35 protein-coding genes are annotated in these 40,979 nt (G+C 62.8%); 26 read left to right on the top strand and 9 right to left on the bottom strand.

Annotated features, from left to right (window positions below; all coding sequences use genetic code 11):
* Window positions 1–4: 4 nt before the first annotated feature.
* The 6 genes from cysG to ftsK all read right to left on the bottom strand — a co-directional run bounded on the left by cysG (window position 5) and on the right by ftsK (window position 7,497).
* The gene (gene cysG, locus KUO17_RS12610) at window positions 5–1,390 is read right to left on the bottom strand and encodes a siroheme synthase CysG (protein ID WP_217975889.1); all 1,386 of its coding nucleotides are present in this window, start codon (window positions 1,388–1,390) and stop codon (window positions 5–7) included.
* Entirely contained in the window at window positions 1,391–2,671 is a 1,281-nt protein-coding gene (serS, locus tag KUO17_RS12605) for a serine--tRNA ligase (RefSeq protein ID WP_217975888.1), read from the bottom strand. It lies immediately after the preceding gene.
* Between the two features lie 17 nt (window positions 2,672–2,688).
* Window positions 2,689–3,063, bottom strand: coding sequence for a fluoride efflux transporter CrcB (gene crcB / locus KUO17_RS12600; protein WP_217975887.1), 375 nt, complete (start codon window positions 3,061–3,063; stop codon window positions 2,689–2,691).
* Window positions 3,060–4,385: a replication-associated recombination protein A gene (locus KUO17_RS12595; RefSeq protein ID WP_217975886.1), complete on the bottom strand. Its 1,326-nt coding sequence runs from the start codon at window positions 4,383–4,385 to the stop codon at window positions 3,060–3,062. The genes crcB and KUO17_RS12595 overlap by 4 nt, the downstream gene beginning before the upstream one ends.
* 18 nt (window positions 4,386–4,403) lie before the next feature.
* The gene (lolA, locus tag KUO17_RS12590) at window positions 4,404–5,027 is read right to left on the bottom strand and encodes an outer membrane lipoprotein periplasmic chaperone LolA (protein ID WP_217975885.1); all 624 of its coding nucleotides are present in this window, start codon (window positions 5,025–5,027) and stop codon (window positions 4,404–4,406) included.
* Window positions 5,028–5,091: 64 nt separating this feature from the next.
* A complete protein-coding gene (ftsK, locus tag KUO17_RS12585; RefSeq protein ID WP_217975884.1) occupies window positions 5,092–7,497 on the bottom strand; it encodes a DNA translocase FtsK in 2,406 nt (801 codons plus the stop codon).
* 390 nt (window positions 7,498–7,887) lie between these two features.
* On the opposite strand from ftsK, the gene aat reads away from it, so the two are divergent.
* From aat to infA, 3 genes are all read left to right on the top strand, one after another.
* The gene (gene aat / locus KUO17_RS12580; protein WP_217975883.1) at window positions 7,888–8,583 is read left to right on the top strand and encodes a leucyl/phenylalanyl-tRNA--protein transferase; all 696 of its coding nucleotides are present in this window, start codon (window positions 7,888–7,890) and stop codon (window positions 8,581–8,583) included.
* Window positions 8,584–8,640: 57 nt separating this feature from the next.
* Window positions 8,641–9,348, top strand: a complete 708-nt coding sequence (locus KUO17_RS12575) for an arginyltransferase (protein ID WP_217975882.1) — start codon at window positions 8,641–8,643, stop codon at window positions 9,346–9,348.
* A 101-nt stretch (window positions 9,349–9,449) separates the two neighbouring features.
* A complete protein-coding gene (gene infA, locus KUO17_RS12570; RefSeq protein ID WP_002553999.1) occupies window positions 9,450–9,668 on the top strand; it encodes a translation initiation factor IF-1 in 219 nt (72 codons plus the stop codon).
* A gap of 115 nt (window positions 9,669–9,783) precedes the next feature.
* Here infA and clpA read toward each other — a convergent pair whose 3' ends face one another.
* Together clpA and clpS are read right to left on the bottom strand one after the other, a co-directional pair.
* Window positions 9,784–12,054, bottom strand: a complete 2,271-nt coding sequence (gene clpA / locus KUO17_RS12565; protein WP_217975881.1) for an ATP-dependent Clp protease ATP-binding subunit ClpA — start codon at window positions 12,052–12,054, stop codon at window positions 9,784–9,786.
* A 30-nt stretch (window positions 12,055–12,084) separates the two neighbouring features.
* On the bottom strand, window positions 12,085–12,447 hold the full coding sequence (gene clpS, locus KUO17_RS12560; protein WP_163943324.1) for an ATP-dependent Clp protease adapter ClpS: 363 nt from the start codon (window positions 12,445–12,447) through the stop codon (window positions 12,085–12,087).
* Between the two features lie 227 nt (window positions 12,448–12,674).
* Here clpS and cspD point away from each other — a divergent pair, with 227 nt between their 5' ends.
* Window positions 12,675–12,932, top strand: a complete 258-nt coding sequence (gene cspD / locus KUO17_RS12555) for a cold shock domain-containing protein CspD (RefSeq protein WP_217975880.1) — start codon at window positions 12,675–12,677, stop codon at window positions 12,930–12,932.
* A gap of 64 nt (window positions 12,933–12,996) precedes the next feature.
* On the opposite strand, the gene icd is transcribed toward cspD, so the two are convergent.
* Window positions 12,997–14,253: an NADP-dependent isocitrate dehydrogenase gene (icd, locus tag KUO17_RS12550; protein WP_217975879.1), complete on the bottom strand. Its 1,257-nt coding sequence runs from the start codon at window positions 14,251–14,253 to the stop codon at window positions 12,997–12,999.
* 416 nt (window positions 14,254–14,669) lie between these two features.
* Here icd and KUO17_RS12545 point away from each other — a divergent pair, with 416 nt between their 5' ends.
* The 22 genes from KUO17_RS12545 (at window position 14,670) to nuoN (ending at window position 40,816) form a co-directional block, all read left to right on the top strand.
* On the top strand, window positions 14,670–16,895 hold the full coding sequence (locus KUO17_RS12545) for an NADP-dependent isocitrate dehydrogenase (RefSeq protein ID WP_217975878.1): 2,226 nt from the start codon (window positions 14,670–14,672) through the stop codon (window positions 16,893–16,895).
* 181 nt (window positions 16,896–17,076) lie between these two features.
* The gene (locus KUO17_RS12540) at window positions 17,077–17,517 is read left to right on the top strand and encodes an NUDIX hydrolase (protein WP_217975877.1); all 441 of its coding nucleotides are present in this window, start codon (window positions 17,077–17,079) and stop codon (window positions 17,515–17,517) included.
* 73 nt (window positions 17,518–17,590) lie between these two features.
* A complete protein-coding gene (mnmA, locus tag KUO17_RS12535) occupies window positions 17,591–18,712 on the top strand; it encodes a tRNA 2-thiouridine(34) synthase MnmA (protein ID WP_217975876.1) in 1,122 nt (373 codons plus the stop codon).
* The gene (gene hflD / locus KUO17_RS12530) at window positions 18,712–19,332 is read left to right on the top strand and encodes a high frequency lysogenization protein HflD (RefSeq protein WP_163951366.1); all 621 of its coding nucleotides are present in this window, start codon (window positions 18,712–18,714) and stop codon (window positions 19,330–19,332) included. The genes mnmA and hflD overlap by 1 nt, the downstream gene beginning before the upstream one ends.
* An 83-nt stretch (window positions 19,333–19,415) precedes the next feature.
* The gene (purB, locus tag KUO17_RS12525; RefSeq protein WP_217975875.1) at window positions 19,416–20,786 is read left to right on the top strand and encodes an adenylosuccinate lyase; all 1,371 of its coding nucleotides are present in this window, start codon (window positions 19,416–19,418) and stop codon (window positions 20,784–20,786) included.
* Between the two features lie 81 nt (window positions 20,787–20,867).
* Window positions 20,868–22,034 carry a ribosomal protein uL16 3-hydroxylase gene (locus tag KUO17_RS12520; RefSeq protein ID WP_217975874.1) on the top strand — a complete coding sequence of 389 codons (1,167 nt, stop codon included), beginning with the start codon at window positions 20,868–20,870 and terminating at the stop codon, window positions 22,032–22,034.
* Entirely contained in the window at window positions 22,027–22,461 is a 435-nt protein-coding gene (locus KUO17_RS12515) for a GNAT family N-acetyltransferase (RefSeq protein WP_217975873.1), read from the top strand. Before KUO17_RS12520 ends, KUO17_RS12515 begins: the two co-directional genes overlap by 8 nt.
* Before the next feature lie 154 nt (window positions 22,462–22,615).
* Window positions 22,616–23,350 carry a secretin N-terminal domain-containing protein gene (locus tag KUO17_RS12510; RefSeq protein WP_255263556.1) on the top strand — a complete coding sequence of 245 codons (735 nt, stop codon included), beginning with the start codon at window positions 22,616–22,618 and terminating at the stop codon, window positions 23,348–23,350.
* A gap of 521 nt (window positions 23,351–23,871) precedes the next feature.
* Entirely contained in the window at window positions 23,872–25,197 is a 1,326-nt protein-coding gene (aceA, locus tag KUO17_RS12505) for an isocitrate lyase (protein ID WP_163944908.1), read from the top strand.
* A gap of 673 nt (window positions 25,198–25,870) precedes the next feature.
* Window positions 25,871–26,284, top strand: coding sequence for an NADH-quinone oxidoreductase subunit A (locus KUO17_RS12500; protein ID WP_010220397.1), 414 nt, complete (start codon window positions 25,871–25,873; stop codon window positions 26,282–26,284).
* 10 nt (window positions 26,285–26,294) lie between these two features.
* Window positions 26,295–26,972, top strand: a complete 678-nt coding sequence (locus tag KUO17_RS12495; protein ID WP_163944911.1) for an NADH-quinone oxidoreductase subunit B — start codon at window positions 26,295–26,297, stop codon at window positions 26,970–26,972.
* 77 nt (window positions 26,973–27,049) lie between these two features.
* Window positions 27,050–28,831, top strand: coding sequence for an NADH-quinone oxidoreductase subunit C/D (nuoC, locus tag KUO17_RS12490; protein WP_217975871.1), 1,782 nt, complete (start codon window positions 27,050–27,052; stop codon window positions 28,829–28,831).
* 2 nt (window positions 28,832–28,833) lie between these two features.
* Window positions 28,834–29,331: an NADH-quinone oxidoreductase subunit NuoE gene (gene nuoE / locus KUO17_RS12485; RefSeq protein WP_217975870.1), complete on the top strand. Its 498-nt coding sequence runs from the start codon at window positions 28,834–28,836 to the stop codon at window positions 29,329–29,331.
* Window positions 29,328–30,683, top strand: a complete 1,356-nt coding sequence (gene nuoF / locus KUO17_RS12480; RefSeq protein WP_217975869.1) for an NADH-quinone oxidoreductase subunit NuoF — start codon at window positions 29,328–29,330, stop codon at window positions 30,681–30,683. The genes nuoE and nuoF overlap by 4 nt, the downstream gene beginning before the upstream one ends.
* A 133-nt stretch (window positions 30,684–30,816) precedes the next feature.
* Window positions 30,817–33,531, top strand: coding sequence for an NADH-quinone oxidoreductase subunit NuoG (nuoG, locus tag KUO17_RS12475; RefSeq protein ID WP_217975868.1), 2,715 nt, complete (start codon window positions 30,817–30,819; stop codon window positions 33,529–33,531).
* Entirely contained in the window at window positions 33,528–34,535 is a 1,008-nt protein-coding gene (gene nuoH, locus KUO17_RS12470; RefSeq protein WP_054915105.1) for an NADH-quinone oxidoreductase subunit NuoH, read from the top strand. Before nuoG ends, nuoH begins: the two co-directional genes overlap by 4 nt.
* An 11-nt stretch (window positions 34,536–34,546) precedes the next feature.
* A complete protein-coding gene (nuoI, locus tag KUO17_RS12465) occupies window positions 34,547–35,095 on the top strand; it encodes an NADH-quinone oxidoreductase subunit NuoI (RefSeq protein ID WP_163944920.1) in 549 nt (182 codons plus the stop codon).
* A gap of 9 nt (window positions 35,096–35,104) precedes the next feature.
* A complete protein-coding gene (gene nuoJ / locus KUO17_RS12460; RefSeq protein ID WP_217975867.1) occupies window positions 35,105–35,605 on the top strand; it encodes an NADH-quinone oxidoreductase subunit J in 501 nt (166 codons plus the stop codon).
* A 3-nt stretch (window positions 35,606–35,608) separates the two neighbouring features.
* Window positions 35,609–35,917: an NADH-quinone oxidoreductase subunit NuoK gene (gene nuoK / locus KUO17_RS12455; protein WP_010220409.1), complete on the top strand. Its 309-nt coding sequence runs from the start codon at window positions 35,609–35,611 to the stop codon at window positions 35,915–35,917.
* A complete protein-coding gene (gene nuoL / locus KUO17_RS12450) occupies window positions 35,914–37,767 on the top strand; it encodes an NADH-quinone oxidoreductase subunit L (RefSeq protein ID WP_217975866.1) in 1,854 nt (617 codons plus the stop codon). Before nuoK ends, nuoL begins: the two co-directional genes overlap by 4 nt.
* Before the next feature lie 39 nt (window positions 37,768–37,806).
* Entirely contained in the window at window positions 37,807–39,339 is a 1,533-nt protein-coding gene (nuoM, locus tag KUO17_RS12445; protein ID WP_217975865.1) for an NADH-quinone oxidoreductase subunit M, read from the top strand.
* A gap of 7 nt (window positions 39,340–39,346) precedes the next feature.
* The gene (gene nuoN / locus KUO17_RS12440; protein WP_217975864.1) at window positions 39,347–40,816 is read left to right on the top strand and encodes an NADH-quinone oxidoreductase subunit NuoN; all 1,470 of its coding nucleotides are present in this window, start codon (window positions 39,347–39,349) and stop codon (window positions 40,814–40,816) included.
* Window positions 40,817–40,979: the final 163 nt, after the last annotated feature.

Genomic DNA, 40,979 nt, shown 5'->3' with positions numbered 1-40,979 from the left:
TTTTTTACTGAGCTCCTTCGAACCACGCCAGCTTCTCGCGAAGCTGCACCACCTCACCCACGATCACCAGCGTCGGCGCATGCACTTCATGCTCCGCCACCAGTTGCGGCAAGTTGGCCAGGGTACCGGTGAACACCCGCTGGTTGACCGTCGTGCCCTGCTGCACCAGTGCCGCCGGCGTATCTGCCGCACGGCCATGGCGAATCAGCTCGGCACAGATGGTCGGCAAGCCCACCAGCCCCATGTAGAACACCAGGGTCTGCGCCGGTGACACCAGGTCATCCCACGGCAGGTTGCTGGTGCCGTCCTTGAGATGGCCGGTCACGAAACGCACCGACTGCGCGTAGTCGCGGTGGGTCAGCGGAATACCGGCATACGCCGAACAGCCGCTGGCGGCGGTAATGCCCGGCACCACCTGGAACGGAATGCCCTGCTCGGCCAGCTCTTCGATCTCTTCGCCACCACGGCCGAAGATGAACGGGTCGCCGCCCTTGAGGCGTAACACGCGCTTGCCTTGCTTGGCCAGGTCCACCAGCAGCTGGTTGATCTGGTCTTGCGGCACGCTGTGGTCGGCGCGGCGCTTGCCCACATAGATGCGCTCGGCATCACGCCGGCACAGCTCGATGATCGCAGGCGCCACCAGGCGATCGTACAGCACCACGTCGGCCTGCTGCATAAGGCGCAGCGCACGGAAGGTCAGCAGGTCCGGATCGCCCGGCCCCGCCCCAACCAGGTACACCTCGCCCGAGGTCTGCGGCAACGCGCCATCCACCTTGGCCTGCAACAGGCGCTCGGCTTCGGCGCCCTGCCCGGCCAGCTGGCGCTCGGCAATCGGGCCTTGGAATACATCTTCCCAGAAGCCGCGACGCTGGTTCACGTCCGGGTACAGCTCCTTGACCCGATGGCGAAAGCGCGCGGCCAGGCCCGCCAGCTCGCCATAGGCCGCCGGAATCCAGGTTTCCAGCTTGGCCCGGATCAGGCGGGCCAGCACCGGCGCATCGCCGCCACTGGACACCGCCACCACCAATGGCGAACGGTCGACGATGGCCGGGAAGATCACCGTGCACAGGGCCGGCGCATCCACCACGTTGACCGGCACACAGCGCTGACGCGCATCGGCCGATACCTGGGCGTTGAGCGCCTGGTCATCGGTGGCCGCAATGATCAGCTGGCAACCATCGAGGTCGCTTGGCTGGTAACCACGGGCCAGCGTCTGGCCGCCACTGGTGCGTGCAAGCTCGGCCAACTGCCCTTCGATTTCGGGCGCGACCACGCGCAGTACAGCGCCGGCATCGGCCAGCAGGCGAGACTTGCGCAAGGCAATCTCGCCCCCACCCACGACCAGCACCTGGCTGCCCCGCAGGTTGTGGAACAGCGGCAGGAACTCCATTTAGCCGATGATCTCCAGGCCGCCCATGTAAGGCTTGAGCACCTCAGGCACACGGATCGAACCGTCGGCCTGCTGGTAGTTCTCAAGCACCGCCACCAGGGTACGACCTACAGCCAGGCCCGAACCGTTGAGGGTGTGCACAAGCTCCGGCTTGCCGGTTTCCGGATTGCGCCAGCGCGCCTGCATGCGGCGCGCCTGGAAATCACCGCAGTTGGAGCACGAGGAGATCTCGCGGTACTTGTCCTGGCTCGGCACCCACACTTCGAGGTCGTAGGTTTTCACGGCGCTGAAGCCCATGTCGCCGGTGCACAGCGCCAGTACGCGGTACGGCAGCTCGAGCAGCTGCAATACGCGCTCGGCGTTGGCGGTCAGGCCTTCGAGGGCCTCCATGGATTTGCCCGGCTCGACCACCTGCACCATCTCGACCTTGTCGAACTGGTGCTGGCGGATCATGCCGCGGGTGTCGCGGCCCGACGCGCCGGCTTCGCTACGGAAGCACGGGGTGTGGGCGACGAACTTGATCGGCAACTGCCTGGCATCGACGATCTCGCCGGCCACGATGTTGGTCAGCGACACTTCGGCGGTCGGGATCAGGTAGAAGTCAGCCTCGCCTTCGCGGCTGATCTTGAACAGGTCTTCCTCGAACTTGGGCAACTGGCCGGTGCCTTGCAGCGCCGGAGCCTGTACCAGGTAAGGGGTGTAGGCCTCTTCGTAGCCGTGCTCGGCGGTGTGCAGGTTGATCATGAACTGTGCCAGCGCGCGGTGCAGGCGTGCGATCGGGCCACGCAGCAGGGCAAAGCGTGCGCCCGACAGCTTGGCGGCAGTCTCGAAATCGAGGTAGCCGTTGCGCTCGCCGAGGGCCACGTGGTCCTGGATGGCGAAATCGAAGGCACGCGGGGTGCCCCAGCGGCGTACTTCGACGTTGCCGTCTTCATCTTCACCGACCGGTACGCTGGCGTCCGGCAGGTTGGGGATGGTCAGCAGGATCGAGTCCAGCTCTTCGCGAATGCCATCGAGCTCGACCTTGCCGGCAGCCAGTTCGCCAGCCATGCGCTCGACGTCCGCCATCAGTGGGGCGATGTCCTCGCCCTTGGCCTTGGCCTGGCCGATGGACTTGGAACGGGCGTTACGCTCGGCCTGCAGCTGTTCGGTGCGGGTCTGCACAGACTTGCGGCGCTCTTCAAGTGCTTCGATGCGCGCGACATCCAGGCTGAAGCCACGGGAGGCCAGGCGGTCCGCCACTTCCTGAAGTTGGCCGCGTAACAGTTGGGAATCGAGCATATCGTTTTCTCGTTGGTTCAGAATTTGGTCAAGGACAAGCCGGCCCAGGTGGCGAGCAGGCCACCCACCACGCTGAGCGTGGCGTAGCCGAAGGCCAGTGGGGCTTGCCCGCTTTCGAGCAGGCGCACGGTGTCCATGGAAAAGGATGAAAAGGTCGTCAGGCCGCCAAGGAAGCCGACGATCAGGCCTGCGCGCAGTTCGACCGGCACCAGTGGGCGATGCACAAACAGCCCGTAGAGCAAGCCGATCAGCAGGCAGCCAATCAGGTTGACCGCCAGCGTACCGAGATAGAAGTGGCGTGGCCAGTGCGCATTGACCCAATTGCCCGCGGCAAAGCGCAGCAAGGTGCCGGCAATGCCTCCCGCACTGACGGCGACAACCAGTGCAATCACGGTTTTCTCCGTTGCCGCGGGCTCAACCGGTCGAGTTCGGCCAGGTGGCGCAGCTTCTCGCCGATCTTCAGCTCCAGGCCACGGGGCACGGGCTGGTAGTACTGACGCGGTTGCAGGTCATCCGGAAAATAGTCTTCGCCGGCAGCATAGGCATCGGGCTCGTCATGGGCGTAGCGGTATTCGTCGCCGTAGCCCAACTGCTTCATCAGCTTGGTCGGCGCATTGCGCAGGTGCAGCGGCACTTCCAGCGAGCCATGCTCGGCCGCTTCGCGCAGCGCGGTCTTGAAGCCCATGTACACCGCATTGCTCTTCGGCGCGCAGGCCAGGTAGGTAATGGCCTGGGCCACCGCCAGCTCGCCCTCGGGGCTGCCCAGGCGCTCCTGCACGTCCCAGGCGGCCAGGCACAGGCTCAGCGCACGTGGGTCGGCGTTGCCGATGTCTTCGCTGGCCATGCGCACCACGCGCCGCGCCAGGTACAGCGGGTCGCAGCCGCCGTCGAGCATGCGCGCGAACCAGTACAGCGCGCCGTCGGGGTTGGAGCCACGCACCGACTTGTGCAGCGCAGAGATCTGGTCGTAGAACGCCTCGCCGCCCTTGTCGAAACGCCGGCGAGTGTCGCCCAGCAGGCTTTGCAGCAGCTCCACGCCGATCTCGCTGCCATCTTCGGCAAGGTCCGAGGCGTTTTCCAGCAGGTTGAGCAGGCGCCGGCCATCGCCATCGGCGGCGGCCAGCAGCATCTTGAAGGCTTCAGCGCCAAGCGTCAGCTGGCGCTTGCCCAGGCCCCGTTCTTCGGTGAGAGCACGCTCCACCAGGCGGTGCAGCGCCGCTTCGTCGAGGCTCTTGAGCACGTACACCCGCGCGCGCGACAGCAGTGCGTTGTTGAGCTCGAACGAGGGGTTTTCGGTGGTGGCACCGATGAAAATCAGTGTGCCGTCCTCCACATAGGGCAGGAAGGCATCCTGTTGCGACTTGTTGAAGCGGTGCACTTCATCCACGAACAGGATGGTGCGCCGCCCATACTGGGCCGCCTGCTGCTTGGCGATTTCCACCGCCTGGCGGATCTCCTTGACCCCGGCCAGCACCGCAGAGACGGTCTCGAAGTGCGCCTCGCAGAACTGCGCCAGCAGCCGCGCCAGGGTGGTCTTGCCGACCCCCGGCGGGCCCCAGAAGATCATCGAGTGCAGCGCACCCTGCTCCAGTGCCTCGCGCAGCGGCTTGCCGCGCGCCAGCAGGTGCTGCTGGCCGACGTACTCATCCAGGTTGGCCGGGCGCAGGCGCGCGGCCAGTGGCTGGGCAACGGGGTCACTTCGAAACAGGTCCATGGGCGACGCTACTACCTCTTACTCCGAAATGACGTCTGCGCCTTTCGGGATATCGAACTTGAATTTGCTCGCCGGGATGGCCTCGTTGGCCTTGACCCCGGTGAACAGGATGTTGGTGCGCTGGCCGACGCTGTCGATCAGTTGCATGTCATTCACCAGGCCCTTGCGGAACGACAGGCGCAGCGAATCGAACAGGGTGTCCTTGGTTTTCGGCTTGAGCACGAAATCCATCACGTCACCCTGCTCCTTGGAGGTGATGTCGAAGCTCTGGCTGATTTTCGACACATCGCCCGACAACAGCAAGGCCGGGGTCTCGGTCAGGCGCTGGTCAAGCTTCTTGACGGTCGCCTGCTCCAGGTCCGGGTCCCACAGGGTGACGTTCTTGCCGTCCGATACCACCACCTGCTCGGCCGGTGCATCGGTGTGCCAGTAGAACAGACCAGGGCGCTGCACCGACATCTGGCCGGTGGTCTCCTGCAACTGGGTGCCGCCGCCATCGAGGGTCAGTTGGGAGAAGCGGGCACTGATCGTCTTGGACTTGTCCAGCAACTGGGTCAGGCGCGCGGCATCGGCCTCAGCGGCAAGGGCCGAAGCGCTGGATAGGGCCATGGCGGAAACCAACAGCATGCGAATCAGGCGCATGGAAATCCTCGTTGCAATTATGAAGGGGCCGGCAACCGTCAATGGCCACCGGCAAATTGAATCATCAGTCGCGCATCGGCCCCGGCGCAATCACTTCACGTGAGCCGTTGGTGTTCATGGCCGTGACCACGCCGGCCATTTCCATTGCCTCGATCATGCGCGCGGCGCGGTTGTAGCCGATCTTGAGCTTGCGCTGCACCGCCGAGATGGAAGCACGACGGCTTTCGAGCACGAACTGCACGGCTTCATCGTACAGCGCATCGGTTTCGGCATCGTCGTCACCGCCACCACCCCCGCCGCCGTCGAAGCCGCTGCCGGCCTCTTCGACACCACTGAGGATGTCGTCGTTGTAGTCCGGGGCGCCGCGCAGCTTCCAGGCCTCGACCACGCGGTGCACCTCTTCGTCGGAGACGAACGCGCCGTGTACACGGATCGGCAGGCTGGTGCCAGGTGGCATGTACAGCATGTCACCGTGGCCCAGCAGTTGCTCGGCGCCGCCCTGGTCGATGATGGTACGCGAGTCGATCTTGCTCGATACCTGGAACGCCATGCGGGTCGGGATGTTGGCCTTGATCAGGCCGGTGATCACGTCCACCGACGGGCGCTGCGTGGCCAGGATCAGGTGGATACCGGCTGCCCGCGCCTTCTGGGCGATACGTGCGATCAGCTCTTCGACCTTCTTGCCGACGATCATCATCATGTCGGCGAACTCGTCCACTACCACCACGATGGTCGGCAGGGTCTTGAGCAGCGGCGGCACGTCGTCCATGCTTTCGCGCTTGAACATCGGGTCGTAGATCGGCTCGCCCGCCTCCTCGGCGTCCTTCACCTTGCGGTTGAAGCCGGCCAGGTTACGTACGCCCATGGCGGCCATCAGCTTGTAGCGCCGCTCCATCTCAGCCACGCTCCAGCGCAACGCGTTGGCGGCGTCCTTCATGTCGGTGACCACCGGGCACAGCAGGTGCGGAATGCCTTCGTAGATCGACAGCTCGAGCATTTTCGGGTCGATCATGATCAGCTTGGCGTCTTCGGGGCCGGACTTGAACAGGATCGACAGGATCATCGCGTTCACACCCACCGATTTACCCGAACCGGTGGTACCAGCCACCAGCAGGTGCGGCATCTTGGCCAGGTCGGTGATCACCGGCTTGCCGCCGATGTCATGGCCCAGGGCCATAGTGACCGGCGACTTGGCTTCGTCGTATTGCGGCGACGACAGCACTTCGGAGAAACGCACGATCTGGCGGTCTTCGTTGGGGATCTCGATGCCCACGGTGGTCTTGCCGGGGATCACTTCGACCACGCGCACGCTGGTCACGGCCAGCGAACGCGCCAGGTCCTTGGCCAGGTTGGCGATACGGCTGACCTTCACGCCGGCGGCCGGCTGGATCTCGTAGCGGGTAATCACCGGGCCTGGGTGGATCGAGTCCACCGACACTTCCACGCCGAATTCCTTGAGCTTGATTTCGAGCAGATGGCCTACCCCGGCCAGGGATTCTGGCGAGTAGTTGACCTTCTTCTTCTCGGCCGGGTCGAGGATCGAGATCGGCGGCAGCGTGCCTTCGATGGCGCTGTCGACGAACAGCGGGGTCTGTTTTTCCTTCTGCACGCGCTTGCTGGGCTCCGGCGCCTTGGGCGGGGCCGGCATGATCACCGGCGGCACGTGCTGCTCGCGCTCGGCCACGTGCTTGCTCAGCGCGGTGTCGCGTTCGAGGATGCGTTCCTTGGCCTTGATCTGCTCGCGGCGGTCGGCCACTACAGGCGCGACCACATCGTGCACCTGCTCGTCGACTTCGCGCAGCTGGGCCACCAGGCGCTTGCGCTCGTTGCGCGCGGCCCACCAGCGGTTGGCGGCGCCCTGGAACAGCTCGAACAGGTCCAGGGTAATCTTGCCGGTGATGTCCATGACCTTGAACCACGACAGGTCGGTGAACACAGTCAGGCCAAACAGGAACAGAGCGATGAACATCAGGGTGCTGCCCTGCACGTTCAGGGCGTTCTTGGCCAGGTCACCGAGGCTTTCACCCAGCGCACCGCCCGCCGAGGCCGGCAGGCTGGGGGCCGAATGGAAGTGGATATGCGCCAGCGCCGCGCCCGACAGCACCAGGAACACCAGGCCGATCAGGCGCCATGAGAACAGCCAGCCGCTCCACTGCCAGGGCTGGTGACGCTCGCGGAAGATCTGCCAGGTCTTGATCGCCAGCAGCAACGGGAAAATGTAGGCGAAATAGCCCAGGACCATGAACAGCACGTCGGCAAAGAACGCCCCGGCGCGACCGGCGGCGTTCTGCACCTGCTCGACGTTGCTGGTGTGACTGAAACCCGGGTCGGCCTGGTCGTAGGTCAGCAGGGCCATCCACAGGTACAGGCACAGCGCGCCGATGGCGATCAGTGCACCTTCCTTGAGCCGGTAGTGCAGCTGCTGGCGCCAGAGCGGCTCGGGGCTGGGTGTTGCGGTGGATTTCTTCAAAACGCGTCTATTCCTGCGCTCAATGCGCGTCCAACAGGGGCTGGCCGGTAACGGGGCCAACAAACCACTACTTTTAACATTACTGCCCGCCTGCCGCCATGACGGCACGCCGGAACGAGGCGTAAACGGGGGCCAATTTCCTATACGGCAATTTGAGCACGCATTTTCTTTTGTGACAAAGGCTTATGCGGGGTTTTTGCGTAGTTGGGACAGCATAGTGCAGGTTAAGTTGCGGCGCGCTTGCAGCCGCTTTCGCTGGCAAGCCAGCTCCCACAGGCTCTGCGCTCACGTCAAGCACGCTGCCTGCCCTGTGGGAGCCGGCTTGCCGGCGAAGCTTTTTACAGCGATGCTGACCCACTCCCCTACCCTGCCGCAGTGCGATTGAACGACATGCTGACCTGGCTGAGCCGCAACAACCTGGACTTCCCGCCACTGGAAAAGGCCCTGCACGAGCCCAATGGCCTGCTGGCCGCCGGTGGCGACCTCAGCGCCGAACGCCTGGTGCAGGCCTATCGCCATGGCTGCTTTCCCTGGTACCAGGACAGCCAGCCCATCCTGTGGTGGTCGCCCGACCCGCGCACCGTGCTGTTCCCGGATGAGCTGCACGTGTCGCGCTCGCTGCGCAAGGTACTGCGCCAGGGCCGCTACGAGGTCAGCTTCGACCAGGACTTCGCTGCAGTCATCCAGGCCTGCGCCGCGCCGCGCGACTACGCCGACGGCACCTGGATCACCAACAACATGCAGGCGGCCTACCTCGAGCTGCACCAACAGGGCTTCGCCCATTCGGTGGAGGTTCGTGAAAACGGCGAACTGGTCGGCGGCCTGTATGGCCTGGCCATGGGCCGCCTGTTTTTCGGCGAATCGATGTTCAGCCGCGCCGACAACGCCTCCAAGGTCGGCTTCGTGCACCTGGTGCAGCACCTGAAGGAGGCCGGCGTGGTGCTGATCGACTGCCAGATGCCCACCGACCACCTGCACAGCCTGGGTGCCCGTGCCATCGCCAGGGCCAGCTTCGCCGAGTACCTGCGTGACTACCTCGACCAGCCCGCCAATGCCAGCTGGGTCTGCCGCCAAGCCGTTTGCTAGGCGAGTTTTCATAGCTGGCTTACACTTAAAACAAAAGTACCTCCCGAGGGGTTGATCATGACAGAGTTGGCGCGGCTGAAGTTCTATGCCACTCAACCCCATGCCTGCAGCTACCTGCCTGACGAGCAAGCCACCACGCTGTTCCTCGACCCGAGCCAGCCGATGGACGCCAACGTCTACGCAGACCTGTCGGAAATGGGTTTTCGACGTAGCGGCGACCACCTGTACCGCCCGCACTGCCAGAACTGCAGCGCCTGCGTACCGGCACGCATCCCGGCTGCGCGCTTTACCCCCAACCGTCAGCAGAAGCGCATCATCAAGCGCAATGCCGACCTGGTGGTGACCTCTGCACGCCCCAGCTTCAACGAAGAATACTTCGAGCTGTACCGGCGCTATATCGAGCAGCGCCACGCCGATGGCGACATGTACCCGCCCAGCCGTGACCAGTTCGCCACGTTCCTGGTGCGCGACCTGCCGTTTTCGCGCTTCTACGAGTTCCGCCTGGCCGGCAAGCTGCTGGCGGTGGCAGTCACCGACCTGCTGCCCAACGGCATTTCGGCGGTGTACACCTTCTACGAACCCGAAGAGGAGCGGCGCAGCCTGGGCCGCTTCGCGATCCTGTGGCAGATCAGCGAAACCCTGCGCCTGGGGCTCGAAGCGGTCTACCTCGGGTACTGGATCAAAAACTGCAAAAAGATGAATTACAAGACCCAGTACCGCCCCATCGAGCTGCTGATCAATCAGCGATGGGTCACGCTTAACTGAAACCCTTGGCTTGAACCCCATTTTTCGGGCACAATGCACGCCACTTTTTAGCCTGGCGCAGTTGCACCGGGCCGGCAACTGGACACCGAGGGCTTTACTGCATGTCGAAAGAAGACAGCTTCGAAATGGAAGGCACTGTCGTCGACACCCTGCCCAACACCATGTTCCGCGTGGAGTTGGAAAACGGGCACGTCGTTACCGCGCATATCTCTGGCAAAATGCGCAAGAACTACATCCGTATTCTCACTGGCGACAAGGTCCGCGTCGAACTGACGCCTTACGACCTGAGCAAAGGGCGCATCACCTACCGCGCCCGCTAAACGCTACACACAAAAACGCCCGGCCAATGCCGGGCGTTTTTGTGTGCCTGCTGAAAAGTCCAGCCAGCAAGGCTGGCTCCTACAGGCGTTGCGTAATCCTGCAGGAGCCGGCGCTTCAGGCCATTTCGGCCGTGGTCTCGAAGTCGAACACCAACTCGCCATCGCGCAGGTCGATGTGCACCACACCGCCATGCTCGGCCAGCTCGCCAAACAGGATCTCTTCAGCCAGTGGCCGCTTGATCTTGTCCTGGATAAGCCGCGCCATTGGCCGCGCGCCCATCTGCGCATCGTAGCCACCGGCTGCCAGGTAGCTGCGTGCAGCATCCGAGACCTCCAGCAATACGCGCTTGTCTTCCAGCTGCGCCTGCAGTTCGGTGAGGAACTTGTCGACCACGCTCTTGATCACTTCGTGGCTCAGGCGACCAAACTGGATGATGGTGTCCAGACGGTTGCGGAACTCCGGCGTGAAGCTCTTCTTGATCACTTCCATCGCGTCGGAGGAGTGGTCCTGATGGGTAAACCCGATCGAGGCCCGTGCAGCGGTCTCGGCACCGGCGTTGGTGGTCATGATCACGATCACGTTACGGAAGTCCGCCTTGCGCCCGTTGTTGTCGGTCAGGGTGCCGTGGTCCATCACCTGCAGCAGCAGGTTGAAGACTTCCGGGTGCGCCTTCTCGATCTCATCCAGCAACAGCACGCAGTGCGGCTGCTTGGTGATGGCCTCGGTCAAAAGGCCGCCCTGGTCGAAACCGACATAGCCCGGCGGTGCACCGATCAGGCGCGACACGGTGTGGCGCTCCATGTACTCGGACATGTCAAAGCGTACCAGCTCGACCCCCAGCGCCTTGGCCAGCTGACGCGCGGCCTCGGTCTTGCCAACCCCGGTAGGGCCCGCAAACAGGAACGACCCTACCGGCTTGTCCGGCGCCTTCAGACCCGCACGCGACAGCTTGATGGCAGTGGCCAGCGAGTCGATCGCGGCGTCCTGACCGAACACGGTCAGCTTCAGGTCGCGCTCCAGGTTACGCAACAGCTCCTTGTCGGAACTGGTGACGTGCTTTGGCGGGATACGCGCGATCTTGGCAACGATGTCTTCGACCTGCTGCACCTCGATGCGCTTTACACGCTTCTCGAGCGGCTGCAGGCGCTGGTAGGCACCCGCCTCGTCGATCACATCGATGGCCTTGTCCGGCATGTGCCGATCATTGATGTAGCGCGCTGCGAGCTCGGCAGCGGCACGCAGGGACTCATCGCTGTACTCGATGCTGTGATGGGATTCGAAGCGCCCCTTGAGGCCACGCAGGATACCGATGGTGTCTTCCACCGACGGCTCGCTGACATCGACCTTCTGGAAGCGCCGCGCCAGGGCACGGTCCTTCTCGAAGATGCCGCGAAACTCCTGGAAGGTGGTCGAGCCGATGCAACGGATATCACCCGACGACAACAGCGGCTTGAGCAGGTTGGACGCATCCATCACCCCGCCCGACGCCGCACCGGCACCGATGATGGTATGGATCTCGTCGATGAACAGGATCGCCTGCGGGCGCTTGCGCAGCTCGCCAAGCAGCGCCTTGAAGCGCTTTTCGAAGTCGCCACGGTACTTGGTACCGGCCAGCAGGGCGCCCAGGTCCAGCGAGTAGACCACGCTCTGCGCCAGCAGGTCAGGCACCTGGCCGTCGACGATGCGCTTGGCCAGGCCTTCGGCGATGGCAGTCTTGCCGACACCCGCCTCACCCACCAGCAGCGGGTTGTTCTTGCGGCGACGGGCGAGGATCTGCGCCACGCGCTCCACCTCGGACTCACGCCCGACCAGCGGGTCGATACGCCCCTGGCGTGCCAGCTCGTTGAGGTTGCTGGCATAGGCGTCCAGCGGGTTGCTGGAGGAGGACGTTTCGCCCCCCTCCTCGTCCTGCATGTCCTGCTCGCCGTCCTGGTGTTCGCCATGGCCGGGCACCTTGGAGATGCCGTGGGCGATGTAGTTGACCACGTCGATGCGTGCAACGCTTTGTTGCTTGAGCAGGAATACCGCCTGGCTTTCCTGTTCGCTGAAGATCGCCACCAGCACATTGGCGCCGGTGACTTCACGTTTGCCCGAACTCTGCACGTGGAACACGGCACGCTGAAGCACACGCTGGAAGCCCAGGGTTGGCTGGGTTTCGCGGTCTTCGTCGTGAACCGGGATCAGTGGCGTGGTGGAGTCGATGAACTCCTGCAGGTCGTGCTTGAGCTTGTCGAGGTTGGCTCCACAGGCACGCAAAACGGTTGCGGCGGCCTCATTATCCAACAGCGCCAGCAGAAGGTGTTCGACGGTCATGAACTCATGACGTTTCGAACGGGCCTCCTTGAAGGCCAGATTGAGGGTGACTTCGAGCTCGCGGTTTAACATAGCTTCACCTCATACCCAAGTGGTCGGCGATTAACCGTCCTTCTCGATTTCACAGAGTAGCGGATGCTGGCTTTCCCGGGCGTATTGGTTGACCTGCATGGCCTTGGTCTCGGCGATGTCGCGGGTAAACAATCCGCACACTGCCCGTCCTTCTGTATGGACGGCCAGCATGACCTTGGTCGCCAGCTCGCGATTCAGGTTAAAAAACACCTCGAGCACTTCGACGACGAAATCCATCGGTGTGTAGTCATCGTTGAACAAAACCACCTTGTACATCGGTGGCGCCTGCAGCGCGGGCTTGGCTTCCTGTACCGCCAGGCCAGAGCCATCGTCCTCATGCTGCTGCGGGGAATCCTGATTGAATGTTAGTCGAATCTGGCTATGTGCATGCATGGAAAGAATTTCATCATTTCGGCAAGTTAAGGTTGAATGTTGACCGCTGGGCCGACGCTGGTACGGCCGTCGCCTGACCTTGACTATCGGCAAAACGGTGTTACAACCAATAAGAGCCCACCGTGATCGATAAAGATCCGCGCAGTCAACCAGAATTTTCGCAGGTTCATATGCGGATGGAGTGGATGATACTCCAGTGATGGAGTCCTTTGCAGAGGGATATGAGGATGGCAACCGGCAAAGTCAAGTGGTTCAACAATGCCAAGGGGTACGGCTTCATCAATGAGGAAGGCAAGGACGAGGACCTGTTCGCCCACTACTCCGCCATCAGAATGGACGGCTACAAGACGCTCAAGGCCGGCCAGTTGGTTGCCTTCGATATAATTCAGGGGCCCAAAGGCCTGCATGCGGTAAACATCGGTGCAATCGGTGCAACCGCCATCCACGAGCCCACGAGCGTGGCTTCGACATCGACTGAAGCCTGACCTCAACCGACACAAAAAAACCGGCCAGCCCACCAGGGCTGGCCGGTTTTTTTTCGATGCCTGCCTACATGTGCTTGATCAGCGCCTCGCCAAAGCCTGAGCTCGACACCAGCGTGGCGCCGTCCATCAGGCGCTCGAAATCGTAGGTGACGGTCTTGGCCTTGATCGCCCCATTGGTGCCTTTGATGATCAGATCGGCCGCCTCGGTCCAGCCCAGGTGGCGCAGCATCATTTCCGCCGAGAGGATCACCGAGCCGGGGTTGACCTGGTCCTTGCCCGCGTACTTGGGCGCAGTACCGTGGGTCGCCTCGAACATCGCCACCGTGTCGGACAGGTTGGCGCCCGGCGCAATACCGATGCCGCCCACTTCCGCCGCCAGCGCATCGGACAGGTAATCACCGTTGAGGTTGAGGGTCGCGATCACGTCATATTCGGCGGGGCGCAGCAGGATCTGCTGCAGCATGGCGTCGGCAATGGCGTCTTTTACCACCACCTCGCGCCCGGTCCTGGGGTTCTTGAACTTCATCCACGGGCCGCCATCGAGCAGTTCGGCACCGAATTCGTTCTTCGCCACCTCGTAGCCCCAGTCCTTGAAGGCACCTTCGGTGAATTTCATGATGTTGCCTTTATGCACGATGGTCAGCGACTTGCGGTCGTTATCCACCACATATTGCAGGGCCTTGCGCACCAGGCGCTGGGTGCCTTCCTTGGATACCGGCTTGATGCCGATACCGCAATCCTGGTCGAAACGGATCTTGGTGACGCCCATTTCTTCCTTGAGGAACTTGATGACCTTGTTCGCCTCCGGCGACCCGGCCTTCCATTCGATGCCGGCATAGATGTCTTCGGAGTTCTCGCGAAAGATCACCATGTCGACGTCACCAGGCTTCTTCACCGGGCTCGGCACGCCCTCGAACCACACCACCGGGCGCAGGCACACATAAAGGTCAAGCTGCTGGCGCAGGGCCACGTTGAGCGAGCGGATACCGCCACCGACCGGGGTGGTCAGCGGCCCCTTGATCGACACCACATAGTCTTTCACTGCATCCAGGGTTTCCTGGGGCAGCCAGGTGTCCTGGTCGTAGACCTGGGTGGCCTTCTCGCCGGCATACACCTCCATCCACGAGATCTTGCGCTTGTCGCCGTAGGCCTTCTGGACTGCAGCATCGACCACCTTGATCATTACCGGGCTGACATCGACGCCAATGCCGTCGCCTTCGATAAAAGGAATGATCGGGTTGTCTGGAACATTGAGAGAATGGTCTGCGTTGACGGTGATTTTGTCGCCGACTGCCGGAACCTGGATTTTCTGGTATCCCATGCTGCACTCCGCTTTTTCTGGTTAGTAGGACTTCATGCAATCCCCTGAGCCTAACCCAGTTGAAGGCAGACGCAAACCTCGCCCGAAAAACCGGCATAACCGCGCAAAAAGCTCTACGTCTTTGGTCTAAAAGTGGCTATCCGACATGTTGCCCTTGATGATTACGACCAAGGGTTTGGTATACTGCGCCGGTGACCACAGGGTCACTGGGGGCAACCCGTCTGAATAGAGACTTGCGGCCCCGACAAGACTGGGCTGTTATCGCAGTTCAGCCGTTTGACACTCGACTGATGCAACCCACCATCACCGCCCGGAATCCTCGACTTTCTGCTCATGGATCTGCTTGAGCGAAGCGCCTATCCTGCGCACCACCGAGATTCCGTGCACGCTCAGCAAAACAGAGAGTTAACCCGAATATGCCCACCCGATCCAAGATCATCTATACCTTCACCGACGAAGCCCCCGCCCTCGCCACCTACTCACTGCTGCCTATCGTCGAAGCCTTCACCGCTACTGCCGACATTGCCGTCGAAACCCGCGATATCTCGCTGGCCGGCCGTATCCTTTCTGCCTTCCCCGAACAGCTCGGCGCCGACAAGCAAGTGGCCGACCATCTGGCAGAACTGGGCCAACTGGCAACCACGCCTGAAGCCAATATCATCAAGCTGCCGAACATCAGTGCTTCGGTGCCACAACTGAAAGCCGCGATCCAGGAACTGCAAGCCAAGGGCTTCAACATTCCTGACTACCCGGACACCATCGCCAGCGACGCCGACAAAGAAGCCCGCGCTCGCTACGACCGCATCAAGGGCAGCGCCGTGAACCCGGTACTGCGCGAGGGCAACTCCGACCGTCGCGCCCCGCTGTCGGTCAAGAACTACGCACGCAAGCACCCGCACAAGATGGGCGCCTGGGCTGCCGACTCCAAGTCGCACGTGGCCCACATGAGCAACGGCGACTTCTACGGCAGCGAAAAAGCCGCCCTGATCGAAGCCGATGACAGCCTGCGCATCGAACTGCTGGCCAAAGACGGCTCCACCACCGTCCTGAAAGAAAAGACCGCGGTCAAGGCCGGCGAAATCGTCGACTGCGCCGTGCTCAGCACCAAGGCGCTGCGCAGCTTCATCGCTGCCCAGATCGACGAGGCCAAGGCCCAGGGTGTACTGCTGTCGGTTCACCTGAAGGCCACCATGATGAAGGTCTCCGACCCGATCATGTTCGGCCAGATCGTCGCCGAGTACTACAAGGACGCGCTGACCAAGCACGCCGCCGTACTGGAGCAGGTCGGTTTCAACCTGAACAACGGTATCGGTGACCTGTACGCCCGCATCAAGGCCCTGCCGGCCGAGCAGCAGGCGCAGATCGAAGCCGATGTCCAGGCCGTCTACGCCGTGCGTCCAGCGCTGGCGATGGTCAACTCCGACAAGGGCATCACCAACCTGCACGTGCCGAGCGACGTCATCGTCGACGCCTCGATGCCGGCGATGATCCGCGACTCGGGCAAGATGTGGAACACCGAAGGCCAGCTGCAAGACACCAAGGCCGTGATCCCGGATCGCTGCTACGCCACCATCTACCAGGCGGTGATCGAAGACTGCAAGCAATACGGCGCCTTCGACCCTACCACCATGGGCAGCGTGCCGAACGTTGGCCTGATGGCGCAGAAAGCCGAAGAGTACGGCTCGCACGACAAGACCTTCCAGGCCAAGGTTGACGGCGTGATCCGCGTGGTCGACGGCAAGGGCAACCTGCTGCTGTCGCAGGACGTCGAAGCCGGCGACATCTTCCGCATGTGCCAGACCAAGGACGCGCCGATCCAGGACTGGGTCAAACTGGCCGTCAACCGCGCTCGCGCCAGCGCCACCCCAGCCATCTTCTGGCTCGACCCGCAACGCGCCCACGACGGCGTGCTGATCGAGAAGGTCCAGAAGTACCTGAAAGACCACGACACCGCTGGCCTGGACATCCGTGTCCTGTCGCCTGTCGAGGCCATGAAGGTATCGCTGGAGCGCATCCGCGCCGGCAAGGACACCATCTCGGTAACCGGCAACGTGCTGCGCGACTACCTGACCGACCTGTTCCCGATCATGGAGCTGGGCACCAGCGCCAAGATGCTTTCGATCGTACCGCTGATGAACAACGGCGGCCTGTTCGAGACCGGCGCCGGCGGCTCGGCACCCAAGCACGTGCAACAGCTGGTGGAAGAGAACTTCCTGCGCTGGGATTCGCTGGGCGAGTTCCTGGCCCTGGCCGCTTCGCTGGAGCACCTGAGCACCGCGTACGCCAACCCGAAAGCCAAGGTACTGGCTGCGACCCTGGACCAGGCCACCGGCCAGTTCCTGGACAACAACAAGTCCCCTGCGCGCAAGGTTGGCAGCATCGACAACCGTGGCAGCCACTTCTACCTGACCCTGTACTGGGCCCAGGCACTGGCTGCCCAGACCGACGACGCTGCCCTGCAGGCGCGCTTCGCACCGCTGGCCAAGGCCCTGACCGAGAACGAAGCGACCATCGTCGCCGAGCTCAACGCGGTTCAAGGCAAGCCAGTGGAAATCGGTGGTTACTACTACCCCGATGCCGAGCTGACGGCCAAGGCGATGCGCCCGAGCCAGACCTTCAACAGCGCGGTTGCCGCGCTGTAAGGTTGGCTTGACGTAACATCGGAAGCCCCGGCCACGCACCGGGGCTTTCGCTTTTCTGGAATCCGGCGGCGCGCCCTTCGCTGGCAAGCCAGCTCCCACAAGGTTCTGCGGTGCATGCAAAACCCTGTGAGAGCTGGCTTGCCAGCGAAGAGGCCGTAAAAAGCAATACAGGAGCACCTGCATGACCTGGCAACCCCACATCACCGTCGCCACCATCGTCGAAGACAACGGCCGCTTCCTGCTGGTCGAGGAATTCAAGGCCGGCAAGCACGTCCTCAACCAGCCTGCCGGCCACCTCGAAGCCAACGAAACCCTGCTGGAGGCCGCCCTGCGCGAAACCCTCGAAGAAACCGCCTGGGACGTCGAGCTCACTGGCATCGTCGGCATCTACCTGTACACCGCCCCCAGCAACGGCGTGACCTACCAGCGCATCTGCTTTGCCGCGCGCCCGCTCGGGCACCATCCCGAACGCGCACTGGACACCGATATCGTGCGCACCGCATGGCTGACCCGTGACGAACTGCTGGCCGACCCCGAACGCTGGCGCAGCGAGCTGGTACCCCAATGCATCGATGACTACCTGGCTGGCCCGCTGCACAGCCTGAGCCTGATCCGCAATTGAAACTGCGCATTTCGCCTTGCGCGACACAGCCTGATAGAATCGTCGTCTTTTTCCAGATACACAGCCGGTACCTATGACCAGTCCAGCACTTTACGAACCCGAAAAGACACGCGTCATCGTCGGCATGTCCGGCGGCGTGGACTCTTCCGTCTCCGCCCTTCTGCTGATGGAGCAGGGCTACCAGGTGGAAGGCCTGTTCATGAAGAACTGGGAAGAGGACGACGGCACCGAGTACTGCACCGCCCGTGAGGACCTGGCCGACGCCCAGGCCGTATGCGACCGCATCGGCATCAAGCTGCACACTGCCAACTTCGCTGCCGAGTACTGGGACCACGTGTTCGAGCACTTCCTGGAAGAGTACAAGGCCGGCCGCACGCCCAACCCCGATATCCTCTGCAACCGCGAAATCAAGTTCAAGGCGTTCCTCGACTACGCCCTGATGCTCGGTGCCGACCTGATCGCCACCGGCCACTACGTTCGCCGTCGCGATATCGACGGGCGTACCGAACTGCTCAAGGGCCTGGACCCGAACAAGGACCAGAGCTACTTCCTGCATGCTGTGGGCGGCGAGCAGATCGCCCGCACGCTGTTCCCGGTCGGTGAGCTGGAAAAGCCCGAAGTGCGCGCCATTGCCGAGAAACACGGGCTGGCCACAGCGAAGAAGAAAGACTCCACCGGCATCTGCTTTATCGGCGAACGACGCTTCAGCGACTTCCTCAAGCAATACCTGCCAGCACAACCGGGCGAGATCCAGACCACCGTGGGCGAGGTCATCGGCCAGCACCACGGCCTGATGTACCACACCATCGGCCAGCGTCAGGGCCTGGGCATCGGCGGGCTCAAGGATGCCAGTGACGAGCCGTGGTACGTATTGCAGAAGGACCTCACCCGCAACGTGCTGGTGGTGGGCCAGGGCAACGAGCACCCATGGCTGTTCTCGCGCGCCCTGCTTGCGTCGGAAATCTTCTGGGTCAACCCCGTCGACCTCTCCGGCCCGCGCCGCCTGACGGCCAAGGTGCGTTACCGCCAGAGCGACCAGCACTGCACGCTGGAACGCACCGAGAACGGCTACCGCGCCGTGTTCGACGAACCGCAGCGCGCAGTCACCCCGGGCCAGTCGGTGGTGTTCTATGACGGTGAAATCTGCCTGGGCGGCGGCGTGATCGAAGTGGCCGAGCCATGGAGCAGCCACTGATGAATCAGATGCAGGAGCAACTGATTGCGCTGGGCGGGGTGTTTCAGGCCGCCGTACTGGTCGACCGCATTGCCCGCACCGGCCAGGCCAGCGAGGCCGACCTTGGCTGCATGCTGGGCAGCCTGCTGGTGCGCGACCCCAAGGACACCCTTGAGGTGTTCGGCGGCGACGACCTGAACCTCAAGGATGGCTACCGCGCCCTGGCCAGCGCACTGGAGCGCGATCCCGGCAGCCTGCAGCGCGAGCCCCTGCGCTATGCGCTGTCGATGCTGGGCCTGGAGCGCCAACTGGCCAAGCGTGGCGACATGCTCGACACCATCGGCAAGCGCCTGCCACAGATCCAGTCCCAGGCCGACCATTTCGGCCTGGTACACGAAAACGTGATCGCCTCCAGCGGCGCGCTGTACCAGGACACCCTGAGCACCCTGCGCCAACGTATCCAGGTGCATGGCGACATGCGCAACCTGCAGCAGCCCAACAATGCCTCGAAAATCCGCGCCCTGCTGCTGGCCGGCATTCGCGCGGCACGCCTGTGGCGCCAGCTGGGCGGCCATCGCTGGCAGTTGGTGATCAGCCGGCGCAAGCTGCTCAAGGAGCTGTACCCGATGCTACGCGGCTGACCTTTTGTCACCCTCAAAACCCGGGCGCGTTTTTCATGTATGATATGCGCCCTTTTCGTTGCCCGACTGTCCGAGAACACCCCATGCAGCTTTCCTCGCTCACTGCGGTTTCCCCTGTTGACGGCCGCTACGCCGGCAAAACCCAGGCCCTGCGCCCTATTTTCAGCGAATACGGCCTGATCCGTTTCCGCGCCCTGGTTGAGGTTCGCTGGCTCCAGCGCCTGGCCGCTCACCCGCAGATCGCTGAAGTTCCGGCGTTTTCTGCCGAAGCCAACGCGGTGCTCAATGCCCTGGCCGACGACTTCGCCCTCGAGCACGCCGAGCGCGTCAAAGAGATCGAGCGCACCACCAACCACGACGTCAAGGCCATCGAATACCTGCTCAAGGAGCAGGCCGCCAAGCTGCCAGAGCTGGCCAAGGTCAGCGAGTTCATTCACTTTGCCTGCACCAGCGAGGACATCAACAACCTGTCCCACGGCCTGATGCTGCGCGAAGGTCGCGACACCGTGCTGCTGCCGCTGATGCGCCAGATCGCCGAGTCGATCCGTGAGCTGGCCCACCGCTTCGCCGACGTGCCGATGCTGTCGCGCACCCACGGCCAGCCAGCCTCGCCGACCACCCTGGGCAAAGAGCTGGCCAACGTGGTGTATCGCCTGGAGCGCCAGATCGCCCAGGTAGCCGCTGTGCCGCTGCTGGGCAAGATCAACGGCGCCGTAGGCAACTACAACGCCCACCTGTCGGCCTACCCGCAGATCGACTGGGAAGCCAACGCCCGCGCCTTCATCGAAGACGAGCTGGGCCTGGAGTTCAACCCGTACACCACCCAGATCGAGCCGCACGACTACATTGCCGAGCTGTTCGACGCGATTGCCCGCTTCAACACCATCCTGATCGACTTCGATCGTGATATCTGGGGCTACATCTCGCTGGGCTACTTCAAGCAGCGCACCATTGCCGGCGAAATCGGTTCCTCGACCATGCCGCACAAGGTCAACCCGATCGACTTCGAAAACTCCGAAGGCAACCTGGGCATCGCCAACGCACTGTTCCAGCACCTGGCCAGCAAGTTGCCGATCTCGCGCTGGCAGCGCGACCTGACCGACTCCACCGTGCTGCGCAACCTGGGCGTCGGTTTCGCCCACAGCGTGATCGCCTACGAGGCGAGCCTCAAAGGCATCAGCAAGCTGGAAATCAACGAAGCGCGTATCGCCGAAGACCTGGACGCCTGCTGGGAAGTCCTGGCCGAGCCGATCCAGACCGTGATGCGCCGCTACGACATCGAAAACCCGTACGAGAAGCTCAAAGAGCTGACCCGCGGCAAAGGTATCAGCCCTGAAGCGCTGTTAACCTTCATCGATGGCCTGGACATGCCGGCCGAAGCCCGCGCCGAACTGAAGAAGCTGACCCCGGCCAACTACATCGGTAACGCTGCGGCACAAGCCAAACGCATCTGATTCACCCCCGCGTTTTGACGCCCGGCTTAGCCGGGCGTTTTTATTGCTGAAAGAAAATTACTTTTTTTCAATAGGTTACACATGAATCCTGATACACCACTTCAGTTGCTGGGCGGCCTGACTGCCCGCGAATTCCTGCGCGATTACTGGCAGAAGAAGCCCTTGCTGGTTCGCCAGGCCTTCCCCGACTTCGAAAGCCCGATCGACGCCGACGAACTGGCTGGCCTGTCGCTGGAAGAAGAAGTCGAAGCGCGCCTGGTCATCGAACATGGCGAGCGCCCGTGGGAGCTGCGCCGCGGGCCGTTCAACGATGACACCTTCAGCACTCTGCCGGAACGCGACTGGACCCTGCTGGTCCAGGCCGTCGACCAGTTCGTGCCGGAAGTCGCCGAGCTGCTGGAGAACTTCCGCTTCCTGCCAAGCTGGCGCATCGACGATGTGATGATCAGCTTTGCCGCCCCCGGTGGCAGCGTTGGTCCGCACTTCGACAACTACGACGTATTCCTGCTGCAAGGCCAGGGCAAGCGCAACTGGAAGATCGGTCAGATGTGCGACAGCGACAGCCCGCTGATCGAGCACGCCGACCTGCGCATCCTCGCCGATTTCGAGCAGACCGACGAGTGGACCCTGGAACCGGGCGACATGCTCTACCTGCCGCCGCGCCTGGCCCACTACGGCATCGCCGAAGACGACTGCCTGACCTACTCGGTGGGCTTCCGTGCGCCGAGTGCGGCTGAAGTGCTGACCCACTTCACCGACTTCCTCAGCCAGTTCCTGCCGGACGAAGAGCGCTACAGCGATGCCGACGCCCAGCCGGTGAGCGACCCGCACCAGATCCAGCACGACGCCCTGGACCGCCTCAAGGGCCTGCTGGCCGAGCACATGAGCGACGAGCGCCTGCTGCTGACCTGGTTCGGCCAGTTCATGACCGAGCCACGCTACCCGGAAATGGTGGCGGGCGAAGCCTTGAGCGAAGAAGAGCTGGTTGATGCGCTGGAACAGGGTGCACTGCTGATCCGCAACCCGAGTGCGCGCCTGGCCTGGTCGGAAGTCGACGACAACCTGCTGTTGTTCGCCAGCGGCCAGAGCCGCTTGCTGCCGGGCGAGCTGCGCGACCTGCTGAAGCTGATCTGCGCCGCCGACGCGCTGCACGTCGAAAACCTGGCGCAGTGGCTGGGCGACGAGAATGGCGTTACCCTGATCTGCGAGCTGGTCAAGCAAGGAAGCCTGGGGTTTGCCAATGAATAAGATCAAGGTCCGCCTGGCCGACTGGCAGAAAGACAACGCCGACATCCGGCGCATCCGCGAAGCGGTGTTCATCGCTGAGCAGAACGTGCCGCCGGAGCTGGAGTGGGATGCCGACGACAACGTCGCCGTGCATTTCCTGGCCATGGAAGACGACTACGCCATCGGTACCGCGCGTCTGCTGCAGGACGGCCAGATCGGCCGCGTGTCGGTGCTCAAGGACTGGCGCGGGCTGAAGGTCGGCGACGCACTGATGCATGCGGCGATCGTCGAGGCGCAGAATCGCGACCTCAGCCAGCAAAAACTGACGGCGCAGGTGCATGCCACGGCGTTCTACGAGCGCCTGGGTTTCAAGGTGGTCAGCGAAGAATTCCTCGAGGCGGGCCTGCCGCACGTGGAGATGGTGCGCGACTCCAAGGCCATCGCCTGACCCCAACCGCTTCGCTGGCAAGCCAGCTCCCACAATGGGATCAGTGATCTGAAGATGCTCACTGTACCGGTGGGCGCTGGCTTGCCAGCGAAGAGGCCAGCACAGTCGCTACAAATTTGCCATCATGTCCACTCCACCCGCGGAGACCATGGACATGCCGCTACGCCCCCTGCTCGCTTCCCTGCTTCTGTCGTTCAGCCTCAGCGCGCTGGCCGCCACCGAAGTCCTGCCGCTGAACCATCGCACCAGCGCCGAACTGCTGCCCACCGCACAAGCCTTCATCGGCAAGGACGGCAGCGTCAGCACGTTCGAGAACAAACTGATCGTGAATGCCGAACCCGGCAAGATCGATGAACTGCGCACCTTGCTGCAGCAACTCGACACCGCCCCCAAGCGCCTGCTGATCAGCGTCGACAACAACGACAGCAACTTCCAGGACAACCGCGGCAATGCGCGGGTGATTCGCTATGGCACCGCCAACCGCGAAGGCGGCCTGCAACAGGTTCAAGCCAGCGAAGGCACGCCAGCGCTGATCCAGGTCGGCCAGAGCATCCCCATCACCACGACCCAGACCGACACCTACGGCCGCGCGCAGAGCAACACCGAGTACCGCAACGTCACCCAGGGCTTCTACGTCACCGCCAGCGTCTCCGGCGAGACCGTGCACCTGAACATCAGCACCAACAATGACCGGATGAGCCAGGAACGCCCCGATGTAGTGGACGTGCAAAGCACCGACACAAAGGTCACCGGCAAGCTGGGCGAGTGGATCACCCTGGCAGGGGTAAACGGTCAAAGTCAGTCCGAACGCAGTGCTTCGGCACTCAGTTACTCCACCCAGCGCGGTGAAAACATGACTTTACGGGTAAAAGTCGACGCAGTGGACTGACCCCGCGCAAATCAAGGCCTCGACCAAAGGCCTCGAAACTGACTGATGAGTCGTATTAGACCAAAGATGTAGTGAGGCAAAAAAAGCACTACAAAACATTTGACGCCCTCAGAACAGGGAGGCATGATGGCCCCGCTCCCGCTAATCAGGGGCCCTGGCAAGGGCCTTCGCGTCGCGCTCTGACCTACCCGACTTGAGCCGATGCGTGTCTGTACAGCCCACAAGGCAGTTTGACGAGATTGCGACTGGAACGAAGTTGTCCCGAGGGACGGAAGCGCACTACACGGTATACGGCACAGCCTGTTCGACGCAGCACGGCAACCACGAGCCAACCTGCCCGACGACGACGCCAAGGACCCGCTCACTTCCCCCTTCGAGCCCCATCGTTCACCGTCGCCATTTCGCCTGCGACCAACCGCCAGTGCTTCTGATCAGCGAGCAATCGGAGCTGCCCCTGTACTGAACAGCGCAGCCGACAGAGCGAACATTTTTTACCGACCTATGCGACGAGGTTTACTTTCATGGCACTGACACGCGAACAGCAAATTGCAGCCCTCGAAAAAGACTGGGCCGAGAACCCACGCTGGAAAGGCGTGACCCGTACCTACTCTGCCGCTGATGTCGTTCGTCTGCGTGGCTCGGTGCAACCTGAGCACACCCTGGCCCGCATGGGTGCCGAGAAGCTGTGGAACCTGGTCACCAAAGGTGCCCACCCTTCGTTCCGCCCTGAAAAAGATTTCGTCAACTGCATGGGCGCCCTGACCGGCGGCCAGGCCGTTCAACAGGTCAAGGCCGGCATCCAGGCCATCTACCTGTCCGGCTGGCAAGTGGCTGCCGACAACAACTCGGCCGAGTCCATGTACCCCGACCAGTCGCTGTACCCGGTGGACTCCGTGCCAACCGTGGTCAAGCGCATCAACAACTCGTTCCGCCGCGCCGACCAGATCCAGTGGAAAGCCGGCAAGAACCCGGGCGATGACGGCTACATCGATTACTTCGCACCGATCGTGGCAGACGCCGAAGCCGGTTTCGGCGGCGTGCTCAACGCCTACGAGCTGATGAAGAACATGATCGAGGCAGGCGCTGCCGGCGTGCACTTCGAAGACCAGCTGGCCTCGGTGAAAAAGTGCGGCCACATGGGCGGCAAGGTACTGGTACCGACCCAGGAAGCCGTACAGAAGCTCAGCGCTGCCCGCCTGGCGGCCGACGTTGCCGGTGTACCGACCATCATCCTGGCCCGTACCGACGCCAACGCCGCCGACCTGCTGACCAGCGACTGCGACCCGTACGACCAGCCGTTCGTGATCGGCGAGCGTACGCCTGAAGGCTTCTACAAGGTACGTGCCGGCCTGGACCAGGCAATTGCCCGCGGCCTGGCGTACGCCCCCTATGCCGACCTGATCTGGTGTGAAACTGCCAAGCCGGACCTGGACGAAGCGCGCCGCTTTGCCGAAGCGATCAAGAAGGAGTACCCGGACCAGATCCTGTCGTACAACTGCTCGCCTTCCTTCAACTGGAAGAAGAACCTGGACGACGCGACCATTGCCAAGTTCCAGCGCGAGCTGTCGGCCATGGGCTACAAGCACCAGTTCATCACCCTGGCCGGCATCCACAACATGTGGCACGGCATGTTCAACCTGGCGCACGACTACGCCCGCAACGACATGACCGCCTACGTGAAGCTGCAGGAGCAGGAATTCGCCGACGCCTCCAAAGGCTACACCTTCGTGGCGCACCAGCAGGAAGTGGGCACTGGCTACTTCGACGACATGACCACCGTGATCCAGGGTGGCAAGTCTTCGGTCACCGCCCTGACTGGCTCGACGGAAGAAGAGCAGTTCCACTGATCGGCTGATCGATGGTGACATTCGGGTAACGCAAGACCCGGGGCCTGTGATGGGGCCCCGGGTTTTGTGCTTATGACCCGCGATGGTGCCTGCAAACTCGGCGCAAGGCTTCCCTATTCCACCCGATTGGCTATGCTAGGTGCACAAGAACACCAAGGATCGGCCATGTCCCGCCCCTACCCGCTACTCGGCACCACCCTGCTTGCCGCTGCCCTCCAGGCATATGCCCAGCCGTCATCACCAGGCTCGGCCATTGGGCAGGCAGCGCTCAAAACCTTGATCCAGAGCCACACTACCCAAGGCAAAAGCTGCTAGAACAGCGGGCGTGCAAACTTGTCAGTGACGGCGCCGCAAGGCAACTTTGTAGTTGACATGAAAGGTAGGAATAACAGGAGACCTTCAAATGATATCAATTATCATTACGAAAGTTGCAATTCATTACCCAATGCAAGAAACATAATTAACAAAACCGCGTGCAATCCACGGCCTGTGGGGCTTGCAGCCTGTTACGAAAGACTTTTGTTCTTAATGCTACGAATAAATTTGCTGCAGAAATTTTACTTGCTACGGGTTTACCCATAAAATCAGCGCGATAGATTTCGCTGCGACATATCGTCACTGCTCTACTTCTTTTCAAGCTCAGAGACCAAGCACTCTGTTAAGGATTTTCAGCATGCCCGATTCGACAGGACTCATCGCCCACAACTGGGGCTTTGCCATTTTCCTTTTGGGTGTCGTCGGCCTGTGCGCCTTCATGCTCGGCCTGTCTGCGCTGCTCGGCAGCAAGGCCTGGGGCCGCAGCAAGAACGAACCCTTCGAGTCCGGCATGCTGCCAACAGGCGGTGCCCGCCTGCGTCTTTCCGCCAAATTCTATCTGGTCGCGATGCTGTTCGTGATCTTCGATATCGAAGCCCTCTTTCTCTTTGCATGGTCTGTGTCCGTCCGCGAAAGCGGCTGGACCGGGTTCGTCGAAGCACTCGTTTTCATAGCAATTCTGTTGGCAGGTCTTGTCTACCTTTGGCGCGTCGGGGCCCTCGATTGGGCTCCCGAAGGTCGTCGCAAGCGGCAAGCGAAGCTGAAACAATGAGGCTTTGGCAATGCAATACAATCTCACCAGGATCGACCCGGATGCCCCTAACGAGGAGTATCCAATCGGTGAACGGGAAACCGTCTCCGACTCGCTGCTAGAGGACCAGGTCCACAAGAACATCTTCATGGGCAAGCTTGAAGATGTACTCAGTGGCGCGGTCAACTGGGGGCGCAAAAACTCCCTGTGGCCGTACAACTTCGGCCTCTCCTGCTGCTACGTGGAAATGACCACGGCCTTCACGGCGCCCCATGACATCGCGCGCTTCGGCGCCGAGGTGATCCGGGCATCGCCGCGTCAGGCCGACTTCATGGTCATCGCCGGCACCTGCTTCATCAAGATGGCGCCGATCATCCAGCGCCTGTACGAGCAGATGCTCGAGCCCAAGTGGGTCATCTCCATGGGTTCGTGCGCCAACTCCGGCGGCATGTACGACATCTACTCGGTCGTTCAGGGGGTCGACAAGTTCCTCCCCGTGGACGTCTACGTGCCTGGCTGCCCGCCTCGCCCTGAAGCGTTCCTGCAAGGCTTGATGCTGTTGCAGGAATCGATCGGCAAGGAACGTCGCCCGCTTTCCTGGGTTGTCGGTGATCAGGGCGTGTACCGCGCCGAGATGCCGTCCCAGAAAGAGCAGCGCCGAGAGCAGCGCATCCAGGTTACCCACCTGCGCAGCCCCGACGAAGTCTGATCCAGCGACCTGCCGCCCGTTCACCTGAACAGGCGGCCTGGCTTCATTCTCTACGTTGACCCAAAGCGACCGAGACCATGACAGCGGACACCGCTATTTATATCCCGCCTTACAAGGCTGACGACCAGGATGTGGTCGTCGAATTGAACAATCGTTTCGGCCCCGAGGCGTTCACCGCCCAGGCCACCCGTACCGGCATGCCGGTGCTGTGGGTTGCCCGCGCCAAACTGATCGAAGTGCTGACCTTCCTGCGCAACGTGGCCAAGCCGTACAGCATGCTGTACGACCTGCACGGCGTGGACGAGCGTCTGCGCACCCAGCGTCGCGGCCTGCCGGGCGCCGACTTCACCGTGTTCTACCACCTGATGTCGGTGGAGCGTAACAGCGACGTGATGATCAAGGTGGCGCTGAACGAGGGCGACCTGAACGTTCCGACCGTCACCGGTATCTGGCCCAATGCCAACTGGTACGAGCGTGAAGTGTGGGACATGTTCGGCATCGACTTTGCCGGCCACCCGCACCTGACCCGCATCATGATGCCACCCACCTGGGAAGGTCACCCGCTGCGCAAGGACTTCCCGGCCCGCGCCACCGAGTTCGACCCGTACAGCCTGAACCTGGCCAAGCAGCAGCTCGAGGAAGAAGCTGCACGCTTCAACCCCGAAGCCTGGGGCATGAAGCGTTCCGGCGCCAACGAGGACTACATGTTCCTCAACCTGGGCCCCAACCACCCTTCGGCCCACGGTGCGTTCCGTATCGTGCTGCAGCTGGACGGTGAAGAGATCGTCGACTGCGTCCCGGACATCGGCTACCACCACCGTGGTGCCGAGAAGATGGCCGAGCGTCAGTCCTGGCACAGTTTCATTCCCTACACCGACCGTATCGACTACCTGGGCGGGGTGATGAACAACCTGCCGTACGTGCTCGCGGTCGAGAAGCTGGCCGGCATCAAGGTGCCGGAGAAGGTCGACACCATCCGCATCATGATGGCCGAGTTCTTCCGCATCACCAGCCACCTGCTGTTCCTGGGTACCTATATCCAGGACGTCGGCGCCATGACCCCGGTGTTCTTCACCTTCACCGACCGTCAGCGCGCCTACACCGTGATCGAAGCCATCACCGGTTTCCGCCTGCACCCGGCCTGGTACCGCATCGGTGGCGTGGCCCACGACCTGCCGCGCGGCTGGGAGAAACTGGTCAAGGACTTCGTCGACTGGCTGCCCAAGCGCCTCGACGAGTACACCAAGGCTGCCCTGCAGAACAGCATCCTCAAGGGCCGTACCATCGGCGTGGCCGCCTACAACACCAAAGAGGCCCTGGAATGGGGCGTCACCGGTGCCGGCCTGCGTTCGACCGGTTGCGATTTCGACCTGCGCAAGGCGCGTCCGTACTCGGGCTACGAGAACTTCGAGTTCGAAGTGCCGCTGGCCAGCAATGGCGATGCCTACGACCGCTGCATGGTGCGCGTCGAAGAAATGCGCCAGAGCATCAAGATCATCGACCAGTGCATGCGCAACATGCCGGCCGGCGCGTACAAGGCGGACCACCCGCTGACCACGCCGCCGCCAAAAGAGCGCACCCTGCAGCACATCGAGACCCTGATCACGCACTTCCTGCAAGTTTCGTGGGGCCCGGTTATGCCGGCCAACGAATCCTTCCAGATGATCGAAGCGACCAAGGGCATCAACAGTTACTACCTGACGAGCGATGGCGGAACCATGAGTTACCGCACCCGGATTCGCACCCCGAGCTACCCGCACCTGCAGCAGATCCCTTCGGTGATCCGCGGCAGCATGGTCGCGGACCTCATTGCGTACCTGGGCAGTATCGACTTCGTTATGGCTGACGTGGACCGCTAAGCATGAACAACACGCTTATCCAAACCGACCGTTTCGCCCTGAGCGAAACCGAGCGCTCGGCCATCGAGCACGAGATGCATCACTACGAGGACCCGCGCGCGGCGTCCATCGAAGCCCTGAAGATCGTTCAGAAGGAACGCGGCTGGGTGCCGGACGGCGCGGTCTATGCCATCGGCGAAGTGCTGGGCATCCCTGCCAGCGACGTCGAAGGCGTGGCCACCTTCTACAGCCAGATCTTCCGCCAGCCGGTCGGTCGCCACATCATTCGCGTGTGCGACAGCATGGTCTGCTACATCGGCGGCCACGAGTCGGTGGTCAGCCAGATCCAGAGCGAGCTGGGCATCGGCCTGGGCCAGACCACCGCAGACGGGCGCTTCACCCTGCTGCCAGTGTGCTGCCTGGGCAACTGCGACAAGGCCCCGGCGCTGATGATCGACGACGACACCTTTGGCGACGTGCAACCTGCCGGCGTTACCAAACTGCTGGAGGGTTACGTATGACCATCACTTCCTTCGGCCCGGCCAACCGCATTGCGCGCGCCGCTGAAACCCATCCGCTGACCTGGCGCCTGCGTGACGACGGCGAACCGCTGTGGCTCGACGAGTACCAGGCCAAGGACGGCTACGCCGCTGCCCGCAAGGCACTGGCGCAGATGTCGCAGGACGACATCGTGCAGACCGTCAAGGACTCCGGCCTCAAGGGCCGTGGGGGTGCGGGCTTCCCAACGGGCGTCAAATGGGGCCTGATGCCCAAAGACGAATCCATGAACATCCGCTACCTGCTGTGCAACGCGGATGAAATGGAGCCCAACACCTGGAAAGACCGCATGCTGATGGAGCAACAGCCCCATCTGCTGATCGAAGGCATGCTGATCAGTGCTCGCGCACTCAAGGCCTACCGCGGCTACATCTTCCTGCGTGGCGAGTACACCACCGCAGCGCGCAACCTCAACCGTGCGGTCGAGGAAGCCAAGGCGGCCGGCCTGCTGGGCAAGAACATCCTGGGCAGCGGCTTCGACTTCGAGCTGTTCGTGCACACCGGCGCCGGGCGTTACATCTGCGGTGAAGAAACCGCACTGATCAACTCCCTCGAAGGCCGCCGCGCCAACCCGCGCTCCAAGCCGCCCTTCCCTGCCGCCGTGGGCGTGTGGGGCAAGCCGACCTGCGTGAACAACGTCGAAACCCTGTGCAACGTGCCGGCCATCGTCGGCAACGGCATCGACTGGTACAAGTCGCTGGCCCGCGAAGGCAGCGAAGACCACGGCACCAAGCTGATGGGCTTCTCCGGCAAGGTGAAGAACCCGGGCCTGTGGGAGCTGCCATTCGGCGTCACCGCCCGCGAGCTGTTCGAAGACTACGCCGGCGGCATGCGTGATGGCTTCAAGCTCAAGTGCTGGCAGCCAGGCGGCGCCGGTACCGGCTTCCTGCTGCCCGAGCACCTCGACGCGCAGATGTACGCCGGCGGCATCGCCAAGGTCGGCACCCGGATGGGGACGGGCCTGGCCATGGCCGTGGACGACAGCGTCAACATGGTCTCGCTGCTGCGCAACATGGAAGAGTTCTTTGCCCGCGAATCGTGCGGCTTCTGCACCCCGTGCCGCGATGGCCTGCCATGGAGCGTCAAGCTTCTGCGCGCCATCGAGAAAGGCCAGGGCCAGCAAGGCGACATCGAGACGCTGCTGGGGCTGGTCGGTTTCCTCGGCCCAGGCAAGACCTTCTGCGCTCACGCACCGGGTGCGGTCGAGCCGTTGGGCAGTGCCATCAAATACTTCCGCCCCGAGTTCGAAGCCGGTATCGCAGCCACTGCTGCACCGCGCCCGGACCTGGCAAAACCGATTGTGGTCGGCGCATAACGAATAAAAAGACGGGCGGTCCGTGCCGCCCGTTGCCCACGATGCTCGCCCGGGAAACCCCGCCGCGAGCCGCAGGCACACAGCTTTCCATTAGCCACGCCCGCACACGCGGGCCAACGAAGAACTTTGAACCATGGCCACTATCCACGTAGACGGCAAAGAGCTCGAAGTCAACGGTGCAGACAACCTGTTACAGGCGTGTCTGTCACTAGGCCTCGACATCCCTTATTTCTGCTGGCACCCGGCGCTCGGTAGCGTCGGCGCCTGCCGCCAGTGCGCGGTCAAGCAGTACACCGACGAGAACGACACCCGTGGTCGTATCGTCATGTCCTGCATGACCCCTGCCACCGATGGCAGCTGGATTTCCATCGAAGACGAAGAAGCCCGCGTGTTCCGCGCCAGCGTCGTCGAATGGCTGATGACCAACCACCCGCACGACTGCCCGGTGTGCGAGGAAGGCGGTCACTGCCACCTGCAAGACATGACGGTGATGACCGGCCACAACGAGCGCCGCTATCGCTTCACCAAGCGCACCCACCAGAACCAGGAACTCGGCCCGTTCATCTCCCACGAGATGAACCGCTGCATCGCCTGCTACCGCTGCGTGCGCTACTACAAGGACTACGCCGGCGGTACCGACCTGGGCGTATTCGGTGCACACGACAACGTGTACTTCGGCCGTGTCGAGAGCGGCACGCTGGAGAGCGAGTTCTCCGGCAACCTGACCGAGGTGTGCCCGACCGGTGTGTTCACCGACAAGACCCACTCCGAGCGCTACAACCGCAAGTGGGACATGCAGTTTGCCCCGAGCATCTGCCATGGCTGCTCCAGCGGCTGCAACATCAGCCCGGGTGAGCGCTACGGTGAACTGCGCCGCATCGAGAACCGTTTCAACGGTTCGGTGAACCAGTACTTCCTGTGCGACCGTGGCCGTTTCGGCTATGGCTACGTCAACCGCACCGACCGCCCACGCCAGCCGCTGCTCGAAGGCGGCCAGAAGCTGGGCCTGGACGCTGCGCTGGACAAGGCCGCCGACCTGCTGCGCGGCCGTACCATCGTCGGTATCGGCTCGCCACGCGCCAGCCTCGAAAGCAACTACGGCCTGCGCGAGCTGGTGGGTGCCGAGTACTTCCACTCGGGTATGGAAGCCGGTGAGCTGGAGCGCGTGCGCCTGGCCCTGCAAGTCCTCAACGACAGCCCGCTGCCGGTACCGACCCTGCGCGACATGGAAGACCATGACGCGGTATTCGTGCTTGGCGAAGACCTGACCCAGACCGCCGCACGCCTGGCCCTGGCCCTGCGCCAGTCGGTCAAGGGCAAGGCCGAGGCCATGGCCGACGCCATGCGCGTGCAGCCTTGGCTGGATGCCGCGGTGAAGAACATCGGCCAGCACGCCATGTACCCGCTGTTCATCGCCAGCCTCACCGACACCAAGCTCGATGACGTGGCCGAAGAGTGCGTGCACGCGGCCCCCGATGACCTGGCCCGTATCGGTTTCGCCGTGGCCCACGCCATCGACCCGAGTGCGCCGGCCGTCGAAGGCCTGGACGCCGAAGCCGTCGAGCTGGCCAGGCGCATCGCCGAGGCCCTGGTCGCGGCCAACCGTCCGCTGGTGGTTGCCGGTACTTCGCTGGGCTCCAAGGCCCTGATCGAAGCCGCCGCCAACATCGCCAAGGCACTGAAGCTGCGCGAGAAGAACGGCTCGCTGAGCCTGGTGGTGCCCGAGGCCAACAGCCTGGGCCTGGCCATGCTCGGTGGCGAGTCGATCGACGCCGCACTGGACGCAGTGATCGCCGGCAAGGCCGACGCCATCGTGATCCTGGAAAACGACCTGTACAGCCGCGTGCCGGCGGCCAAGGTCGACGCAGCCCTGGCGGCGGCCAAGGTGGTGATCGTTGCCGACCACCAGAAAACCCCGACCACCGACCGTGCGCACCTGGTGCTGCCTGCCGCCACTTTCGCCGAAGGCGACGGTACCCTGGTCAGCCAGGAAGGCCGCGCCCAGCGTTTCTTCCAGGTGTTCGACCCGCAGTACCTGGACAGCAGCATCCTGGTGCACGAAGGCTGGCGCTGGATGCACGCCCTGCGTGCCACCCTGCTGAACAAGCCGGTCGACTGGACCCAGCTCGACCACGTGACCCACGCCGTGGCCAGCGCCGCACCGCAACTGGCCGGCATCGTCAATGCCGCGCCATCGGCCGCGTTCCGCATCAAGGGCATGAAGCTTGCCCGTGAACCGCTGCGCTACTCGGGCCGTACCGCGATGCGCGCCAACATCAGCGTGCACGAACCGCGTACCCCGCAAGACCAGGACACCGCGTTCGCCTTCTCCATGGAAGGTTACTCGGGCTCCGCCGAACCGCGCTCGCAAGTGCCGTTCGCCTGGTCGCCGGGCTGGAACTCGCCGCAGGCCTGGAACAAGTTCCAGGACGAGGTCGGTGGCCACCTGCGTGCAGGCGACCCGGGCACCCGCCTGATCGAAAGCCAGGGCGACAGGCTCAACTGGTTCGCCAGCGTACCAGCCGCGTTCTCGCCGGCCCGTGGCACCTGGCAGGTCGTGCCGTTCTATCACCTGTTCGGCAGTGAAGAGAACTCTTCGCGCGCCGCCCCGGTGCAAGAGCGCATCCCGCAGGCCTACGTGGGCCTGGCCAAGTCCGAAGCCGACCGCCTGGGCGTCAACGACGGCGCGTTGCTGAGCCTGAACGTGGCCGGCCAGACCCTGCGTCTGCCGCTGCGTATCAATGAAGAGCTGGGCGCAGGCCTGGTTGCGTTGCCCAAAGGCCTGGCCGGCATTCCGCCTGCCATCTTCGGTGCATCCGTCGAAGGCCTGCAGGAGGCAGCACAATGACCTGGTTCACCCCTGAAGTGATCGATGTGATCCTCACTGTCATCAAGGCCATCGTGGTGTTGCTGGCGGTGGTGGTCTGCGGCGCGCTGCTCAGCTTCGTCGAGCGTCGCCTGCTGGGCTGGTGGCAGGACCGTTACGGTCCGAACCGCGTCGGCCCGTTCGGCATGTTCCAGATTGCCGCCGACATGCTGAAGATGTTCTTCAAGGAAGACTGGAACCCGCCCTTCGTCGACAAGGTGATCTTCACCCTGGCGCCGGTGGTGGCCATGAGCGCCTTGCTGATCGCCTTCGCGATCATCCCGATCACCCCGACCTGGGGTGTCGCGGACCTGAACATCGGCCTGCTGTTCTTCTTCGCCATGGCGGGCCTGTCGGTGTACGCCGTACTGTTCGCCGGCTGGTCGTCGAACAACAAGTACGCCCTGCTCGGCAGCCTGCGGGCCTCGGCCCAGACCGTGTCGTACGAAGTGTTCATGGGCCTGGCGCTGATGGGCATCGTGGCCCAGGTCGGCTCGTTCAACATGCGCGACATCGTCGAGTACCAGGCGCAGAACCTGTGGTTCATCATTCCGCAGTTCTTCGGCTTCTGTACCTTCTTCATCGCTGGCGTGGCCGTGACGCACCGTCACCCCTTCGACCAGCCCGAAGCGGAACAGGAACTGGCCGACGGTTACCACATCGAATATGCCGGCATGAAATGGGGCATGTTCTTCGTCGGCGAGTACATCGGCATCATCCTGATCTCGGCGCTGCTGGTAACCCTGTTCTTCGGTGGCTGGCACGGGCCGTTCGGCATTCTGCCGCAACTGTCGTTCGTGTGGTTCGCCCTGAAGACCGCGTTCTTCATCATGCTGTTCATCCTGCTGCGCGCCTCGATCCCGCGCCCGCGCTATGACCAGGTGATGGACTTCAGCTGGAAGTTCTGCCTGCCGCTGACCCTGATCAATTTGCTGGTGACCGCTGCGCTCGTGTTGCTCAACACGCCAGCTGTTGCGGCCCAGTGAGGATTTGACCCATGTTCAAGTATATTGGCGACATCGTTAAGGGCACCGGAACCCAGCTGCGCAGCCTGGTGATGGTGTTCTCTCACGGTTTCCGCAAACGTGACACCCTGCAATACCCGGAAGAGGCGGTGTACCTGCCGCCGCGCTATCGCGGCCGTATCGTGCTCACCCGCGACCCCGACGGCGAAGAGCGCTGCGTGGCGTGCAACCTGTGCGCCGTGGCGTGCCCGGTGGGTTGCATCTCGCTGCAGAAGGCCGAGACCGACGACGGCCGCTGGTACCCCGAGTTCTTCCGCATCAACTTCTCGCGCTGCATTTTCTGCGGCCTCTGCGAGGAAGCCTGCCCGACCACCGCAATCCAGCTCACCCCGGATTTCGAGATGGCCGAGTTCAAACGTCAGGACCTGGTGTACGAGAAAGAAGATCTGCTGATCTCCGGCCCCGGCAAGAACCCTGATTACAACTTCTACCGTGTTGCAGGTATGGCGGTTGCCGGCAAGCCGAAAGGCGCCGCGCAGAACGAAGCCGAGCCGATCAACGTGAAGAGCTTGCTCCCTTAAGGAAGAAAGATGGAATTCGCTTTCTATTTCGCATCCGGTGTCGCCGTGGTGTCCACCCTGCGGGTGATCACCAACACCAACCCGGTGCATGCCCTGCTCTACCTGATCATTTCGCTGATCTCCGTGGCGATGACCTTCTTCGCCCTCGGTGCACCGTTTGCCGGTGTGCTCGAAGTGATCGCCTACGCTGGCGCCATCATGGTGCTGTTCGTGTTCGTGGTGATGATGCTCAACCTGGGCCCGGCTTCGGTCGCCCAGGAGCGCGGCTGGCTCAAGCCGGGTATCTGGGGCGGGCCGGTGTTCCTCGCCGCCCTGCTGCTGCTCGAGCTGCTGTACGTGCTGTTCGTCGAACCGAGCGGCGCGGCCATCGGCCACACCACCGTTGACGCCAAGGCCGTGGGCATCAGCCTGTTCGGCCCTTACCTGCTGGTGGTGGAACTGGCCTCGATGCTGCTGCTTGCTGCGGCAGTGACGGCGTTCCACCTCGGCCGCAACGAGGCGAAGGAGTAAACCATGTCAGCAATTCCTCTCGAGCACGGCCTGGCCGTCGCCGGCATCCTGTTCTGCCTCGGCCTGGTCGGGCTGATGGTACGCCGCAACATTCTGTTCGTACTGATGAGCCTGGAAATCATGATGAACGCCTCGGCACTGGCATTCATCGTGGCGGGCAGCCGCTGGGCGCAACCGGACGGGCAGATCATGTTCATCCTGGTCATCAGCCTGGCCGCCGCCGAGGCCAGTATCGGCCTGGCGATCCTGTTGCAGCTGTATCGCCGCTTCCACACTCTCGATATCGATGCTGCCAGTGAGATGCGCGGATGAACCTACTCTTTCTGACCTTCGTCTTCCCCCTGATCGGCTTCGTGCTGCTGTCGTTCTCGCGCGGGCGGTTCTCCGAGAACCTGTCGGCGCTGATCGGCGTCGGCTCTATCGGCCTCTCGGCCATCGTGGCCGCGTACGTGATCTGGCAGTTCAACGTCGCCCCGCCCGAGGGCGGCGCGTACAGCCAGCTGCTGTGGCAGTGGATGCAGGTGGGCGACTTCAAGCCCAACTTCACCCTCTACCTGGACGGCCTGTCGGTGACCATGCTTGGCGTGGTGGTCGGCGTGGGCTTCCTGATCCATCTGTTCGCTTCGTGGTACATGCGTGGTGAAGCCGGTTACTCGCGCTTCTTCGCCTACACCAACCTGTTCATCGCCAGCATGCTGTTCCTGATCCTGGGCGACGACCTGCTGTTCATCTACTTCGGTTGGGAAGGCGTGGGCCTGTGCTCGTACCTGTTGATCGGTTTCTACTACAGCAACCGCAACAACGGCAACGCAGCACTCAAGGCCTTCATCGTCACCCGTATCGGCGACGTGTTCATGGCCATCGGCCTGTTCATCCTGTACCAGCAACTGGGCACGCTGAATATCCAGCAACTGCTGGTGCTGGCCCCGCAGAAGTTCCAGGCGGGTGATTTCTGGATGGTGCTGGCGACCCTGATGTTGCTGGGTGGCGCGGTCGGTAAATCGGCCCAGTTGCCGCTGCAGACCTGGCTGGCTGACGCAATGGCCGGCCCTACCCCGGTGTCGGCACTGATCCACGCCGCAACCATGGTCACCGCCGGTGTCTACCTGATTGCCCGTACCCACGGCCTGTTCGCCCTGGCCCCCGACGTGCTGCACCTGGTGGGTGTGGTCGGCGGCGTGACCCTGGTACTGGCCGGCTTCGCCGCGCTGGTGCAGACCGACATCAAGCGTATCCTGGCCTACTCGACCATGAGCCAGATCGGCTACATGTTCCTGGCCCTGGGCGTTGGCGCGTTCGATGGCGCAATCTTCCACCTGATGACCCACGCCTTCTTCAAGGCCCTGCTGTTCCTTGCTTCGGGTGCGGTGATCGTTGCCTGCCACCACGAGCAGAACATCTTCAAGATGGGCGGCCTGTGGAAGAAACTGCCGTTGGCCTATGCCAGCTTCATCGTCGGTGGTGCCGCCCTGGCTGCCCTGCCGCTGCTGACCGCCGGTTTCTACTCCAAGGACGAGATCCTCTGGGAAGCCTTCGCCAGTGGCAACAACGGCCTGCTGTACGCCGGCCTGGTTGGCGCGTTCATGACCTCGCTGTACACCTTCCGCCTGATCTTCATTGCCTTCCACGGCGAAGCCAAGACCGAAGCGCATGCCGGCCATGGCATCTCGCACTGGCTGCCACTGGGCGTGCTGATCGTGCTGTCGACCTTCGTCGGCGCATGGATTCATCCACCACTGGCCGGCGTGCTGCCACAGAGCGTCGGGCATGCCGGCGGCGAAGCCAAGCACAGCCTGGAAATCGCCTCGGGCGCCATCGCCATCGCCGGTATCCTGCTGGCCGCTATGCTGTTCCTGGGCAAGCGTCGCCTGGTGACCGCGATCGCCAACAGCGGCCCGGGTCGTGTGCTGTCGGCCTGGTGGTTCGCCGCCTGGGGCTTCGACTGGATCTACAACAAGCTGTTCGTCAAACCTTACCTGCTGATCAGCCATATCCTGCGCAAGGATCCGGTTGACCGCGGCATTGGCCTGATTCCGCGTATGGCTCGGGGCGGTCACGCCGCCATGAGCAAAACCGAAACCGGTCAGCTGCGCTGGTACACCGCTTCGATAGCCGTAGGTGCCGTGCTTGTGCTCGGTGCCGTTGTTGTGGCTGCGGTCTGATATGAACCTTGCGACTTTGCGAAAGGAATTGAGCCCGTCATGATTTTGCCTTGGCTGATCCTGATCCCCTTCATCGGCGGCCTGCTGTGCTGGCTGGGTGAGCGCTTCGGCGCCACCCTGCCGCGCTACATCGCGCTGCTGACCATGTCCCTGCTGCTTGGTATCGGCCTTTGGCTGTGGGCCAACGGCGACTACACCCTGGCGCCTGCGCCGGGTGCCGCGCCACAGTGGGCCTACGAATTCAAAGTGCTGTGGATCGAGCGCTTCGGCATCAGCCTGCACCTGGCGCTGGACGGCCTGTCGCTGCTGATGATCCTGCTCACCGGCCTGCTCGGTGTGCTGTCGGTACTGTGCTCGTGGAAAGAGATCCAGCGCCACGTCGGCTTCTTCCACCTCAACCTGATGTGGATCCTGGGCGGCGTGGTCGGGGTGTTCCTGGCCCTGGACCTGTTCCTGTTCTTCTTCTTCTGGGAAATGATGCTGGTGCCGATGTATTTCCTCATCGCGCTCTGGGGTCACAGCTCCTCCGACGGCAAGAAGACCCGGATCTACGCCGCCACCAAGTTCTTCATCTTCACCCAGGCCAGCGGCCTGATCATGTTGGTGGCGATCCTGGGCCTGGTGCTGGTCAACTACAGCAACACCGGTGTGATCACCTTCGACTACACCCAACTGCTGAAGGCCGACCTGCCGGCCGGTACCGAATACCTGCTGATGCTGGGCTTCTTCATCGCCTTCGCGGTGAAGCTGCCGGTGGTACCGTTCCACTCCTGGCTGCCTGACGCTCACGCCCAGGCACCCACCGCAGGTTCCGTGGACCTGGCGGGTATCCTGCTGAAGACGGCGGCCTATGGCCTGCTGCGTTTCGCCCTGCCGCTGTTCCCGAATGCCTCGGCCGAGTTCGCGCCGATCGCCATGACCCTGGGCCTGATCGGGATCTTCTACGGTGCGTTCCTGGCGTTTGCCCAGACCGACATCAAGCGCCTGATCGCCTTCTCCAGCGTCTCGCACATGGGCTTCGTGCTGATCGGCATCTACTCCGGCAGCCAGCAGGCCCTGCAAGGCGCGGTGATCCAGATGCTGGCCCACGGCCTGTCGGCGGCGGCGCTGTTTATCCTCAGTGGCCAGCTGTACGAGCGCCTGCACACCCGTGACATGCGTCAGATGGGTGGCCTGTGGTCGCGCATTGCCTACCTGCCGGCCATCAGCCTGTTCTTCGCTGCCGCGTCGCTGGGCCTGCCGGGCACCGGCAACTTCGTCGGCGAGTTCCTGATCCTGCTGGGCAGCTTCGTCAGTGCACCGTGGGTGACCGTGATTGCGACGTCTGGCTTGGTGTTCGGTTCGGTGTACTCGCTGATCATGATCCACCGCGCCTACTTCGGCCCGTCCAAATCGGACGACGTACTGGCCGGCATGGACAACCGCGAACTGATCATGGTGCTGGGCCTGGCTGTGCTGCTGATTGTGCTGGGCGTTTACCCGCAGCCGTTCCTGGACACCTCTGCCGCCACCATGAGTGGTGTACAGCAGTGGTTCGGCTCCGCTTTCACTCAACTCGCTTCGGCCCGGTAAGAGCGCTATGGACCTGACGATTCAACACTTTATTGCGCTTGCGCCGCTGCTGATCACCACCATCACCATTATCGTGGTGATGCTGGCCATCGCCTGGCGCCGCAACCATTCGCAAACCTTCCTGCTGTCGACCGTGGGGCTGAACCTGGCCCTGCTGTCGATCATCCCGACCCTGAAAGTGGCCCCGCTGGCGGTCACCCCGTTGCTGACCGTCGACAATTTCGCGTGCCTGTACATGGCGTTGATCCTGGTCGCCACACTGGCGTGCGTGACCTTGGCGCACGCTTACCTGGGCGATGGCGGCAAAGGCTACCCGGGCAACCGTGAAGAACTTTACCTGCTGATCCTGATGGCTGCCCTGGGTGGCCTGGTACTGGTCTGCGCGCAGCACCTGGCCGGCCTGTTCATCGGCCTGGAGCTGCTCTCGGTACCGGTCTATGGCCTGGTGGCGTACGCCTTCTTCAACAAGCGTTCGCTGGAAGCCGGCATCAAGTACATGGTGCTGTCGGCGGCCGGTTCTGCGTTCCTGCTGTTCGGCATGGCGTTGCTGTATGCCGACGCTGGCAGCCTGAGCTTCGACGGCATCGGCAAGGCCCTGGCGGCCACCAGCATGCCGAGCCTGATTGCCCAGCTGGGCCTGGGCATGATGCTGGTTGGCCTGGCATTCAAGCTGTCGCTGGTACCGTTCCACCTGTGGACCCCGGACGTATACGAAGGTGCTCCGGCGCCGGTTGCCGCGTTCCTGGCCACTGCCAGCAAGGTGGCCGTGTTTGCGGTCGTGGTACGCCTGTTCATGCTCTCCCCGGCGGCCAGCAGCGGCGTGCTGACCACGGTGCTGTCGGTGATTGCAGTGGCGTCGATCCTGGTCGGCAACCTGCTGGCGCTGACCCAGAGCAACCTCAAGCGTCTGCTGGGTTACTCCTCGATTGCCCACTTCGGTTACCTGCTGATTGCCCTGGTGGCGAGCAAGGGCCTGGCGGTGGAAGCGATTGGCGTGTACCTGGTGACCTACGTGATCACCAGCCTGGGCGCGTTTGGCGTGATCACCCTGATGTCCTCGCCGTACAACGGCCGTGATGCCGATGCGCTGTACGAGTACCGCGGCCTGTTCTGGCGTCGTCCGTACCTGACGGCGGTGCTGACCGTGATGATGCTGTCGCTGGCGGGTATTCCGCTGACGGCGGGCTTTATCGGCAAGTTCTACATCATTGCCACGGGTGTCGAGTCGCAGCTATGGTGGTTGGTGGGTGCGTTGGTGATCGGTAGTGCGATCGGCGTGTTCTACTACCTGCGTGTGATGGTGACCCTGTACCTGATGGAGCCGAACCTGCGCCGTCACGATGCGCCGTTGAACTGGGAGCAGCGTACGGGTGGTGTGATGTTGCTGGCGATTGCGATCGCGGCGTTCGTGCTGGGTGTGTATCCGCAGCCGTTGCTGGACCTGGTGCAGCATGCGGGTTTGCAGTTGCTTGGTTGAGTGCTGACGCACTGACACGACACCCCGCTTCGGCGGGGTGTTTTGTTTCTGTCGATTGAATAATCAAGAAGCGGCGCCGCGCCGCCGTTGATCTTGATCTTGCTTTAGATCTTGATTGTCCGGCCTGTCAGAAGGCCGAGTGGAGGTGTCGTGCAGGGGGCAG

Origin of the sequence: Pseudomonas aegrilactucae, assembly GCF_019168305.1 — a bacterium.
Classification (GTDB): Bacteria; Pseudomonadota; Gammaproteobacteria; order Pseudomonadales; family Pseudomonadaceae; genus Aquipseudomonas; species Aquipseudomonas aegrilactucae.
The sequence above is the reverse complement of the archived record's forward strand: the minus strand, read 5'-3'. Positions and strand labels throughout refer to the sequence as shown.

Bases quoted from the DNA above. Each gene is read 5' to 3' on its own strand.
- cysG (WP_217975889.1), bottom strand. From the start codon at position 1,390: ATGGAGTTCCTGCCGCTGTTCCACAACCTGCGGGGCAGCCAGGTGCTG.
- serS (WP_217975888.1), bottom strand. From the start codon at position 2,671: ATGCTCGATTCCCAACTGTTACGCGGCCAACTTCAGGAAGTGGCGGAC.
- KUO17_RS12595 (WP_217975886.1), bottom strand. From the start codon at position 4,385: ATGGACCTGTTTCGAAGTGACCCCGTTGCCCAGCCACTGGCCGCGCGC.
- lolA (WP_217975885.1), bottom strand. From the start codon at position 5,027: ATGCGCCTGATTCGCATGCTGTTGGTTTCCGCCATGGCCCTATCCAGC.
- aat (WP_217975883.1), top strand. From the start codon at position 7,888: ATGCTGACCTGGCTGAGCCGCAACAACCTGGACTTCCCGCCACTGGAA.
- KUO17_RS12575 (WP_217975882.1), top strand. From the start codon at position 8,641: ATGACAGAGTTGGCGCGGCTGAAGTTCTATGCCACTCAACCCCATGCC.
- infA (WP_002553999.1), top strand. From the start codon at position 9,450: ATGTCGAAAGAAGACAGCTTCGAAATGGAAGGCACTGTCGTCGACACC.
- clpA (WP_217975881.1), bottom strand. From the start codon at position 12,054: ATGTTAAACCGCGAGCTCGAAGTCACCCTCAATCTGGCCTTCAAGGAG.
- clpS (WP_163943324.1), bottom strand. From the start codon at position 12,447: ATGCATGCACATAGCCAGATTCGACTAACATTCAATCAGGATTCCCCG.
- cspD (WP_217975880.1), top strand. From the start codon at position 12,675: ATGGCAACCGGCAAAGTCAAGTGGTTCAACAATGCCAAGGGGTACGGC.
- icd (WP_217975879.1), bottom strand. From the start codon at position 14,253: ATGGGATACCAGAAAATCCAGGTTCCGGCAGTCGGCGACAAAATCACC.
- KUO17_RS12545 (WP_217975878.1), top strand. From the start codon at position 14,670: ATGCCCACCCGATCCAAGATCATCTATACCTTCACCGACGAAGCCCCC.
- KUO17_RS12540 (WP_217975877.1), top strand. From the start codon at position 17,077: ATGACCTGGCAACCCCACATCACCGTCGCCACCATCGTCGAAGACAAC.
- mnmA (WP_217975876.1), top strand. From the start codon at position 17,591: ATGACCAGTCCAGCACTTTACGAACCCGAAAAGACACGCGTCATCGTC.
- hflD (WP_163951366.1), top strand. From the start codon at position 18,712: ATGAATCAGATGCAGGAGCAACTGATTGCGCTGGGCGGGGTGTTTCAG.
- purB (WP_217975875.1), top strand. From the start codon at position 19,416: ATGCAGCTTTCCTCGCTCACTGCGGTTTCCCCTGTTGACGGCCGCTAC.
- KUO17_RS12520 (WP_217975874.1), top strand. From the start codon at position 20,868: ATGAATCCTGATACACCACTTCAGTTGCTGGGCGGCCTGACTGCCCGC.
- KUO17_RS12515 (WP_217975873.1), top strand. From the start codon at position 22,027: ATGAATAAGATCAAGGTCCGCCTGGCCGACTGGCAGAAAGACAACGCC.
- KUO17_RS12510 (WP_255263556.1), top strand. From the start codon at position 22,616: ATGCCGCTACGCCCCCTGCTCGCTTCCCTGCTTCTGTCGTTCAGCCTC.
- aceA (WP_163944908.1), top strand. From the start codon at position 23,872: ATGGCACTGACACGCGAACAGCAAATTGCAGCCCTCGAAAAAGACTGG.
- KUO17_RS12500 (WP_010220397.1), top strand. From the start codon at position 25,871: ATGCCCGATTCGACAGGACTCATCGCCCACAACTGGGGCTTTGCCATT.
- KUO17_RS12495 (WP_163944911.1), top strand. From the start codon at position 26,295: ATGCAATACAATCTCACCAGGATCGACCCGGATGCCCCTAACGAGGAG.
- nuoC (WP_217975871.1), top strand. From the start codon at position 27,050: ATGACAGCGGACACCGCTATTTATATCCCGCCTTACAAGGCTGACGAC.
- nuoE (WP_217975870.1), top strand. From the start codon at position 28,834: ATGAACAACACGCTTATCCAAACCGACCGTTTCGCCCTGAGCGAAACC.
- nuoF (WP_217975869.1), top strand. From the start codon at position 29,328: ATGACCATCACTTCCTTCGGCCCGGCCAACCGCATTGCGCGCGCCGCT.
- nuoG (WP_217975868.1), top strand. From the start codon at position 30,817: ATGGCCACTATCCACGTAGACGGCAAAGAGCTCGAAGTCAACGGTGCA.
- nuoH (WP_054915105.1), top strand. From the start codon at position 33,528: ATGACCTGGTTCACCCCTGAAGTGATCGATGTGATCCTCACTGTCATC.
- nuoI (WP_163944920.1), top strand. From the start codon at position 34,547: ATGTTCAAGTATATTGGCGACATCGTTAAGGGCACCGGAACCCAGCTG.
- nuoJ (WP_217975867.1), top strand. From the start codon at position 35,105: ATGGAATTCGCTTTCTATTTCGCATCCGGTGTCGCCGTGGTGTCCACC.
- nuoK (WP_010220409.1), top strand. From the start codon at position 35,609: ATGTCAGCAATTCCTCTCGAGCACGGCCTGGCCGTCGCCGGCATCCTG.
- nuoL (WP_217975866.1), top strand. From the start codon at position 35,914: ATGAACCTACTCTTTCTGACCTTCGTCTTCCCCCTGATCGGCTTCGTG.
- nuoM (WP_217975865.1), top strand. From the start codon at position 37,807: ATGATTTTGCCTTGGCTGATCCTGATCCCCTTCATCGGCGGCCTGCTG.
- nuoN (WP_217975864.1), top strand. From the start codon at position 39,347: ATGGACCTGACGATTCAACACTTTATTGCGCTTGCGCCGCTGCTGATC.